This window comes from Sporofaciens sp. JLR.KK001 (genome assembly GCF_036941055.1).
Lineage (GTDB): Bacteria > Bacillota > Clostridia > Lachnospirales > Lachnospiraceae > Sporofaciens.
Window position 1 is genome coordinate 746,443 of the sequence record NZ_JAYMNO010000002.1, and the last position, 57,671, is coordinate 804,113.

The 57,671-nt window shown below is 46.3% G+C and carries 48 protein-coding genes, 3 tRNA genes, 3 rRNA genes and 2 pseudogenes (2 of these 56 only partly in view); 16 read left to right on the plus strand and 40 right to left on the minus strand.

Annotated features, from left to right (window positions below; translation table 11 throughout):
• The 5 genes from VSQ62_RS28770 to VSQ62_RS28790 all read right to left on the minus strand — a co-directional run.
• Positions 1 to 49: the 5' portion of an ABC transporter ATP-binding protein gene (locus tag VSQ62_RS28770; protein ID WP_300714372.1), read on the minus strand. Its footprint begins 866 nt before the window's first position; only the first 49 of its 915 coding nucleotides appear in the window; it begins with the start codon at positions 47 to 49; its stop codon lies beyond the left edge, outside the window.
• A 75-nt stretch (positions 50 to 124) separates the two neighbouring features.
• On the minus strand, positions 125 to 1,045 hold the full coding sequence (locus VSQ62_RS28775; protein WP_334638320.1) for a sensor histidine kinase: 921 nt from the start codon (positions 1,043 to 1,045) through the stop codon (positions 125 to 127).
• Positions 1,046 to 1,048: 3 nt separating this feature from the next.
• Entirely contained in the window at positions 1,049 to 1,741 is a 693-nt protein-coding gene (locus tag VSQ62_RS28780; RefSeq protein WP_334638321.1) for a response regulator transcription factor, read from the minus strand.
• On the minus strand, positions 1,731 to 1,922 hold the full coding sequence (locus VSQ62_RS28785; protein WP_162210266.1) for a helix-turn-helix domain-containing protein: 192 nt from the start codon (positions 1,920 to 1,922) through the stop codon (positions 1,731 to 1,733). The genes VSQ62_RS28780 and VSQ62_RS28785 overlap by 11 nt, the downstream gene beginning before the upstream one ends.
• A 455-nt stretch (positions 1,923 to 2,377) precedes the next feature.
• Complete coding sequence (locus tag VSQ62_RS28790; RefSeq protein ID WP_334638322.1) at positions 2,378 to 2,830, minus strand: peptidoglycan recognition protein family protein; 453 nt, start codon at positions 2,828 to 2,830, stop codon at positions 2,378 to 2,380.
• 384 nt (positions 2,831 to 3,214) lie between these two features.
• Here VSQ62_RS28790 and VSQ62_RS28795 point away from each other — a divergent pair, with 384 nt between their 5' ends.
• The 3 genes from VSQ62_RS28795 to VSQ62_RS28805 all read left to right on the plus strand — a co-directional run bounded on the left by VSQ62_RS28795 (position 3,215) and on the right by VSQ62_RS28805 (position 5,882).
• The gene (locus VSQ62_RS28795) at positions 3,215 to 3,442 is read left to right on the plus strand and encodes a hypothetical protein (protein WP_120397181.1); all 228 of its coding nucleotides are present in this window, start codon (positions 3,215 to 3,217) and stop codon (positions 3,440 to 3,442) included.
• 20 nt (positions 3,443 to 3,462) lie between these two features.
• The gene (locus VSQ62_RS28800) at positions 3,463 to 5,181 is read left to right on the plus strand and encodes an IS66 family transposase (protein ID WP_334638323.1); all 1,719 of its coding nucleotides are present in this window, start codon (positions 3,463 to 3,465) and stop codon (positions 5,179 to 5,181) included.
• A 191-nt stretch (positions 5,182 to 5,372) separates the two neighbouring features.
• Positions 5,373 to 5,882 (plus strand): helix-turn-helix domain-containing protein, encoded by a 510-nt coding sequence (locus VSQ62_RS28805; RefSeq protein ID WP_334638324.1) that lies wholly within the window; start codon positions 5,373 to 5,375, stop codon positions 5,880 to 5,882.
• A gap of 52 nt (positions 5,883 to 5,934) precedes the next feature.
• Here the strand turns inward: VSQ62_RS28805 and VSQ62_RS28810 are convergent, their stop codons facing one another.
• The 21 genes from VSQ62_RS28810 to VSQ62_RS28910 form a co-directional block, all read right to left on the minus strand.
• Entirely contained in the window at positions 5,935 to 8,769 is a 2,835-nt protein-coding gene (locus VSQ62_RS28810) for a leucine-rich repeat domain-containing protein (RefSeq protein ID WP_286082540.1), read from the minus strand.
• Positions 8,770 to 8,788: 19 nt separating this feature from the next.
• On the minus strand, positions 8,789 to 11,164 hold the full coding sequence (locus VSQ62_RS28815) for a winged helix-turn-helix domain-containing protein (RefSeq protein WP_286082541.1): 2,376 nt from the start codon (positions 11,162 to 11,164) through the stop codon (positions 8,789 to 8,791).
• A gap of 942 nt (positions 11,165 to 12,106) precedes the next feature.
• The gene (locus tag VSQ62_RS28820; protein ID WP_286082542.1) at positions 12,107 to 13,897 is read right to left on the minus strand and encodes an RNA/DNA-binding domain-containing protein; all 1,791 of its coding nucleotides are present in this window, start codon (positions 13,895 to 13,897) and stop codon (positions 12,107 to 12,109) included.
• Between the two features lie 289 nt (positions 13,898 to 14,186).
• Positions 14,187 to 14,258, minus strand: a tRNA-Asn gene (locus VSQ62_RS28825).
• A 133-nt stretch (positions 14,259 to 14,391) separates the two neighbouring features.
• Positions 14,392 to 17,279 (minus strand): 23S ribosomal RNA (locus tag VSQ62_RS28830).
• A gap of 216 nt (positions 17,280 to 17,495) precedes the next feature.
• Positions 17,496 to 17,568: transfer RNA gene (locus VSQ62_RS28835), tRNA-Ala, on the minus strand.
• Between the two features lie 111 nt (positions 17,569 to 17,679).
• Positions 17,680 to 17,753: transfer RNA gene (locus tag VSQ62_RS28840), tRNA-Ile, on the minus strand.
• Between the two features lie 111 nt (positions 17,754 to 17,864).
• Positions 17,865 to 17,982, minus strand: a 5S ribosomal RNA gene (rrf, locus tag VSQ62_RS28845).
• A gap of 96 nt (positions 17,983 to 18,078) precedes the next feature.
• Positions 18,079 to 19,609 (minus strand): 16S ribosomal RNA (locus VSQ62_RS28850).
• The 16S, 23S and 5S rRNA genes sit together here with 3 tRNA genes alongside, the layout of an rRNA operon.
• A gap of 566 nt (positions 19,610 to 20,175) precedes the next feature.
• Positions 20,176 to 21,090 (minus strand): CvpA family protein, encoded by a 915-nt coding sequence (locus VSQ62_RS28855; RefSeq protein WP_334638325.1) that lies wholly within the window; start codon positions 21,088 to 21,090, stop codon positions 20,176 to 20,178.
• A gap of 9 nt (positions 21,091 to 21,099) precedes the next feature.
• Entirely contained in the window at positions 21,100 to 22,347 is a 1,248-nt protein-coding gene (locus VSQ62_RS28860; protein WP_334638326.1) for a DUF5711 family protein, read from the minus strand.
• 55 nt (positions 22,348 to 22,402) lie between these two features.
• On the minus strand, positions 22,403 to 23,470 hold the full coding sequence (locus tag VSQ62_RS28865; protein ID WP_334638327.1) for a LysM peptidoglycan-binding domain-containing protein: 1,068 nt from the start codon (positions 23,468 to 23,470) through the stop codon (positions 22,403 to 22,405).
• Between the two features lie 105 nt (positions 23,471 to 23,575).
• Positions 23,576 to 24,037: an HD domain-containing protein gene (locus VSQ62_RS28870; protein ID WP_334638535.1), complete on the minus strand. Its 462-nt coding sequence runs from the start codon at positions 24,035 to 24,037 to the stop codon at positions 23,576 to 23,578.
• Between the two features lie 189 nt (positions 24,038 to 24,226).
• Entirely contained in the window at positions 24,227 to 25,168 is a 942-nt protein-coding gene (locus tag VSQ62_RS28875; protein WP_334638328.1) for a transketolase family protein, read from the minus strand.
• Complete coding sequence (locus tag VSQ62_RS28880) at positions 25,156 to 25,992, minus strand: transketolase (protein WP_334638329.1); 837 nt, start codon at positions 25,990 to 25,992, stop codon at positions 25,156 to 25,158. Before VSQ62_RS28880 ends, VSQ62_RS28875 begins: the two co-directional genes overlap by 13 nt.
• A 9-nt stretch (positions 25,993 to 26,001) precedes the next feature.
• Positions 26,002 to 26,655: a fructose-6-phosphate aldolase gene (gene fsa, locus VSQ62_RS28885; RefSeq protein WP_334638330.1), complete on the minus strand. Its 654-nt coding sequence runs from the start codon at positions 26,653 to 26,655 to the stop codon at positions 26,002 to 26,004.
• 233 nt (positions 26,656 to 26,888) lie between these two features.
• The gene (locus VSQ62_RS28890) at positions 26,889 to 28,001 is read right to left on the minus strand and encodes a LacI family DNA-binding transcriptional regulator (protein WP_334638331.1); all 1,113 of its coding nucleotides are present in this window, start codon (positions 27,999 to 28,001) and stop codon (positions 26,889 to 26,891) included.
• 20 nt (positions 28,002 to 28,021) lie between these two features.
• A complete protein-coding gene (recR, locus tag VSQ62_RS28895; protein WP_334638332.1) occupies positions 28,022 to 28,618 on the minus strand; it encodes a recombination mediator RecR in 597 nt (198 codons plus the stop codon).
• Positions 28,619 to 28,633: 15 nt separating this feature from the next.
• A complete protein-coding gene (locus VSQ62_RS28900) occupies positions 28,634 to 28,987 on the minus strand; it encodes a YbaB/EbfC family nucleoid-associated protein (RefSeq protein ID WP_334638333.1) in 354 nt (117 codons plus the stop codon).
• A gap of 13 nt (positions 28,988 to 29,000) precedes the next feature.
• Entirely contained in the window at positions 29,001 to 30,566 is a 1,566-nt protein-coding gene (gene dnaX / locus VSQ62_RS28905; RefSeq protein WP_334638334.1) for a DNA polymerase III subunit gamma/tau, read from the minus strand.
• 16 nt (positions 30,567 to 30,582) lie between these two features.
• Positions 30,583 to 31,659 carry a 6-phosphofructokinase gene (locus tag VSQ62_RS28910; protein ID WP_334638335.1) on the minus strand — a complete coding sequence of 359 codons (1,077 nt, stop codon included), beginning with the start codon at positions 31,657 to 31,659 and terminating at the stop codon, positions 30,583 to 30,585.
• A gap of 173 nt (positions 31,660 to 31,832) precedes the next feature.
• On the opposite strand from VSQ62_RS28910, the gene map reads away from it, so the two are divergent.
• Complete coding sequence (gene map, locus VSQ62_RS28915; protein WP_334638336.1) at positions 31,833 to 32,642, plus strand: type I methionyl aminopeptidase; 810 nt, start codon at positions 31,833 to 31,835, stop codon at positions 32,640 to 32,642.
• Between the two features lie 79 nt (positions 32,643 to 32,721).
• Here the strand turns inward: map and VSQ62_RS28920 are convergent, their stop codons facing one another.
• From VSQ62_RS28920 to VSQ62_RS28985, 14 genes are all read right to left on the minus strand, one after another.
• A complete protein-coding gene (locus VSQ62_RS28920; protein WP_334638337.1) occupies positions 32,722 to 34,797 on the minus strand; it encodes a glycoside hydrolase family 13 protein in 2,076 nt (691 codons plus the stop codon).
• 23 nt (positions 34,798 to 34,820) lie between these two features.
• Entirely contained in the window at positions 34,821 to 36,653 is a 1,833-nt protein-coding gene (ftsH, locus tag VSQ62_RS28925; protein WP_334638338.1) for an ATP-dependent zinc metalloprotease FtsH, read from the minus strand.
• A 17-nt stretch (positions 36,654 to 36,670) separates the two neighbouring features.
• The gene (gene hpt / locus VSQ62_RS28930) at positions 36,671 to 37,198 is read right to left on the minus strand and encodes a hypoxanthine phosphoribosyltransferase (RefSeq protein ID WP_334638339.1); all 528 of its coding nucleotides are present in this window, start codon (positions 37,196 to 37,198) and stop codon (positions 36,671 to 36,673) included.
• Positions 37,143 to 38,585, minus strand: a complete 1,443-nt coding sequence (gene tilS / locus VSQ62_RS28935) for a tRNA lysidine(34) synthetase TilS (RefSeq protein WP_334638340.1) — start codon at positions 38,583 to 38,585, stop codon at positions 37,143 to 37,145. The genes hpt and tilS overlap by 56 nt, the downstream gene beginning before the upstream one ends.
• Before the next feature lie 67 nt (positions 38,586 to 38,652).
• Entirely contained in the window at positions 38,653 to 40,056 is a 1,404-nt protein-coding gene (locus VSQ62_RS28940) for a SpoIIE family protein phosphatase (protein WP_334638341.1), read from the minus strand.
• 96 nt (positions 40,057 to 40,152) lie between these two features.
• On the minus strand, positions 40,153 to 40,476 hold the full coding sequence (locus VSQ62_RS28945) for a septum formation initiator family protein (protein ID WP_334638342.1): 324 nt from the start codon (positions 40,474 to 40,476) through the stop codon (positions 40,153 to 40,155).
• Between the two features lie 61 nt (positions 40,477 to 40,537).
• Positions 40,538 to 40,891, minus strand: coding sequence for a spore cortex biosynthesis protein YabQ (gene yabQ / locus VSQ62_RS28950; RefSeq protein WP_334638343.1), 354 nt, complete (start codon positions 40,889 to 40,891; stop codon positions 40,538 to 40,540).
• A 4-nt stretch (positions 40,892 to 40,895) separates the two neighbouring features.
• A complete protein-coding gene (gene yabP / locus VSQ62_RS28955) occupies positions 40,896 to 41,180 on the minus strand; it encodes a sporulation protein YabP (RefSeq protein ID WP_334638344.1) in 285 nt (94 codons plus the stop codon).
• Between the two features lie 49 nt (positions 41,181 to 41,229).
• Positions 41,230 to 41,469 (minus strand): RNA-binding S4 domain-containing protein, encoded by a 240-nt coding sequence (locus tag VSQ62_RS28960; RefSeq protein ID WP_334638345.1) that lies wholly within the window; start codon positions 41,467 to 41,469, stop codon positions 41,230 to 41,232.
• A gap of 173 nt (positions 41,470 to 41,642) precedes the next feature.
• Positions 41,643 to 41,918, minus strand: a complete 276-nt coding sequence (gene hbs, locus VSQ62_RS28965) for a non-specific DNA-binding protein Hbs (protein WP_334638346.1) — start codon at positions 41,916 to 41,918, stop codon at positions 41,643 to 41,645.
• A 236-nt stretch (positions 41,919 to 42,154) separates the two neighbouring features.
• On the minus strand, positions 42,155 to 43,888 hold the full coding sequence (locus VSQ62_RS28970) for a phospho-sugar mutase (protein ID WP_334638347.1): 1,734 nt from the start codon (positions 43,886 to 43,888) through the stop codon (positions 42,155 to 42,157).
• Between the two features lie 116 nt (positions 43,889 to 44,004).
• A complete protein-coding gene (locus VSQ62_RS28975; protein ID WP_334638348.1) occupies positions 44,005 to 45,033 on the minus strand; it encodes a CotS family spore coat protein in 1,029 nt (342 codons plus the stop codon).
• 75 nt (positions 45,034 to 45,108) lie between these two features.
• Complete coding sequence (locus VSQ62_RS28980; RefSeq protein WP_334638536.1) at positions 45,109 to 46,479, minus strand: CCA tRNA nucleotidyltransferase; 1,371 nt, start codon at positions 46,477 to 46,479, stop codon at positions 45,109 to 45,111.
• Between the two features lie 183 nt (positions 46,480 to 46,662).
• A complete protein-coding gene (locus VSQ62_RS28985) occupies positions 46,663 to 49,083 on the minus strand; it encodes a transglutaminase domain-containing protein (RefSeq protein ID WP_334638349.1) in 2,421 nt (806 codons plus the stop codon).
• Between the two features lie 188 nt (positions 49,084 to 49,271).
• Here VSQ62_RS28985 and VSQ62_RS28990 point away from each other — a divergent pair, with 188 nt between their 5' ends.
• From VSQ62_RS28990 to tnpC, 12 genes and pseudogenes are all read left to right on the plus strand, one after another.
• Positions 49,272 to 49,889, plus strand: a complete 618-nt coding sequence (locus VSQ62_RS28990; RefSeq protein ID WP_334638350.1) for a nucleoside recognition protein — start codon at positions 49,272 to 49,274, stop codon at positions 49,887 to 49,889.
• A gap of 165 nt (positions 49,890 to 50,054) precedes the next feature.
• On the plus strand, positions 50,055 to 51,182 hold the full coding sequence (locus VSQ62_RS28995) for a DUF262 domain-containing protein (RefSeq protein ID WP_334638537.1): 1,128 nt from the start codon (positions 50,055 to 50,057) through the stop codon (positions 51,180 to 51,182).
• Positions 51,145 to 52,092, plus strand: coding sequence for a hypothetical protein (locus VSQ62_RS29000; protein WP_162210288.1), 948 nt, complete (start codon positions 51,145 to 51,147; stop codon positions 52,090 to 52,092). The genes VSQ62_RS28995 and VSQ62_RS29000 overlap by 38 nt, the downstream gene beginning before the upstream one ends.
• Positions 52,093 to 52,099: 7 nt before the next feature.
• Entirely contained in the window at positions 52,100 to 52,891 is a 792-nt protein-coding gene (locus tag VSQ62_RS29005; RefSeq protein ID WP_162210289.1) for a hypothetical protein, read from the plus strand.
• Between the two features lie 747 nt (positions 52,892 to 53,638).
• Complete coding sequence (locus VSQ62_RS29010; protein ID WP_162210290.1) at positions 53,639 to 53,956, plus strand: multidrug transporter; 318 nt, start codon at positions 53,639 to 53,641, stop codon at positions 53,954 to 53,956.
• Positions 53,957 to 54,025: 69 nt separating this feature from the next.
• Positions 54,026 to 54,151, plus strand: a pseudogene (locus VSQ62_RS29015) (nucleoside recognition protein); the annotation flags it as partial.
• Between the two features lie 145 nt (positions 54,152 to 54,296).
• On the plus strand, positions 54,297 to 55,454 hold the full coding sequence (locus VSQ62_RS29020) for an AAA family ATPase (protein WP_334638351.1): 1,158 nt from the start codon (positions 54,297 to 54,299) through the stop codon (positions 55,452 to 55,454).
• Between the two features lie 11 nt (positions 55,455 to 55,465).
• Positions 55,466 to 55,984 (plus strand): hypothetical protein, encoded by a 519-nt coding sequence (locus VSQ62_RS29025; protein WP_016222053.1) that lies wholly within the window; start codon positions 55,466 to 55,468, stop codon positions 55,982 to 55,984.
• A 78-nt stretch (positions 55,985 to 56,062) separates the two neighbouring features.
• A pseudogene (locus tag VSQ62_RS29030) lies at positions 56,063 to 56,164 on the plus strand (nucleoside recognition protein); the annotation flags it as partial.
• Positions 56,165 to 56,238: 74 nt separating this feature from the next.
• Positions 56,239 to 56,568 carry an IS66 family insertion sequence element accessory protein TnpA gene (gene tnpA, locus VSQ62_RS29035; RefSeq protein ID WP_334637472.1) on the plus strand — a complete coding sequence of 110 codons (330 nt, stop codon included), beginning with the start codon at positions 56,239 to 56,241 and terminating at the stop codon, positions 56,566 to 56,568.
• Between the two features lie 19 nt (positions 56,569 to 56,587).
• Positions 56,588 to 56,914 (plus strand): IS66 family insertion sequence element accessory protein TnpB, encoded by a 327-nt coding sequence (gene tnpB, locus VSQ62_RS29040; protein ID WP_334633104.1) that lies wholly within the window; start codon positions 56,588 to 56,590, stop codon positions 56,912 to 56,914.
• Between the two features lie 150 nt (positions 56,915 to 57,064).
• Positions 57,065 to 57,671 carry the beginning of an IS66 family transposase gene (gene tnpC, locus VSQ62_RS29045; protein ID WP_334637473.1) on the plus strand. 1,055 nt of this gene lie beyond the right edge of the window, so the window shows 607 of its 1,662 coding nt (coding positions 1-607); its start codon is at positions 57,065 to 57,067; the stop codon falls past the right edge of the window.

The following is a 57,671-nucleotide window of genomic DNA, read 5'->3' on the forward strand; positions in this document are numbered from 1 at the left end:
TTTCCTTATAGGATTTTGTCAAATTTGATGTTGCGATAATATAATCCATTTTGTACGCCTCCTTTGCTATTCCACAGTATACAAAACAGAATTCTCTTTTATCTGTCTGAAATCTAACTTTTTTCTAACTTTTTAAAATCAAGGTAAAAACTGTTTTCTGGCCTGGCTCACTGTCAACTTGTATATCAGCCCCCATTTGCAGCGCAAGATTTTTAGCAATCGTAAGCCCCAGCCCACTTCCATAGTTTTTATGCGCTGTCGTGTAATTCCTGTAAAAAATGTGTTCCCGCTCTTTTTCTGCTATGCCCTTGCCATGGTCTTCCACCTCTATCATGACCTTATCTGATATTCTTTTTAAGCGGAACGCAAGATATTTCCCCTCATTGCCATGTTTTATTGCATTATCAATTAGATTTTTCAGTATTCTGTTCAGTGCGGGGGTATCTGCATATGCATATTCCGGCAAAGGACTGATTTCTATTTCAACCTTGTATTTTCTTTCATCCAAAACATCATAATAATCCAATATTATTTCATGACATATTTGTGTAACATTTACCATGCTGGGTTCCATGTTCATATCCCCGGACGTTATTTTTGACAGAGTAAAATATTCATTTATAGTTGCAACTAATTCATTTGCTTTACTATCAATTCTAATTGCCATTTCCGTAATTTTCTCTTTTACCGGCATATCTGATACTTCTCTGTTTAGTAATTCGCTATATCCCTTTAGAACAGTGAGAGGTGTCCTTAAATCATGTGAAATATTGGTAAGCACCTGCATCATAGCTTGTCTGGAATGTTCATAACTGACTCTTTGTGCATAAAGTTCATCCAGTAATTTATTCAATTCTACTGAAAGCCCTTTAATTTCTGCATTTTCAGACGGGATTAAAATCTGTCGGTTTTCTTTCAAGCAAGGAGCCATTGTAAACCATTCTCTGATATATTTGATTTCTTTGGATGTTCTTCTGTTTTTTGACCATTCATATAAAAACATTGCGAATAATATTAGTATGAGAACAATAAGTAGTGTGTACACCAGTTATTCCTCCATTTTATATCCGATGCCCCATAAAGTTTTAATATATGTGGCATCACTGTTTGAAACCATTTTTAATTTCGCCCTCAGCCTGTTGATGTGCGTGTTCAACACGTTTTCATTTCCAAAATACGGTTCTTTCCAAATTAAATCATAAAGTCTTTCTTTAGAAAAAGCCTGTCCCGGATGAGAAGCCATTAGATTTAAAATTTCAAATTCTGTGCGGGTTAATTCCAAAACGGTTCCAGCAGCCTTTACGCTATGTGTTGTCTGGTTAATTTCTAAATCCTTAATTCTTGTGACGGTTTCTTCCTGTTGGTTGTCATAGCTTGTAGCACGCCTGATATTGGCTTTGATTCTTGCAGTAAGCTCAATTAAGGAAAATGGCTTTACCACATAATCGTCCGCTCCCAGATTCAAACCCATTGATTTGTCCGTATCATTGTCTTTCGCTGTAATAATAATAATAGGGATTTTGCTGATTTGACGAATGGCTTTGATTACTTCCATGCCACTTGTATCTGGCAACATTAAATCGATCAGAGCAAGTGCATAATCCGTATTTAACTGGAAAGCTCTTATTGCTTCAAAACCGCTATGAAAAACGTTTACTCTAAAATCTTCACTAACTAAATAATTATCAACCATTTCACAAATAGATATATCATCTTCAACGACAAAAATTTTACTGGCCACTTTCCTTAGCCCTCCCCTCCATAGTCCTTTTATCAATAGGCTTCTTTGCATCTTTTGGAAGCAGCCACATGCTTCCTATTTTTTCCGCTTTTTGAATTTTACCCTCTTTGCAGTAATATTGTACCATTCTGTTTGTAAGCCCCCATTTCAAGGCGGCTTCCTTAGTTGTCATAAAATCCATAATCGTTTCCTCCTCGCAAGATATTATATTTCGTTTAAGCGAAAAAAACAAGTTGCTATTGTACTTGCTTTTTTATTTTGAAAGAAGATATAAGAATAATATGGATTTCGTAGTAATCGGCATTGTGTGTAAAATCCAAACTTATATAAAATCCAAACTTTTCTGAAAACAGCTTGATAATTGGGGATTCTTGCCGGAAAAAGTTTGGATTTCTTCTAAGTTTGGATTTGTGGGAATGTGTATAACTGGCTATCTCATGGAATTGTGGGTAACTCTGTTTGCAGGACGTGTGAAAGCTGCACTTTAGCTTTTCCATGTGCTGTGAATAGAGTTATCCATGATTCCATAGCCTGTTATGCACATTTCCATAATGCTTGTCTTTTGGTCTTTGCTTTCTTTGGTTCGGAATAGTGTGGTGCTGGTGGTCTATCTCTTGTTTTCGGTTGCTTGCTTCTTTACCGTACATGAGCATTAGCACCGGCTATCTCATCAAATGGGAAGAAACTGCCGGGACAGGTGGTCGGCGTGACGTCCTTGTGTTTCTTTACGGTCGTTATGCCGTACTTGGCTTTCAGATGTGCGACCAGTTCCTTACCTGCTTTCTTCTGGGCATCCGGCATCGTCCGCTCCACATCATAATCACCCTCAAAACAGATCCCTATAGAATCCGAATTTCCGCCAGATGCATGAGCCCCGACAGTGTTATCCGGCCGGCCTTCCCAGATCGTACCATCCTTTGTAATGTAATAATGGTATCCGATGCCGGCCCACCCATTATTTAAATGGCATGCATGACATTGATATACACTGAATTTCTCCGCATCCGCATGATGCAGGACAATACATCTGGTACTCTTCCTTACTGACAACGAATTTCTAAATTGTAAACTTGGTTTCTGAATGTTCATATTCTGCTCCTTCCTGCCGGCTCTTGCGCCGGCGCAAAAAAAGAAAGCCGTTACTTTTCACACCCACGCCAGTAATAGGCTTTTTAGAAAGTGTTGGTAAATGTGCTGAAATTGAAAAAATTTTTATCCACAGTAAATGATACGTTTGAGGACAAAATGTTAATAATATTTTGTCCTCAGGTATTTCTTGTGGATAACATTTTCTCCTTTCTGTTTTTCGTCTTAAAATCCCCTTCTCACATCTTTTTCTGCGTGGTTTGATATCCATTTGTCTTGAAAAATCAACGATTTATCCCTGGCAAAATGACGAATACCAGATTTCCTTCATTCGCTTTTTTTCCAGATTTCTGCTATACTTTTTTTATTACAAGTGCGGAGGCAGCAATGAGTAAAGAAACATCACTTATAAAAAAATATGAATTACAGATCTCTAAATTGGAGAATGCTCTTAAAGAAGCAGAAAATGTAATCCGAATCCAGGAAAAATGCATTCGGACTTCGGAAGAGCTTCTTGAACAGAAAGAAGAATATATTTCCATGCTGACATTACAACTGGAAGAGACAATAGAATTAAGCAGAACGATGGCACAGGTATTAGATTCCCGCCCCTAATTCATCAAAGGAGAGTACAGATGAATCCATTTGAATATACAAGTGCATTACAGTACAAAGTGAAATCACTGGCACAGCAGATCGCCGAATTTAAATCCGGCGAGAGATACCGGAAATTAGAAGAAGAATATAAGAGTATTATTCGGAAACTTGAAAAAAATATCCGGGAATTAAAACAAGAATTAGCACAGGCACGTAAGGAAATCCGGTCTGTCCGGAAGCAATGGATGGAAGCAAATGATGATCTTTACCACGAATGTCAGAAAGAACTTGACAGGAAAGACCGTCTCATTGCAAAGCTCAAAAAAGAGAATCTGGAAGTTGTTCGCCAGAGAGATGAAGCATTAGATAAATACCGTGATATGAGACGGGAATTCTACCGGGTAGGGGCGGAACTGGAAGAAGAAAAAGGCCTGAACCAAAAACTGACTGCGCAGGTCAATATGGATTTTGAGAATTCATCCATCCCCTCTTCCCAGCAGAAACCCGGCAGGAAAAAAATCCCGAACAGCCGGGTAAAAACTGACCGGAAACCAGGCGGACAGCCAGGCCATGCCGGACACCGCAGGAAGCTCCATGCCGTAACAGAGACACATGAAATCCCTGCGCCTGCAAAATACCTGGATAAAGAGAATTATTATGAGACAGGAAAAATCATTCGGAAACAGAAAGTGGTCATCCAGATGTCTGTAGCGGTCATGGAATATACGACAAAGGAATACCGTGACAAAAGAACCGGAGCCCGTGTACATGCTCCATTTCCAGAAGGATATATTAATGAAGTGAACTATGACGGGACGGTGAAGGCACTTGCCTTTCTCCTGAGCAATGAATGCAACGTATCCCATGGAAAAATAAGAAAGCTAATCTCAGAATTGACAAAAGGCGAGATCGAACTGTCCGACGGCATGATCAATGGTCTTACCAGGGAATTTTCAGCGAAAACAGCGGAAGAGAAAAAAGAGATTATAAAGAAACTAATGCAGTCTCCGGTCATGAATGCAGATTTTACAAACGCATCTGTAAATGGGCACAGTGCGCAGGTCCTTATACTTGCATCCCCGATCGCAGATGTGGCACTTTATATAGGCAGGGAGAAAAAAGGGCATAAAGGAATAGAAGGAACGCCGCTTGAGAATTATGTTGGGATTGTCTTGCATGACCATGACAAGACATTTTACCGTTATGGAACAAAACATCAGGAGTGTACCCAGCATGACTGCCGCTATCTGATCGGAAGCGAGCAGAATGAGCCGCAGCTGGAATGGAACAAGGAGATGCACGGATTGTTCCAGGAGATGCTGCATTACCGAAATGGGTTGGGGGAGAAAGAACTTGATCCGATAATTGTTGAGGGATTCGAGAAAAGGTATGACGAAATCCTGAACAAGGCGGAGAAAGAATATCAGGATGAGCCGCCGACTGAGTATTATAGGGAAGGGTATAATCTATTTCTCCGGTTAAGGGAATATAAAGAAAGTGAATTATTGTTCCTGCATGATAAACGGGTTCCAGCCAATAATTCCCTATGTGAAAGATTGGCAAGAGTCTATAAACGAAAACAGAAGCAGGCAATTACTCTGCGGAGCCAAGAAAGTTTAAACGATATTTGTAATGGCTTAAGCATAGTCTATTTGTTACGCGCACAAAATGTAGATGTATATCAGAAGATAACAGAAATATATGAACGGAAACGCCCGCCCAAAATAAAACAGGAAAAGGTTGTTGCTAAAGCTTAACGCCAAAGCAGCAACCTTTTCTTTATTATACAGATGGCGTGGGTGTGAAAAGTAACCACTTTTTTGGTAACAAATTAAACACCTATTGACTTTTTATTGATTTTACTGAAATGTTAAAATGTGTTGCTTGTAGCAACGGGCAGTTCTGTCTACAATATTGGTAACAACTAAAAGAAAGGAGATCTTCCCCAATGCTCAATGAAAATATTAAAACAATCAGAAAATCAAAAGGACTTTCGCAGCAAGAGCTTGCCGTTAAGCTCGACGTAGTGCGGCAAACAATATCTAAATGGGAGCAAGGACTGTCTGTTCCCGATTCAGATATGTTAATCTCTATATCGGAAGTGCTTGAAACACCCGTGAGTACATTGCTTGGAGAAAATGTCATTAAGACGGAAGTTGATGAGTTAAAGGCAATTTCCGCAAAATTAGAGGTAATAAACTTGCAGCTTGCACAGAGAAAAACCACAAGAAAAAGAATTGTGTTTTGGATCCTTATTTTATTGTGTATAGTGATACTCTCAATTTTTGCAGTCTTATTGGCATTAGAAAGTCCTTACTCGGGTTGGGATTATAGTGATCCTGAAACCGCCGTTCTCGGGACGGCATTTCACTCATTTGAATGGCTGTTTGTCAGAGTCGCACCAATTATCCTTATCGGTACGGTCATTGGAATATTCTTGACGCGGAAGAAAGAATAATCTTCCGAAAAAGGGACATGTGGTTTTTACGGAACGGAGGAGTATCCTGTGTCTAAAGGATACTCCTGCCGCATAAGTTGTCATCTCCGGTCTGCGGGCTTCGCCTGTTTGCTGCCGCAGTTACAGTACCCGTATTCTTTTTACTGCCGGAATCGGGTGTATAGCTGTCAGAGTCTCCGGATGGTTGTTGTGTTCCGGGCTGCGTTGATGTGTCGTTATTTCCTGGGATTGACGGATTCGCCGGCCCCGGATTCACTGGGGGCTTATCTGTTTTTACAGATTTCCAGGCGACAGCAATGGGAGACAGGCCGTGAACAGTGAACCGAAGCCCTTCTTCGGTCTTCATAACTTCAGGCGCTTCTACTTCTCCCGGCTTATATCCGTTCATCTCATGTGTAAACATATGCGTTATAATGAAATCATACTCTGTGCCGTTGGTTCCTTTGGGATAGGGCAATGTCACAGGCAGTCCTTCCGGCGGGAAATTCTCCGGCGATGCAGTTTCCCAGGTCTTACCGCCGTCCAGGCTGATCTGAAGCCTGACGTCATAGAGCGCTGTATTTTCTTTGAGATATCCCTGATTTTCCACTGCCGCACGGGTAAGCGCTTGCTTAATCTTTTCCTCGGTATCTATTCCGGCTGCGATCAATGCTTCCGGGATGTCTTTGATCCCTTCCGTGATATCAATACGCATCTCTTCGCCCATGATGACGGATACCGTTAATTCTCGAACGACGCTGTGCGTTGACGCATCATAACCTTCAACGTCTGTATAATCATAATTTGTGTCATCTACTTTCAGCCTGGCTTTGTAGCCTGGTTTCGTGCTGCTGACAGTTTCATCCGGCGCAAGCCATTCCCATCCCTGGGGCAGAACGGCCAAAGACAGCGGCGCACCTTGCTTGGTACTTAAGTTTTCAGGAAGCGTAATCTCTGCCGGGGGAGCTTTTGTTATCTCGAATTCTTTTTCAGCCGGAGCAGATGATGCATAGTGACTGTCCTCTTCTACGAATACTGACACCTTATAGTTTCCGGCATTCACAGGGGCATCCGTCAATGTCTTCCAGCCATCTGCAGCCTTCTGATACCATGTGCAGCGCAGTTCGCCCTGGCTTCCGCTTATCATAACATCCTCCCTGTTGATTGCCGCAGGCTGTCCGTCATACATCTTGTTTAGATTGGAAGAATCCTTGAATGTGACCGTGCTGTCATTCTTGCCGATCACAAATTCTACAGGGTCACTCTCAAGGCCCAAATAATCTTCCGTCTTTGCAACAATGGCTTTCACATACCAGGTGCCGGGTTCTGTCGGTATCTCAGCGCTGTAGGAATTGCTGTCGGAAGCTGTGCCGTAGAGATACTGCACTTCTCCGAATCGTGCTTCTGCATGGGGCGTTGACGGAACATCACCATATTTCCACCCAGAGATTGCGGTAAGTTTCGTAATCCATTGATTGGTCCAGATGAAATGCAGAGTCACTTTCATGGACCTATTATTACCACAGTCATAGGTGTATGTGACATCTTCCCCAAACGGAATATTTGTCAGGATCATGCCGTCAACGGAAAGCTGCGCGTTTGTTAAATCCGATATCTTGGATGGATCCAGCTTCGGATCTGCTGAACCCAGATCATAAGAACTCTGGTTTTCTGCCAAAATAATTGTGTCATACTGTTCACAATCTTCAAATGTTGTTACCTTATCTGGAATGATCAGGCTTTTTAAACGGTTGCCTGTGCAGCCTAAGTTACTTATATCAATATTTCCGCTTACATCTAACATCTCTAACTGATTATTCCGGCACCAGAATATTATCAAATCTGGATTCTTGCTCACATCCATCTCTTTCAATTGATTATCATCGCAGTAAAAATAATGCAGATCAGCATTCTGGGATACATCCAGTGTTTTCAACAGGTTTTTCCTTGTATCAAAATAATCTAATATGGATTTATCTTTCACATCTATCTCTGTCAGTCGGTTATTGGCACAGACTAGATTCTTGAGCTTATTGTCCCCGGTGATATTTAATTCTGTCAACTGATTATCCGAACACCGCAAATGGGACAAATTCGAGCAATCACTGACATCCAGGGATGTAAGCTGGTTCTTTTGGATGGAAAGGGTTATCAAGTTAGAAAAACCTTTGAGCTGGATTTCTGTCAGCTGATTGTTTTCGCAACTCAGTGAAGTCAGTGCAGTATTTCCGCTAAGATCTAATGTGGTCAATTGATTGTTTTCACATCGAAGCTCTTTAAGAGCCGGATTTGAAGCAAGATTCAGCGCTGCCAGTTGATTGTTGTAGCAATATAGACTTTTTAGCTGTGAATTGCCGGCTGTATCCAGAGCAGTAAACTGGTTATTGTCGCACCATAGAACCTGAAGCTGTCCATTGCTGCTAAGATCCAGTTCTGTCAATTTACATCCGCTACAGTATAATGTATGCAGTTCCGTACAGTTCTTCACATTCAGCGTCGTCAGATTCCAAGTCTCTGAGCAGTTCAAATACTGAAGCTTAGTGTTCTTGCTCACATCTATGGACTTCAGATACGTGCCGTTACAGTGCAGAGTCGTCAGATTCTCGAAATGCTCGATTCCTGCAAGACTTTCGGCATTTAAACTTCTGTTTTTCATATCTAATACCGTTATTAATTCAATCTCGCCGGCGGTAAATTTGTTCGGGTCGCTATGGAATTTTAGCATATTGGGATCAGTCCGCAGGTATTCCCGAAAACCTGCATCCGGGAAATTCTCTTCATTGATCTCCACATCCTCCATCTGTGCGCACAATGCAGTCATCATGGTCATTTCCGATATACCGTAGAATAATATGGCAGACAGTACGATCATCAGGATGCGTTTTAAGATTTGCTTTTGCGTAGTCATTACTTCTTTTCCTCTCTTCTTATAAAATCCCTAAATCTCTGGCTGTAAGCACTGCATCCGCCTTGCCGCAAACACCCAGCTTCCGGTAGTTCTCCTTCACATGATACTTCACCGTTGCCTCCTTCATGGAGAGCTCCCCGGCGATCTGTGATGCGCTCTTTCCTTCCGCCTGCAGGCGCAGGATGGCTAATGCCGCCTCACAGAAATCCGGCGCTTTGGCAAGCCGGCCTTTTAAATACGCCGGGTAGCGCACCGCCACCTTCCCTGTTTCCTCTATGAGCCGGGACAGCCATATCTTATCCGGCACCTCCTTTTCCAGAAGGTTCCTCCCCGCCGCCGCAAACAATTCCTGTGCCGCCGCCCCTTCCTCGCTGACAAGGCGTATAAAATGATATCCGCAGGCTTCCTTCAGCGCAGGGAAAAATTCCTCCTTCCACTCCCCGCCTGTCCGATATTTCGCTATGGCGCTAAGGAGGCACACTTCCATGCGGATATAGGTGCGCCCGCATTTTTCCGCATAATAGCGCAGCTTTTCCAGTAATGCCTGCGCTTTTAAATACTCCCCAAGCGAAAGGTAACAGCGCACTTTCGTAAGATAACGGTAACGATTTAAAATACAGAACTCTCTGTCTTCGTCCGGGGCCCGCCCCATCCACGCCAGCACCGCCTTCCTGTCACCCCGGTAAAGGGCAAGACGGCACCGCAGGGCTGCTATGTTTGGTAAAAGCTTCACCGCCCCCTGTCCTATGACACTTTTTTCAAAGGAAGCAAGGACTTCCCCTGCCGTCTGTATCTGCCCCTGAAGGGTGTCAAGCCGTACCTGAAGGCCCACGGCGGCAAAGACGATCTCCGCCATACCCCCGCCCTCCGCCTCCATCTTCGCACGGGCAAGAAGCGTCAGGACTTCGTAGGTATCCCCGCCTTTTTCATAAAGGCTCTCGCCTAAGGCCGCTTTCACAAGCCCTTTCCCGTACCGTCCCAGCACCCGCTCCACCAGTTTCCCGATGGTTGCTGCAAGATTCCGATCTTCCCTGCTCCAGTGACAGAAGTCCTTGCCCCCGTTCATGGTGCTTGGGCAATTGGCTGTCACCGAAAATTCCGGCAAGCTCATCCCTTTATCAAAGATCAGGGAGGGCATTTTCTTCATAATCCCGATCATGTCCGCGCTCCCCCGGTGGGGCAGCGCGATGTCGAGGTAGGCAAGACGGCTTAATGCCTCCCGCCTGCGTCCGCCTTTCGCGGCTGATGCAAAACCTTCCAGCTTTTTATACCAGTATTCACTTTCCTCCTCCTGGAGCAGCAGGGAATAGAGCATGCTCATCCCCGCCATCAGTACCGGGCTCTCCTCCAGTTCCTTTTCTTCCATCTGTAAATAATAATGGCGCAGTTCAAAGTAATGACCGTTGCCAGGGTTCAGCCGCGCATTCCTGATCAGTAACTCCCTGATTCGTTCCTTATTGCCGCACTGTTCAAACATGGCAAGGGCAGGCACGATCTGCCCCTGCATCTCATAATACAGCCCCGCATTATACACATGTCCTGCCCTCTCTTGGGGGCTGTACTCCTTTGCCGCCCGTCTGCGCAGCGCCCTGATAAGCTGCGGCCGCAGGCGGTATACGCCGTCCTCGCAGGAAATGAAGTTCCCGGTCTCCACCGCCCTCTCCAGAAGCTCCGGCGCATGGCAATTCCCCGTGACCATCTCCGCAAAGGGCAGGGTAAATTCATCGGCAATGCTCACCTGCATCAAAAATTCCAGAAGATCGCTGTCCCACTGTACCATCACGTGGCTTTCCAGATACCCCGCAAATGCCTCCGCGATCTCCTGCTCCAGCTTTGGACCGGGGCACAGGCCTTCCAGCATCTTAAGGGCGGCATGGCGCACGATATAGGCATTACCCCGGCTTCTTTGCGTTACAAAAGCCAGCTCTTCCTCCGTGATGTCTAGCCCCTGGGACACCATGTAGGCGTCGGTCTCCTTTTCCTTAAGCCGGAGATCATCCTCCGTGATGACGAGTAATCCTCCGCCCACATAGGGCGGCATCAGCCAAGCCGGGATGGGGCTGCGGCAGATCAGGATGAGCCATACATCCTGCCGTTTTATGAGGGAAAGGACAGCCCTGCGCCCCTCTGCATCTTTCAGCAGGTGCAGGTCATCCACAGCCACCACCGTCCGTGTTTCCGCCTCTTTTCCTCTTCCATCCTGTGCCGCCTCCAAAAGACCTGCAAAATCCTCTGCACAGGAAATATAACGGTACCTGCGCTTTGATAAGTATTGCTTCACCAGTTCCGTTTTCCCATAGCCGGTTGCCCCATAGATATAGACTGTCTTCCCATGCCTTTTTGCCGCCCGCAGTTTCTTTAATGCGGCCTCCGGCACTATATACCCTTTATCCAACTGACTTTCCCCCTTCAAAAGCCTGAGACTGCCACACCCTTCAGGTTATCCCCAGATCAAAAAAAGGACCGGCTATACTGCTTGCTTAACAGATTGTGCGCTTTACCCATCTTTTTCAACCTCATTTCCATAAAGTTTTCACGTCACAGATGCATGATGTATCAAAGCTACGCTTTATTTTACGCCACTTCTTCTGTTAAGTCCACTCTCCAAACGGATAGTCTGGGGCACTTTTTTTGTTTTTTCAAAAAAGTTTCAAAAAAATTTTATAATTTCTCTTGTTATTGATCCAATTTCGTTCTGATTTATATTCATTTATATATTATTCCCCTGTACGATTCAAACATAATAAAAGGCCAATCCATACGAGACAGAATGACCTTTTCGGGCAAGATACGCTTGCCTTGCAATATCAACAAAAATGCAGCATATAGACACAGCCCCATTGAAATCTTTAAAAGTAACATTGCCAATCGATGCCTTCCGTAGTAAGCATATTCAGAAAACTCTGTTCCACAGAATATGCTGCATAGGCAATAAGATACGGTTCGCACCCTCCCTGAACAGCTAAAATGCAGAACATAATCATCTCCCCTCGCGCCAGATCAATTCCTGTTCGGGCATAATAATCCCTATAACAATTTGCCGCTGCATCAATAATCAGATATTATATTGCGGAAATACGGAACCGTTCATAAAATTCTTCAAGGCATGACATTTATACAAAGAAAACCCCGCAAACACTGATGTTTGCGGGCTTTTTCAAACTCCCCGAGTTGGGCTCGAACCAACAACCCCACGGTTAACAGCCGTGTGCTCTACCATTGATACACTTACATACCGGAAAATCTCTTTCATAAATTATTCAAGTTGCTTTCAATTTCTTATTTGCTTTCAGAATTGCTTTCAATTTTTCGCTTGCTTTCAAGATTGCTTTCAGTTTTATAATCCAGTAATCCTATAATTGGTTGCAACTGATTCTTTCTGCTTTTGCAAAACTCCAACCTCAATCAATCTATTCAAATACCCTACCGTAGTAGTCGTACCCTTTCCGCAAATTGTTTCTGCTGTTGCACGGTCAATTTCATCATGAGTTTTAAAATATTCAATAATTGGGTATATTTGTTTCTTCTCTCTCTCGCTTAACTTTTGGCTGCATACGTCTAACATATACTCATATATTTTCTTTCTGTCTTCCATGGTTTCTTTTTCTTCTTCTGTCATCTCTCTGAAAGCATTGCCCAACAATGGATTTCCACGATCATCAGTTAGCCGATATCCATCTGAAGTTAAAATGTAGAATGTTTCTTCTATCATTTGATTTTCTTTTACAGCCTTATTTTCGCTAAGAATTTTTAGATACTTTTCGCATGCGAATGAATTGATAGTTATCCCAATATCTGTTTTTTCTAAAATAGGTAATTTAGCATTTATTTTCTCACATTCAACTCGTACCTTCCAAAAGCCTCTTCCCCAAGATTCTATCTCCCCAGCCCGGTAAAACACATCTGCGATTTTAGGATTATATGGCACGGATTCATGCTGCTGATATAAGGAAGCGCCTATCGGAATACTCTCAGGCCATTTCCCGACATTAAAAATCTTAATATGGTCTTCATATACGGAAATCTGTATTGGCGTGCCTTTCTCGTATTGCTTATGGTTAACAGGGTTCAACAACAGCTCTCTGATGATTTCACCAGGAAGCATATATGTCTCCATTCTCTGTAACTTATCATAAGAAATCAAAGCTTTGAAATACTTCGTATATAATACATCCATCGCTCTGTCAGCCTGCGTAATCAATGGTCCATGAATATCGTCCTTATATATAATATCTGCATCTCTATTCTTTCCATATGTCCCCGCCGGTGCAAAAAAAGCTATTTTAATATATGCCCCTGTAACATACTGTTCAGGATCCGGATGAAACAAAAGAATTGCAGCGCGGGTCAAGTAGTTTCCATCATATAGTTTAAGGTTTTTAAGCAGAACTTCATCTGACACATCTACTTCAGATTTACTCATCCTGCTATTCTTAACAGCTTTAGAACGAAAAGCATTTAACGCATTCTTATCAAGATCTTCCACAGAAACTCCTGGTATGGGAACTGAATCCCATGTTTTTCCTGCACGCTCTAACAAAAAACTCTGCAGTTCAAATCCCTGCAGTTCTCTAAGCGTAGAGCCTGACCTTTTATAATATTTCCCATCACAGCTTATTGCAAAAGGATAGCGTTCAATCGCTATACTAATATAATCAAGCCTTCCTTCTTGATTAAAATAGATTGGGGTTTCTTTTTCTAATCTTAAAATAGCCTGTTTGCATCTTTTAATTTCTGTTTCACCGCAATTATCAATTATCTCTGAATTAATTTTGCCACTTGCATATTTATTTACAAGTTTTTCAGATATATTGATTGGAACATTATTCCCATACCTGATATTAACTCCCTGCCTGTCTGCATGATGTATTTTTATACTTGCAACAATCCCTAATTTGTCATTGATCTTATTAGGCAAGGATTCAAGAAGAATTCGGGAATCTTTAAGTCCAACAACATATCCGTCATCATTGACTCCCACATAAAGGATTCCTCCATCCATATTTGCATAACCACATAACCACTTTAAAAAATCATCATTCCAAGACCATTTCCACTCAGTATATTGATTCTCTCCTTCAGATATATCCAAATCTCTGTTTTCGTATATACCCATTTCTCTGTCCATTCTTCCTTACTGCCCATCCTTCATTAAAACATACTCATTTATCTCAAACACTTATAATTCCGAATACTCAAATACAGCGCGCTCCCGCTTCATTTATAAGTTACTTTTTACAGTTCAAAATTTTTTCTAATAATCCCTGTTTTCAATATACTCTACCACAGAAAACTGATATATAACCTTTACAGATACTTTATCTTTTGCTGCATATTTCTTACCTTGTTTTTCAAAAAAAATACACAAAAACCTGTAAACAACCGCGTCTACAGGTTTTGCTAAACTATTCTATTAACTCCCCGAGTTGGGCTCGAACCAACAACCCCACGGTTAACAGCCGTGTGCTCTACCATTGAGCTATCGAGGATTATTCTATTAATCGAAAGAAACACTAACTATATTATACTCTTCCGTATCGTATATAGCAAGTGTTTTTTATCATGTACCTTCAAAACTGCATACAAGAAATCCTGTTCATCCTTCTTCTACCTATCTCCGCTTTGGTCATGCCCTCGACCGATTAGTTGCGGTCAGCTCCATACATTACTGCACTTCCACCTCCGCCCTATCTACCTTGTCGTCTTCAAGGGGTCTTACAACTTGCGTTGGGATATCTCATCTTGAGGGGGGCTTCACGCTTAGATGCCTTCAGCGTTTATCCCCTCCCGGCTTGGCTACTCTGCCATGACCTTGATAAGTCAACAGATACACCAGCGGCCAGTCCATCCCGGTCCTCTCGTACTAAGGACAGCTCCTCTCAAATATCCTACGCCCACGCCGGATAGGGACCGAACTGTCTCACGACGTTCTGAACCCAGCTCGCGTACCGCTTTAATGGGCGAACAGCCCAACCCTTGGGACCTACTTCAGCCCCAGGATGCGATGAGCCGACATCGAGGTGCCAAACCACTCCGTCGATGTGAACTCTTGGGAGTGATAAGCCTGTTATCCCCAGGGTAGCTTTTATCCGTTGAGCGATGGCAATCCCACTTTATACCACCGGATCACTAAGTCCTACTTTCGTACCTGCCCCACCCGTCGGTGTCGCAGTCAAGCTCCCTTCTGCCTTTGCGCTCTCCGAATGGTTTCCGTCCATTCTGAGGGAACCTTTGAGCGCCTCCGATACCCTTTCGGAGGCGACCGCCCCAGTCAAACTCCCCACCTGACATTGTCCCCAGGCCGGCTTACGGCCTCTGGTTAGAAATCCAATACTGCAAGGGTGGTATCCCAACAGCGGCTCCATGGCAACTGGCGTCACCACTTCTCTGCCTCCCACCTATCCTGTACATGCAATACCGAATCCCAGTATCAAGCTGGAGTAAAGCTCCATGGGGTCTTTCCGTCCTGGCGCGGGTAACCAGCATCTTCACTGGTACTTCAATTTCACCGGGTGCATTGTCGAGACAGTGCCCAAATCATTACGCCTTTCGTGCGGGTCGGAACTTACCCGACAAGGAATTTCGCTACCTTAGGACCGTTATAGTTACGGCCGCCGTTTACTGGGGCTTCAATTCTAAGCTTCGCTTTCGCTAACCTCTCCTCTTAACCTTCCAGCACCGGGCAGGCGTCAGCCCGTATACTTCACCTTTCGGTTTCGCACAGACCTGTGTTTTTGCTAAACAGTTGCTTGGGCCTATTCTCTGCGGCCAGTCTTACCTGGCACTCCTTCTCCCGAAGTTACGGAGTCTTTTTGCCGAGTTCCTTGACAATGCTTCTCCCGTCGGCCTTAGGATTCTCTCCTCATCCACCTGTGTCGGTTTACGGTACGGGCACAATAAGAACGATAGCGGCTTTTCTCGACGCATGGCTCACATACTTCCCTACTCTTCTTCGGTCCGCATCACGTATTCGGATCATTGTACGGATTTGCCTCTACAACTCCTACCTCGCTTGCACCGGTCTCTTCATTCCCGGCTTATGCTCTCCACACGTGTCCCCACAGTTCTGTCTTATTGTGGTACAGGAATCTCAACCTGTTGTCCATCGACTACGCCTCTCGGCCTCGCCTTAGGTCCCGACTTCCCCAGGGCAGATCAGCTTTACCCTGGAAACCTTGGATATTCGGCCGGAAGGATTCCCACCTTCCTCTCGCTACTCATTCCGGCATTCTCTCTTCCATACCGTCCACAGCTCCTTATCGGTACTGCTTCCTCCAGTATGCAATGCTCCTCTACCGATCATTTCTGATCCCTAAGCTTCGGCAGTGTGTTTCAGCCCCGGACATTTTCGGCGCAGGACCTCTCGACTAGTGAGCTATTACGCACTCTTTGAATGTATGGCTGCTTCTAAGCCAACATCCTAGTTGTCTTTGAAATCCCACATCCTTTTCCACTTAACACACATTTTGGGGCCTTAGCTGTAGGTCTGGGCTCTTTCCCTTTCGACTGCCCAACTTATCTCGTGCAGTCTGACTCCCATACACCATCTCGGCGGCATTCGGAGTTTGATATTCTTCGGTAAGCTTTGACGCCCCCTAGGAAATTCAGTGCTCTACCTCCGCTAGACTTGTATGAGGCTAGCCCTAAAGCTATTTCGAGGAGAACCAGCTATCTCCGGGTTCGATTGGAATTTCTCCCCTATCCACACCTCATCCCCACCCTTTTCAACGGATGTGGGTTCGGACCTCCATTGCCTTTTACGGCAGCTTCATCCTGGACATGGATAGATCACCCGGTTTCGGGTCTGCTCCGACCGACTTACTCGCCCTTTTAAGACTTGGTTTCCCTTCGGCTCCCTTCCTTATAGAAGTTAACCTCGCCGGCCAGCGCAACTCGCCGGACCGTTCTACAAAAAGTACGCGGTTCACCATATATAGGTGTTCCACAGCTTGTAAACATATGGTTTCAGGTTCTCTTTCACTCCCCTCCCGGGGTCCTTTTCACCGTTCCTTCACAGTACTATGCGCTATCGGTCACTAAGGAGTATTTAGCCTTACGGGGTGGTCCCCGCTCATTCCCACAAGGTTCCACGTGTCTCGTGGTACTCTGGATCCCGCCTTGTCATTCGTCTTTTCGCTTACGGGGCTTTCACCCTCTCTGGCCGGCTTTCCCAAAACCGTTCTGCTAAAACTCATGAATCAATTATGCGGTCCGAACCCCAGGATGCATGCACCCTGGTTTGGGCTCTTTCCATTTCGCTCGCCGCTACTTTGGAAATCGATGTTTCTTTCTCTTCCTCCGGCTACTTAGATGTTTCAGTTCACCGGGTTCCCTTCCTTACGTTATGGATTGGCGTAAGGATGACGGAGGTCTTCTCCGCCGGGTTTCCCCATTCAGATATCTCCGGATCGTTGGATATGTGCTCCTCCCCGAAGCTTTTCGCAGCTTATCACGTCTTTCATCGGCTCTTAGTGCCAAGGCATCCACCATATGCTCTTTTCTGCATGACCAACTGACTCGCGGAAACGGAATCGTCCCGCTCATCCTCACCGGCATAGCGTTGCCGGCGTTGGCTATAGGTCAATTATTTTTCTTCGTTTTCTTCGAAGTATTACCTCGGATGTCTTGAATTAGATATTAATATCTTCATCATTTCATTTATTTCTTGTATGCGGTTTTCAAGGTACATGCTGATGTTTTCCGGCATTATGTCAGAAAACATCCAATGGAGAATACGAGATTCGAACTCGTGACCTCCTGCTTGCAAGGCAGGCGCTCTCCCAACTGAGCTAATCCCCCGTTAGGGTTTTTAATAAATTTACTGGGCTTAAGTGACCTTACCTCTATGGGTGAAGGTTTACTTACTGGGCTTAAGTGGGCCTTACCTCTTTTACCGTAAGGCTTACTTACTGGGCTTAAGTGGACTCGAACCACCGACCTCACGCTTATCAGGCGTGCGCTCTAACCGGCTGAGCTATAAGCCCTTCCTTCTGATCCCGGTTCAATACGGGTATGTTCACCTCACCTTCGTTCGGTGAACGACTTAAAAATCTAACCTCAGCCATCCTTCGAATGTCTTCACTAAGATTTTTATAGTCTGGCAGCCACCTGCTCTCCCACACCGTCTCCAATGCAGTACCATCGGCCGCTTAGGGCTTAACCATCGTGTTCGGGATGGGTACGGGTGTTTCCCCTAAGCGCATCGCCACCAGACATTGCCAACGATCCTTTTGACAGAACCATCAACTTACTCTCTCCATCCTTGATAACTAAACAATAGACAACATTCCCTTACTTCTTTTCCTTTAGAAAGGAGGTGATCCAGCCGCACCTTCCGATACGGCTACCTTGTTACGACTTCACCCCAGTTATCGGTCCCACCTTCGACGGCTCCCTCCGATTGGTTGGGTCACCGGCTTCGGGCGTTACTGACTCCCATGGTGTGACGGGCGGTGTGTACAAGACCCGGGAACGTATTCACCGCGACATTCTGATTCGCGATTACTAGCGATTCCAGCTTCATGTAGTCGAGTTGCAGACTACAATCCGAACTGAGACGTTATTTTTGGGATTTGCTCACATTCACATGCTTGCTTCCCTTTGTTTACGCCATTGTAGCACGTGTGTAGCCCTGGTCATAAGGGGCATGATGATTTGACGTCATCCCCACCTTCCTCCAGGTTGTCCCTGGCAGTCTCTCTAGAGTGCCCACCTCAAATGCTGGCTACTAAAGATAAGGGTTGCGCTCGTTGCGGGACTTAACCCAACATCTCACGACACGAGCTGACGACAACCATGCACCACCTGTCTCCAGTGCTCCGAAGAGAAGGGACGGTTAAGTCCCGGTCACCGGGATGTCAAGATCAGGTAAGGTTCTTCGCGTTGCTTCGAATTAAACCACATGCTCCACCGCTTGTGCGGGTCCCCGTCAATTCCTTTGAGTTTCATTCTTGCGAACGTACTCCCCAGGTGGACTACTTATTGCGTTGGCTGCGGCACCGAATGGCTTTGCCACCCGACACCTAGTAGTCATCGTTTACGGCGTGGACTACCAGGGTATCTAATCCTGTTTGCTCCCCACGCTTTCGAGCCTCAACGTCAGTCATCGTCCAGCAGGCCGCCTTCGCCACTGGTGTTCCTCCTAATATCTACGCATTTCACCGCTACACTAGGAATTCCGCCTGCCTCTCCGACACTCCAGCCACACAGTTCCAAATGCAGTCCCGGGGTTGAGCCCCGGGCTTTCACATCTGGCTTGCACAGCCGTCTACGCTCCCTTTACACCCAGTAAATCCGGATAACGCTTGCCCCCTACGTATTACCGCGGCTGCTGGCACGTAGTTAGCCGGGGCTTCTTAGTCAGGTACCGTCATTTTCTTCCCTGCTGATAGAGCTTTACATACCGAAATACTTCATCGCTCACGCGGCGTCGCTGCATCAGGGTTTCCCCCATTGTGCAATATTCCCCACTGCTGCCTCCCGTAGGAGTCTGGGCCGTGTCTCAGTCCCAATGTGGCCGGTCACCCTCTCAGGTCGGCTACTGATCGTCGGCTTGGTGGGCCGTTACCCCGCCAACTACCTAATCAGACGCGGGCCCATCTTACACCACCGGAGTTTTTACCGCTGTACCATGCGGTACTGCGGTCTTATGCGGTATTAGCAGTCATTTCTAACTGTTATCCCCCTGTGTAAGGCAGGTTGCCCACGCGTTACTCACCCGTCCGCCGCTCAGTCACAAAAATCTTCATCCGAAGAATCGAATTAAAGTGCTTCGCTCGACTTGCATGTGTTAGGCACGCCGCCAGCGTTCATCCTGAGCCAGGATCAAACTCTCGTCTAAAAAGCTTAGGTTTGGTTTTATACAAACCTTAGCGTTTAGGCGCTTCGCAATACTTAGCGAGGTTTTTCACAAGCTTAGTATTGCCGAAGCATCCTTTAAGTCCAATCCGGGTCAAGAAAAATGCTCGCTTTTCTTTTCCCGTTTACTTTACTGTTTTAAGGTTGACATCTTTCGATGTCTCGTTCTGAATTTCTGAATTTTTCTCTTATAAGAAATTTTCAGGGATGTTGTCTATTGTTTAATTATCAAGGTTCTCTGCTGTTGTCTTGCTTGCGACAGCTATGATAGATTACCATATCTTTCTCAGTTTGTCAACAACTTTTTTAAATTTTTTAAAATTTCTTTTTCGCTGTCATTTTTCAAATTGCTTTCATCTGACAGCTAAATTAGATTACCATATTTGGCGAATCCTGTCAACAACTTTTTTACATGTTTTTCCAAAAAATAAAGAAGCTGTCATGCAATCTTTTATCCATACAATATATAGATATGAACCCCAAAGATTCATCATATATATTGAAGAAATGCATACTGCAGTCCAGCCTCTTTTTATCCAAATTATTGTCTTACTTAAATATCGTAGCCAGCTTCATCACCGGATTATAATCATACAATACCTTCAGGAATTCACTCTCCTGTATCATCTCGAAGAACATCTTGCCAACCGGAGTCGTGAAGAATAACGTGACGAGCAGATAGAGCAGCCAGACGATCACCAGCGCTCCCACGGCTCCCATGAGCCCGCCCACAAGATGATTCACCGCGCCGACTCCCGGAAGATCCGCCACGATATCCAGCGCAAACACGACAGCCCTGAATATGATCGTTACCAGCAGAAATGTACACAGGAAAGATACAATATTAATAAGCAGCTTGGCAAGATAACTCCCCACATACTGAGCGAAGGTCTCCACCCCCAACTGCTTGTAGATCTCACTGTTGTTGTTCTCCGTCAGCAGCTTCTTATACACCTCCGGAATATCTGCGTTTTGGATCACCTCGGTCTGTACATCCCGCGGAATCTCTGTCTCACCCAACACCTCCTGCGCCGAACGCTGCCCGGAATTCACGCCGTCCAACACATTTCCGGAGATACCATATTTGGCAAGCTCACTCTTACTGACCCTTCCCTCCACGATATCCTCTATCGTAATCCCATAATCCGCGAGAGTATTCTCATCGACGCCCGCCGCCTTCAAAGCCTTCCTTACTCCCTCTTCCGACAATCCTTCTTCATTCACGCCCATGATCTGGGCCGCCGCGGCGTCGGTGATCGTATTGCTGATCTGCGTCTCTATCGCATCATCAAGCGGCGTAAACTCTGCAATTGCTTTCGCCACAAACGGCGTTGCAAATGATACGATCACGAAAGTAAGCAGTGTCGTCACCAGGGAAACCGTAATCTTGATGGCGCCTCTGACAGCTCCCACTATTATACATATTAGAAAGATTATCATAACTGCTATTAACAACCAATTCATATGTTCTCCTTATTTTACAAGCCGGATCTTCTCCATCCCGTCTGTACTCATCACAATGTATTTGTTAACACCCATTATCGGGAAGATCTCCAGGATATTATGCTCCATCTCGCCGACGAATTTCTGTATCCCATTCCTCATGAAGATACAGCATTCCTTCCCGTCGTACATGATCACCTGCCTCTTACAGATCTTCACATTATTGTAATCTCCTGTAAAATCCTTCGATATGACCAGCTTGCCGTCAACACTGTACAGCCGCAGTTCATATCCTTCCTTCCCCTCATTCTTAAGGATCAGGCCTATATATCTGTCACTGTGAAACACATTCTTAATCTTCTTATCGATATTGACTCTGACACTCTCCTGGGGTATCTCCCTGCCTTTATAGATCACAAGACAATCATCCCCGACCGCGGCCGACGTATCCTGATTCATAAAGAATCCAGTAGCCATAACCGTATTCTCATATTCCTGGCCGCTCACCTGGTTATCCGTCTCTTTCTCTCCCGCTTCACCGAAATTATAATACATAACCCGTGAAGTGATCTTGCCGTCCTGCGTGTGGAAATAGAGCACCTGCATCACTTCTCCGTCCTGCGACAAAGATACATCCAACGGGTAACCCGTTCCTGCCGGAGAAGTCTTATGTTCCACCAGAACATTCCCCTTTATATCATAGCAGATCACTTCCGCAGAGGAGTCATTCTTCAGTACCGCACTCACGATTCCCTGTTTTGACACAGATATTTTCTCAATAGGCATAGCAGTATGTATCTCCCCCTTGATCCCGTCCTTCTGGATCACGAAGATATCGTTGCCGCCCTTATCTGCGATCACTCCCGTCTCCTGTTCCAGTTCGATAAACGGACTCTTGATCTGATAAGAGTGATTCCACTGTTCTTTTCCGTTCTGATTAAGATAGGAGATTCCATCTCTGCTGTACTTTAAGATGCCTCCCTCAAATTCTCTGTAATTATTATTCGCCGCGCCTTCATTCTCATATACTTCCGTTATCCGCACCTGGCTGTAGGTCTGGAGATTCACCAGAAGATAGACTCCGACTGCAGCGGCAGCCAGCAGCACAAGCCCGAACTTAAGCTTCCATCTCGTCCGCTTCTTCCTGCCCCGTCCTTCTTCATCCTGGTACTGGCCGTCCTCACTGTTCAGTTCTTCCAGTATCTCCCTTACAATCCTATCTGTTGGATCCTCTTGTTCTCTGACAACATGAAGGTTTCTATCTTTTCGCCGTTTCATCCATCTCCCCTTCATTGCTATTCATTTGTTTTCTTGATTATATCATATTTTACCGCTATGGTAGTAACAATTTTTGTCCGATATAAATGAGATTGCCGTCCGACAGCCCATTCATCTTGCAGATTGCTTTCACATGGGATGTATCTCCGTACAGTTTCACACTGATACTGTCCAAAGTATCCCCCTTCTGGACTACATAGTAATCCTCGTCTCCTAGCTGCTCCTGTATGGTAGATGTCTCCGGCACCGTCCCTGCCGGCTCCTGCTCGCTTCCTACATCCACCGGCTCCGCCATATTGCCCGCCTCCACGGCAGCATTATCCTCACTGACCGTCTCCGTCTGCTCTTCCGTCTTATTGACCGACTGGGACAAGGACTCCAGAGAGTCCTGAACCGCCTCCATCCTGTCAAAATTATTAACGGTTGAAATACCGATTGCCAGAACTACCACTATCAGCAGTGTACTCGTAAGATATACGAACCTGGAATTCTGTCTTTCCTTCTCATCCAGCTTCACCCTTACTGCACTACGAAAATCCTTTGCAGCTCGATCTTCAACCATTTCACAGGGTGTCACGCCATTCTTTTTGCGTGTGGCGATCATATAATTCTGCATGGACGGATTCTTCTCATAATAGATATAATGGCCGCCCATCTGCATCAACTCTCCGTATTTGAAGGAATAGAAGACTTCCTCTTTATCCAGCGCATCCTTCCAGATAAATACCGTATTATCTTTGGCGAAAGACTTATTATGTATCCGCGAGATCTCTTTCATCTGTCCTGCCGGCTGACCGTTCTCGATCAGACACCACCCGATCTCTTCGCCGGACGGGAAGAACTGCTTGCGCTCCTCCTTGAGCGCCTTAAGCACATCCTCCTCTATGACAATCTCCGTACCCTCCATCCGGACTTCCTTCATCCTCATTGCCCCTGACACACAGACCACATCCTGTCCTTCCAGGCTCAGGATCTCGCCAATGAGTATGATGCCGACCGGAACTTCTGCTGCCTGCGTTCCAAGCTGGTTCAGATAGATATCCACATAATCTTCTACGTATATTTTAGGCTCATCGCTTACGTTTCCTATCTGTCTTACATTCTTCGGAAATTGTCTTTCCATATACTCTCACCTCATTTTGCATATTTTTGTTAATGATAGCATATGGAATTCGCGTATTTTATCAATCGATGGGGTTTGTCCCGTGAAATTTCCGGCACGTTACAGTCACTTTCGACGGGTTGTCTCAAAGGCTCCGCAATACTTGTCTGTAAACGTCGTAATCCACCCTTCCTTCGTCTTGGGCATCCGGTAAAATGTAACCGGCCACATATGATTAATGATAATATCCTTTTCCGTCTTATTCAGCCAGAAATTCTTCCTTGCGTTGCGGTAAGCAGCGCCGGGATGGGTCAGCCCGTGGAAATGATCTCCCGTCCTCGCGGCATGCGTATGCCAGTCATACAGGAACAGATCGTGGAGCATCCCCGCCCGCGCCGCCGAACGTGCATCCAGATGCAGCAGACGGCAAAGCCAGTAATTATAATAGGCAACATTCAGACAATGTCTGTAACAGGTCGTCTTCCCGTGATGAGTATATTTCTTCATGTGCTTCACCACAGGATGTCTGGCAATATCCCTGATCTCTTCGAAGAATTCTCTTCTCCACCTGCGCCGGAGCTTCCTCATCCGCCGTATCGCCGCAATCCCCGGCAGCCGGTCTGTCAAACTTTTTAAATTACGCATCTCTCCGACCTCCTTACCCTGCAGATCATACCGTACAGTCGGAAATATTTTACCATGAGAACATCTCCTTGTAAATCCTTCATACGCAAAAAGGATGCGCCGCTGCCGGCACATCCCCTCTTCGCTTACTCTTTATTTCACAAATTCCCTTACCTTCTCGTAGATACTCTCTGAATCCAGCCCATACTTCTTGATCAACTGAACCGCCGGTCCGGATTCGCCGAATACATCATTGATTCCGATCTTCAGAACCTTCGCAGGCGCCTTCTGTGCAACCACATCGCACACGGCGCTTCCAAGGCCGCCGATCACGGAGTGCTCCTCCACCGTCACGATCTTGCCGGTCTTCCCGGCCGCACGGATCACAGCCTCTTCATCCAGCGGTTTGATCGTATGCATATTGATAACTTCTGCACTGATCCCCTCCGCCGCCAGCTTCTCGGCTGCCGCCAGAGATTCGGATACCGGGAGGCCGGACGCGATGATGGTAACATCCGTCCCTTCTCTCAGCGTGATCGCCTTCCCAAGCTCGAACTTATAGTCCTCGTTCTCGTTAATGACCGGAACCGCCAGTCTGCCGAACCTCAGATACACCGGTCCCACATGCTCGTAAGCCGCCTTCACCGCTGCCTTCGCTTCCACATCATCCGACGGATTGATTACAACCATCCCCGGGATCGTCCTCATCAGCGCGATATCCTCATTACACTGATGGGTCGCGCCGTCTTCTCCTACAGAGATCCCCGCATGGGTCGCGCCGATCTTCACATTCAGATGCGGATATCCGATAGAATTACGCACCTGTTCAAATGCACGTCCCGCCGCGAACATAGCGAAGGAACTCGCGAACGGAACCTTGCCCGTAGTGGCGATCCCCGCCGCAACTCCCATCATATTGCTCTCTGCGATACCGCAGTCGATATGGCGTTCCGGGAATGCCTTCTTGAATACTCCCGTCTTGGTTGCCGCCGCCAGGTCGGCGTCCAATACAACGACGTCCGCATGCTCTTTTCCCAATTCGGCCAAAGCATTGCCGTAGCTCTCTCTTGTTGCGATCTTCTTTACATCTGACATAATGCTTCACCTACTTTCTCTAAATCTGCCATTGCCGTAGCATACTGCTCGTCATTCGGAGCGTTGCCGTGCCAGGATGCCTGATTCTCCATGAAGGAAACGTCCTTGCCCTTGATGGTCTTGGCAATGATCGCTGTTGGCTGTCCCTTCGTCTCTCTCGCCTCTTTGAACGCTGCCGCGATCTCATCGAAATCATTTCCATTAATATTAATCACATGGAAATTAAAAGCCTTGAACTTCTCGTCGATCGGGTACGGTGAATTGACCTCTGTGATCGGTCCGTCGATCTGAAGGTTGTTGTTATCTACGATCACCACAAGGTTGTCAAGCTTCCTGTGCGCCGCAAGCATAGAAGCCTCCCATACCTGTCCTTCCTGGATCTCGCCGTCGCCAAGCAGGGTGTATACTCTGTAGCTGTCGCCGGATAATTTGGCAGAGACCGCCATACCAACCGCAGCAGAGATGCCCTGTCCCAGAGAACCGCTTGACATATCCACGCCCGGGATGTGCTTCATATCCGGATGGCCCTGCAGATAAGAGCCTACCTTACGCAGAGTGGTAAGATCCTCTACCGGGAAGAAGCCTCTGTGTGCCAGTGTGGAATAATATCCCGGCGCCGTATGTCCCTTGGACAATACGAAACGGTCACGGTCCGCCTTCTTAGGGTCTGCCGGGTCAACGTTCATTTCCTCAAAAAACAGATACGTATAGATATCTGCCGCGGACAGGGAACCGCCCGGATGACCGGATTTGGCGCTGTGTACCGCCGTCACGATACCTTTGCGGATCTCGTTCGCTGTCTTCATCAATTCCAATTTGTTCATGCCTTCCTCCTACTCTCCAAATACAGCCTTGTAATCTGCCTGGAACTTCGCAATACCTGCATCTGTCAGCGGGTGCTTCGTCATCTGCTCGATCACACCGTAAGGAACTGTCGCAATATGTGCGCCTGCCAGTGCGCAGTCTGTTACATGCATTGGATGCCGCACGCTTGCCGCGATAATCTCAGTCTTAAGACCTGCAGTCTCGAAGATCTGAGCGATCTCAGCGATCAGATCTGTACCCCTTACGGAAATGTCGTCAAGGCGTCCAAGGAACGGAGATACATATGTCGCGCCTGCCCTTGCTGCCAGGAGCGCCTGATTCGCAGTAAAGATCAGCGTCACGTTGGTCTTGATCCCTTCTGCCGTCAACTGCTTACAAGCCTTAAGCCCCTCTACTGTCATAGGAATCTTAACTACCATGTTCGGATGGATCTTGGCGATCTCTCTACCCTCTGCGATCATTCCTTCCGCATCTACGGTAGTCGCCTTCACCTCACCGCTGATCGGTCCGTCTACGATAGATGCAATCTCGGCGATCACTTCCTCGAATACTCTGCCTTCCTTAGCGATCAGGGATGGATTCGTCGTAACTCCGCAGATGACCCCCATGTCATTCGCTTTCCTGATATCCTCTACCTTCGCTGTGTCAATGAAAAATTTCATTTTTCTTCCTCCTTTTGAATCACACTGTGTTATTACTGTATGAATTGATTATAACTTATACGATTAACTCCGGTCAATAGGCGCTATTTTTATTAATAATTTTTCCAATTAATAATATGCGAATATTAATTCCTCCGCCGCGTTCATTCAAATAATTAAGAGCGCTCCTGGTGAAAATACCACATAAAATCCAGGGACACTCTTAGTTATTAGTAATAATATTTGAAAATATATTAATTTTTATTTCTTTTCACACGTTTCCCCGGCGCTCTGGCATACCCGGTCGTTCCTCTCACGATCAGCTTAGGCTCATACTCCACGTGATAGGTGCTGACCGGCTCTATCTCCGAATAGGAGTTGCTGCGGGACGCGATCTTCTTCATGATGATATCACAGGCATCCCGCCCCTTGAAGATCACGAAATGCTCGATGGTTGTAAGATCCAGCTTATGCATCCGGGTAAACAAGGTATTGTCGCACCCCATCACCGACATATCCGCCGGGACGCGAAGCTTCGCCTCATGCAGTGCATCCAGTATTCCAAACGCAATCATATCATTCAGCCCTACGATGGCGGTGATATCCCGTTCCTCTCTGAGAAGCTCCCAGGCCAGGTCGTACCCGATCTTATACTCGGAATCGATGTGGGCGACATCCAGATCGATCTCTTCTCTGGCCGCCTTGATGATCACATTGCCCTTAAGGCCTGCCTTCTCATACACCTTCAGGAATCCCTCTACCCGCTTCGAGCGCTGCTTCTGCCTGGCAGTAAGCGGCGGCGCGATATACGCCACTCTCCGATGCCCAAGCTCTAAGAGATGCTCCGCCATGATACTCCCAAGCTTGGAATTATCAAGCTCCACCGCGTCAACGTCTAATTTCTCATTCTGGTTATTGACGACGGCTACCGGAATCTTCTCTGCCAGCTCCTTCACCAACCCCATAAAGCAATGACTGGGATTACAGGTATAGATAATACCTAAAGGCCGAAGCTGCCACATCATCTTAAGATAACGCTCTTCCATCTTGAGGTCACGCTGTGTATTGCACACGAACAATCCAAATCCCTGTTCCTTCGCGCGCAGTTCGATTCCCTGGAGCAGCATGACATAATAAGGATTCGTCAGATTCGAGCAGAAGACGACCAGAAGCTTCTCTTTCCTCGCACCCTTTCTCGTCTTTCTCTTGGGAGCCGAATACCCCAGCTCCTTCGCGGCTGCCTCCACCCTGTCTATGGTTTCTCTGGAAAAAGAAACATTATGCTTTTTATTAAGAACCATGGAAACCGTAGACTGCGATACTCCCGCCGCTTTCGCGATATCCGTAGATGTAACCTTTTTTCCCATCTTTTCTCTCCAATTATCTCTCAGAGCTGCGTCCGCCCTTCTAACGCCCTCAGAAGCGTCACCTCGTCGATATATTCCAGATCTCCGCCTACCGGGACGCCGCTTGCGATCCTGCTGACCTTGATCCCCGCCGGCTTGATCAGCTTACTGATGTACATCGCCGTCGTCTCCCCCTCAAGGCTTGAATTCGTCGCGATGATAACCTCTTCCACATCCCCCTGCAGACGTTCGATCAGTTCCTTCAGCTTGATGTCCTCCGGCCCGATCCCGAGCATAGGAGAGATTGCGCCGTGGAGTACATGATACACTCCGTCATACTTGCCCGTTTTCTCATATGCGGCCAGATCTCTCGTATTCTCCACCACCATAATCGTCTTATGGTCCCGTCTGCCGTTACTGCAGATCGGGCACAATTCCTGGTCTGTAAGCGTACAGCACTCCTTGCAGTACCTGACATTCCTCCTTGCCTCTACCATCGTAGAAGCAAGCCTGTCCACATCTTCCGCCGGCATATGTATCAAATGAAAAGCCAGCCTTGCCGCTGACTTTGAACCTATGCCCGGAAGGCATGACAACTCTTCAATTAACCTGCTGATCTGGTTACTGTAGTAATCCATTCCCCCTGCACCTCATCAGAATAATCCCGGTATCTGTCCGCCCATGCCGCCGGTGAACTTAGACATCGCCGATGCAGAAGCCTCGTCTACCTTGCCAAGCGCTTCATTGACTGCCGCCACGATCAAGTCCTCTAACATCTCCACATCCTCAGGATCCACTACTTCTTCATTCAGGCTCAGCTTCAATAACTGCCTTGTACCGGATACCGTCGCCTCCACCGCACCGCCGCCTGCTGTCGCGGTGAATTCCTTCGTCTCCATCTCCTTCGCCTGCTCTTCCATCTGTCTCTGCATCTTCTGCGCCTGCTTCATCAGGTTCGCCATGTTGCCCGGCATGCCTCCGCCGGGGAATCCGCCTCTTTTTGCCATGATCTATATCCTCCTAATCTTCTACAGTTATCTCCATGTTAATGAGATTCTCAATATCTACAAAATGATCTTCGAACCGCCGTCCTTCTTCCATCTGACGGACCTCAATCTCTACACTCTTCGCAACCTTCTGTTCGATCAACTCCTCGATCTCTTTCTTATGCTCCTCGGATCCTACCACTCCCGCGCTCATCTCGTCCGGGACCACGATCAGCAGACGATTATCCTCGCCCGCACTGAGCCTTGCCTTCTTGAGATAGATCTTGAGCATAGGCGAAGCCTCGCTGGCGATCGCCCGGAAGTCCTTCACCACTTCCCTGATATCTTCGCTTAAGGCCTTGGGAAGCTTTTGGGGCTTAATCTCTTCCTGACGGCTCACCCGCTCGCCCACACCGGAAGCGTGCCGGGCCGGACGCTCCGGCAGGCCTTCTTCTAACTGCTTCTCGATGGCTCTGATCCGGTCCAGAAGCGCGTCCTTCCCGGAATCCATCGACGGCCTGCACAGCTTGATCAGCGTCACCTCAAGGAGAACTCTCTTCTGCGTCGCATATTTCAACTGATTCGTAAGCTCTGAGAATGTCCGGATATAGCGGATCAGCGTATCGTTCTCGATCATCTGCGCCTCTTCCTTAAGCTGCGCAAGATTCTCCGTCGACACGTCCAGTATATCCTCCATATTGCCAGACCCTTTCACCAGAAGGAGATTCCTTAAGTACCAGGTGAAATCCGAAGCCATCTGGGACAATTCTCTGCCCTGCATCACCAGCTCCTCCACCGTCCCGATCACCCGATGCACATCCATGGCAATCAGTTCCCTGAGAAGCCTGCTGAATACTTCGGTGTCCACAGCTCCCAGAACCTCAAGCACATGGTCATAGGTCAGCCTCTCCCCGATATAGAATGCCGCACACTGATCCAGAAGACTTAGAGAATCACGCATGGAGCCGTCCGCCATCTTCGCGATATACCGGACTGCCTTCTCCTCCACATCCCACTGCTCCTTCTTGATCAGCTCCGTAAGCCTTGCAGCGATCGTCTCGATCGAAATCCGTTTGAAATCATACCGCTGGCACCGGCTTAAGATTGTAACCGGTATCTTATGAGCTTCTGTCGTCGCCAAGATGAATATCACGTACTCCGGCGGCTCCTCAAGAGTCTTAAGGAGCGCATTGAACGCCCCTATCGACAGCATATGAACCTCATCTATGATATAGACCTTATACCGTCCTTCCGTAGGCCTGTACGCCACTTCCTCACGGATCTCACGGATATTGTCCACGCCGTTGTTGGACGCCGCGTCGATCTCAATCACATTCATAGACGCCCCCGACGCGACCGCCCTGCACATGGCACATTCCCCGCACGGGCTCCCGTCCGACGGATTCTCGCAATTCACCGCCTTTGCAAATATCTTCGCCACGCTAGTCTTCCCCGTTCCGCGCGTCCCGCAGAACAAGTACGCATGTCCGATACGCCCCGCCTTGATCTGATTCTTCAATGTCCTTACTATGGCGTCTTGCCCCTTCACATCTTCGAATTCATCCGGACGGAACTTCCGGTATAATGCCGTATATGACATCCCTGCACTCCCCTGTCTATTTGATACCGAAGCTGATCCCCGTCATCTCTGCTTCCTTGATGATAGGGGACTTCGGATCTACATACTTAAGCTTGCCCGCCACTTCTGACAGCGGAACACGCACGATATCATTCTTCTTCACGCCCAGCATATACCCGAAATCACCGTCAAGAATCGCTTCCGCCGCTGCCGCGCCAAGTCTCGTGGCAAGCACCCTGTCATACGGACACGGCGATCCGCCCCTCTGCGTATGCCCAGGAACCGTGATCCGCACTTCCTGATCCGTCCTCTTCTGGATCTTCTCAGCCACTTCATATGCTACGGACGGGTATTTCTGCTTCGCCTTCTTCTCCTTCATCTCCTTCTTGGAGAGCTTGGCGTCCGCCTTAGAGATGGCGCCTTCCGCAACTGCAATGATGGTGAACTTCTTACCCGCAGCCTTTCTCTTATTGATAGCGTCAACCACCACGTCAATATCATACGGGATCTCCGGAAGCATGATAATATCGGCGCCTCCGGCAATCCCTGCGTGCAGGGTCACCCATCCGACCTTATGTCCCATTACTTCTATGATGAATACACGGCTGTGGGAGGTTGCCGTTGTATGGATCTTGTCGATCGTGTCCGTTGCAATATCCACCGCACTCTGGAAACCGAAGGTCATATCCGTTCCCCACAGGTCATTGTCGATCGTCTTAGGAAGCGTAATGACATGAAGCCCCTCTTCCCTTAACATATTCGCCGTCTTATGTGTGCCGTTGCCGCCAAGAACCACCAGGCAGTCCAGATTCAGCTTGTGATACGTATGTTTCATCGCCTCAACCTTATCGAGTCCGTTCTCATCCGGCACACGCATCAGCTTGAACGGCTGTCTTGAGGTTCCGAGGATCGTTCCTCCTACGGTCAGAATTCCCGAAAAATCTCTGGAAGTCAGCATCTTGAAATTAGAATAGATCAGTCCCTTATAGCCCTCCTGGAAGCCGTAGATCTCCACATCATCTCTCTTCGAGCAGATCCCTTTTACCACTCCCCGCATGGCTGCATTCAATGCCTGACAGTCTCCTCCGCTTGTAAGCATTCCTATTCTTAACATATGGTACTCCTTTCTCACCTGATTCCTTTCGTTTGTCCTTTAAAAGTATACCCTATTTTTTTCCTCTTGACAACGGTGTTATAATGGAAACCAGAAGCACATTAACATTTTCAGACATTTCTCATACAATAAGATAGACAGTCCCTATGGGACTCGGAAAAGAGGTTATCACTGTGGACAAATTAGACATAAGACTCTGGACTCTGGCCGCAAGAGGACATATCGTCCCTTCCCGCTCCCTGTTAAAGACTCCCCGGCAGATCGCTGCCATCAAGAAAAGCGCCGCCCTCAATACTGCCGTGCTGGATCATGTTGCCGCCCATATCCATGAAGGCATGAGTACCGTTGAGATCGACCGCCTGGTCTATGATTTCACGACGGAACACGGCGGCATTCCCGCCCCGCTTAATTACGAGGGATTCCCCAAGAGCGTCTGCACTTCACTGAACAACGTCGTCTGCCACGGCATTCCAAGCGAGCATGAATTCCTGATGGAAGGCGATATCCTGAATGTAGACGTGTCCACCATCCTGGACGGCTATTATTCCGATGCATCCCGCATGTTTACCATCGGGGACATCTCGCCGGAAGCCGCAAGGCTTGTCCGTGTGACCCAGGAATGCGTAGACCTGGGGTTAAAAGCGGCAAAACCCTGGGGACATCTGGGCGACATCGCCCACGCCATCAATTCTCATGCAAGGAAGCACGGTTACTCCGTCGTTGAGGATATCGGCGGACACGGAATCGGGCTGGAATTCCACGAGGAGCCTTTTGTCAGTTACGTAACGCCCAAGGGCAGCGAGATGGTTCTGGTCCCCGGCATGATGTTCACCATCGAGCCGATGGTGAATGAAGGCAGCCCGGATTTCTTCGTCGATGAAGCTGACGACTGGACTGTTTATACTATTGACGACGGACTGTCAGCACAGATCGAATATATGGTACTGGTAACCGAGAGCGGAATTGAAGTCCTGTCTAAATAGACAAATGTTAAAATGTCATGCGTTTGAAGGATATAGACCGTTTATATTCTTCAAGCGCATGACATTTTTATCTTTTATCCTAATCTCCTTCCAGGCCGCCAAGCACTAACGCCGAGTAGGCGCCCATATTGACGACCACCTCTCCGCAGTCGACCAGATATTCTTCGTAATCAGTGGAATAGCCGTCCTCGTAGGAGTAGATCAGCTTCCTCATCCGGCATTTCATCGGAATCTCTGCTATCCATACCGGGACTGTGACCTCGGCAAGCTCGCTGCGGTTGTTGATGATGACCACGATCCGGTCTTCTCCCTGGAATCTTGCGTAAGCCAGTATGCTATGTTCTTCTCCATTCAGTATGTTGATCGAACCGGTACGAAGCGCCGGATGCTCCTTGTGTATACGGATCATCTCCCGGTGAAATGCAACCAGTTCCTTATTCTCATATCCCCACGGATACGTACGCCTGTTGTCCGGATCCGTGAAACCGCAGACTCCCGCCTCATCGCCATAATACACGGTCGGCGCGCCGATCCACGTCATCTGCATTACAACTGCTTCCCGCATGATCGCATAATTCACATATTCGTTCGCCGCCTCCGGACCAAGATGTTCCACCCTTCCAACCATATAATTGGTCCGGGTCAGGAACCGGGAATGGTCGTGGTTCGACAACTCATTCATTGCTACCTGGAGCGACGGCGTCAGCATATTCGCCATATGGTGCATGATCGAACCTACGAAATTACTCGTATTGCCCCTCAGGTCTTCCATGTGCTCGTCACTGTGCTTCTCCATGCCTGTCAGGAACCAGGTAACCGGCTCCATAAAAGCATCATAGTTCATCACCGTATCCCACTCGTCCCCCTGGAGCCATTCACTTGGGTCTCCGTAATGCTCCGCCAGTATCAGTGCATTCGGGTTCGCATCCTTGACCGCCTCGCGGAACTTCTTCCAGAAGCTATGGTTATAATCGTTGGTCTGCCCCAGATCCGCAGCCACGTCGAGCCTCCAGCCATCCACATTGAACGGCGGAGAGACCCATTTCCTCCCGATATACAGGATATAATTCTCAAGCTTGACCGAATCCTCGTAGTTAAGCTTGGGCAGCGTATCATGCCCCCACCATCCGTCATAATTCGGATTATAGGGCCATTCCTCTTCATCATCCTTCAGGAAATGAAAATAACTCCGGTACGGACTGTCCGGGGAAATATATGCCCCCGGCTGATAATCCTTCTGATTCTCATAGATCCTCTCCCGGTCCATCCATTTGTTAAAGGAACCGCAGTGATTGAACACACCGTCCAGGATGATCTTCATCCCGCGCCTGTGAAGCTCCTCCACCAGCTCGATAAACAGCCGGTTGCTCGCCTCTAAGTTCTTAAGCTCTGTCACCCTCTTCTGGTACTTGGTCGCCTGGTGGTTATCGGTCACTCCGTCCGGCAACACCTCTCCCCCGTCCTCCACGATCACTCCATAGTGAGGATCAATATAATCATAATCCTGAATGTCATACTTATGGTTCGACGGCGATACGAACAGCGGGTTAAAATACAGTACCTCTACCCCCAGCTCCTGAAGGTAGTCCAACTTATCCATCACACCCTTAAGATCCCCGCCGTAGAATTCACGGACACCCATCGTTGCCGGGTACTTATACCAGTTCGTTACCTTCTCACTGTACCCGCCGATATAATAATACTCATTCGTCTCAACATCATTGGACGGATCACCGTTATAGAACCGATCCGTATAGATCTGGTACATCACCGCTCCCTTCGCCCAGTCCGGCGTGGCGAACCCCGGCACGATCACGAAGTTATAGAACTCCACGATCTCCTTCGATGCACCGCATCTCCCATAATAGAGAGTCTCATCATCATTCTGGATCTCGAAGCAATACCGGAACGGCCTGTCATTCAATCTCCAGTTAATGGTATAATAATCAAACTCACTGTCATTGCCGCCATCCTTGCCGTCATCTCTGCCGCCTTCTTTCCTCATGTCATATCCACCAACCGCTGTCATCAGACGTACCCGTCTGGCGTCGTTCTTAGCCGTCCGGAAACGCAGCCTTACAGTCTCATTCTCCTGGGGCTCCTGTGGAATAACATAACTAGCAGTTCCATCACAAAATAATGCCTGTTCATTCACGCTGTTGCTCCCCCTTTATTCTATTATGCTTCTGATACCTCACCTGAAAATAATGCTTCAAATTCTTCTCTGGAAATCTTCTCCTTCTCCAACAATAAATCAGCACACGCATGAAGTACATGATCGTATTTCTTGATCACAGCTCTCGCTCTGCTGTAGCACTCGTCAATGATCCTCTTCACTTCCTGGTCGATCGTAGTTGCGACGGTCTCTCCGTAACCTCTTGAAGCATGGGCAAGGTCACGGCCGATGAATATCTCGTCACTGTCATTATCATAATTGATCAGGCCAACCGCCTCAGACATTCCGAACTTGGTAACCATAGACTTGGCCAGGCTGGTCGCCTGCTTGATATCCTGGGACGCTCCGGTCGTAATATCGTCCAGCACCTCTTCCTCCGCCACGCGGCCGCCAAGGGCGACGGTAATATCCTGGAGCATCTTCCCCTTCGTATTGAACATCTCGTCATTCTCCGGAAGCGGCATAGTGTAGCCTCCCGCCCCTCCGGTCGGAATGATCGACACGCTGTAGACCGGTCCCACATCCGGAAGCACATGGAACAGGATCGCATGGCCCGCCTCATGGAACGCCGTGATCCGCTTCTCCTTGTCGGAGATCACACGGCTCTTCTTCTCCGCACCGATCCCGACCTTCACGAACGCCTTCTTGATATCCTCCTGCTTAAGATAGAGGCGTCCTTCCTTCGCAGCCAGGATCGCCGCCTCATTCAGCAGGTTCTCAAGATCTGCCCCGGTAAACCCTGCCGTCGTCTGTGCGATCTGGTGAAGGTCGATCTCCTCGCTGAGCGGCTTCCCGTCCGCATGGACCTTCAGGATCTCTTCTCTTCCCTGGATATCCGGCCTTCCGACCATCACCCGGCGGTCGAAACGGCCGGGGCGCAGGATCGCAGGATCAAGGATGTCCACACGGTTCGTCGCGGCCATCACGATCACGCCTTCATTGACACCGAAACCATCCATCTCCACCAGAAGCTGATTCAAGGTCTGCTCTCTCTCGTCATGGCCGCCGCCCATACCGGTTCCTCGGCGTCTCGCCACCGCGTCAATCTCGTCGATAAAGATGATACACGGCGAATTCTTCTTCGCCTCCTCAAACAGATCCCGGACACGGGACGCGCCCACACCGACGAACATCTCCACAAAATCCGAACCCGATATGGTGAAGAACGGCACGCCGGCTTCACCCGCAACAGCCTTGGCAAGCAGCGTCTTACCCGTTCCCGGAGGTCCTACCAGCAGGACTCCCTTGGGGATTCTTGCCCCTACCTGGATGTATTTCTTCGGGGATTTCAGGAAATCCACAATCTCTTCTAACTCCTCCTTCTCTTCCTTAAGGCCTGCAACCTGTGAAAAGGTAATCTTCTTGTCCCCGCCTGTACTGAGCCTTGCACGGCTCTTCCCGAAATTCATAGCCTTGGCGTTCGCGCCGCCTCCCTGGCGGTTCATAACTGTAAATATCAGCATGACTCCCAGAATTGTCAGAAGCACAGGCATGATCACCGTCATAAACCAACTGTCCTCCCGGACATCCGGCATCTCGTAGTCCACATCCTTATTCTTCAGATATTCCTGAATCTCATTGACATCCGATACATACAGATATCTGACCTCATCTCCCTTAAGCTCTAGCTCGACCCTTCCTGTCGGCACGTTCTTGTTCTGTGTGATCACAACCTTCTCTGTATCCCTGCTCACCACCAGCTCTTCAAATTCCTTCCAGGTCAGTTCTTCATCCTTCTGGTCAAACTGATTCGTAAGCCACAACATAACGAATAAGAACACGACAAACGTCAGAACTGTGGCTCCGCTCAGCCCCCTTACCTTCCTATCATTCAATGTCCCAAAGCCCCTTTCTATTCTATGCCGTCTACAATTCCAATGTACGGCAGATTCCTGTACTTCTGTGCATAGTCAAGACCGTATCCCACAACAAACTCATCCGGAATCTCAAATCCTACATAATCCACCTTCACATCCCTGACCCTTCTGTCAGGCTTGTCAAGAAGCGTACACAATCTCATGCTCTTCGGCTTCCTCTTCTCGAGGATCTCCAACAGGTATGACAACGTCCTTCCAGAATCAATGATATCCTCTACAACAAGCACATCCTTGCCTTCTAGGGATTCGTCCAGATCCTTCACGATCCTGACTACCCCGTTAGAGGCTGTCCCGTCCCCGTAACTGCTCACACTCATGAAATCCAGAGATACCGGTACATTGATCTTCTTCGCCAGTTCACACATGAAGAAGACGCCCCCCTTAAGGACGCAGATCAGATGAACCTGCTTGCCCTCATAATCTTCGCTGATCTGTCTTCCCATCTCTTCAATTCTTGCAGCAACATCCTTCTCCGGAATCAATACCCTTATACTTTCCGCCATCACTTTGTCCTCCGTAAAATTCTATCTCCAGGATTCTCCTGGTCTTCTCTGTGATCTGATACTTCTGATTCTGCCGATACCCGACGATCCACATAATATGCTTCCCGTCCGCTGCCAGCCATATCTTATCTCTCTGTCTTGCAGGTATCTTTTCATTAATAAAATACTGCTTAAGCTTCTGAGTCCTGCCGTCTTTTGTGATCGTGATATAATCTCCCGGCTCTCTGTGCCTTATTTTAACAGTATTTTTTATTATATCATAATCAAACCATTTCGTGTAGGGGTTTTCTGGAAATATTACCCGATTTCCGGTTCTCCCGAACACTCTGCATACCGCCGGATATTCCTTCGTCCCATCTTCCGCACCACAGACAGCATCACCGTCGGCGCCAACGCTTTGCGGACGCTCCCCCGCCGCAGACAGCTCGATCCCTTCATAACACCGTCTCGCACACATGCCGTAGGGCAGATGGATCTGCCTTCCCACCTGCCTGTCAAGCAGCTCCATAAGCATCCTCGTATGTTCGGTCTCCAGGTCCTTGCGTCTTCCCGCCGCATGGCAGAGCATCTCATGGATCACAGACGGGCGGAGCGCTTCCGGCGTCTGCAGAAAACGCTCCTTATCAAGCACCGCCCGGTCTTCTTCATAACGGATACAGCCCGCCCCGTATCTTGCCACCTCCTGCCGGATATACTCTCCAAGCACACGCATCTGTTCCATCGTCTCCGACATGTGGGACACCGTCTGCCTATTCACCTGTTCTTCAAGATACGGGATCACATGCCATCGGATCCGATTCCTTGTATAGTCATCCTCCAGATTTGTTTCATCCGTACAATAAGATATTCCCCGATTTTTAAGATATGATTCAATCTCTTCTCTTTTCAGGTACAAAAGAGGCCGGATCCACGGTCCGGTCACCGGCGCGATCCCGCCAAGACCCCTGATCCCGCATCCCCTGCACAGATTCCAGATCAATGTCTCCGCATTATCATTCTGATGATGGGCTAGGGCGATCTTACCGCTGCCCAGTTCCCCCCGCACCTTGAGGAATATCTCACGGCGGATGTCTCTGCCCGCTTCCTCCAGACTCAGCCCGCTCTGGCCGGCAAGCTTACGCACATCCTCACGGAAAGTCCGAAGCCCGACTCCCCACTCGTCACATATTCTCCGCACATACTCCGCATCCGCGTCCGCATCCTCCCCCCTGAGGCCGTGATGCACATGCACCGCCAGAACATCCAGGTTAAGCTCTTCCTTAAGCTTCATAAGCATGAAAAGAAGGCATATGGAATCTGCACCTCCCGATACGCCTACAATCACTCTGTCTTCCTTATCCAGCATGTGATACCGCCGGATATACTCTCTTACCCGCTGATACATCATTTCACACATCCTTTGGGTAACTATTATAATAAATCTGCCCGAAAAAGCAAGCTCTTCTTACCTTCTTCTATAATTCCCAGATACCGATCGCCAGCACAGTCATATCATCCACCGGAACCTCCTGCGTCCATTCCAGTACCTGCTCCAGAATATGATGCGCCAGTTCTTTGGGGTTCACAATATCCGCATCCTGGATAAATGTGCTCATCAGGGATTCCTGCTCACCCACCGGCAGCGCATCCAGAACCCCGTCCGTAACCATGATCACAAAATCACCGGATTCCAGCTTACTCTCCACCGGCTCCAACTCCAGCTCCCGGATCACACCAACCGGGAGCGTTGAAGAATTGATCGTCTCGACCTTGTCTTTCCTCTTGATAAATGTCGTGGACGCTCCCGCCTTCACGAACTCACAAGTTCCTCTGTACAGATCAAAGAGACTTGCGTCTATAGTAGAAAAGCGCACCTCCTCTCTTGCGATCACCAGCGCCGTATTCATCAGCTGAACCGCCATCGTAACCGGGAAGCCCGCCTCTAAAAGCTCCTCCAACATCTCAACGACCATCTTGCTCTCCCGGAACGCCTCTTCTCCGGAGCCCATACCGTCAGACAGGGCGATCCCTTTCTTGCCCTCCGGCAGATCCGTCATAAGGAATGTATCACCGGATATCTTCTCGCATCCCTTACCTATCTTCGCCACACCCTGCAGAGTATGGAATCTGGCGCTCTCCACACACGCCACCGTACAGTATTCCTCGCCGACAAGCGGACGCTCGCCCATCTGCGGCGTCATAGTACGCCCCGTACACGCTCCCACAAGAGAGGCCAGCTCCTTCACGGCGATCACTCGGCCCTTCATGGACTTCACCGTGAGATGGATCTCGTACTTCCCCTGGGACGTCATGTAGAACACCGAAGACAAGAGCCTTGCGCCGCCCTTCTTAAGCTGCGTCTTCAGACGCTTCTCCAGACGCTCGTCCTCAAAAATACCCGCATCCAATTCCCGGGTCGTATGCTGAATCATCTTCGCAAACCGGTCGAGCTGTTCCGCATAGCCTTCCCGGTTCTGGACGATCTTATTGTTCCACATCATGATATTCTTCGCATTTTCAAACGTCTCCAACGTCTCCCTCAGGAATCTGGGCGCTTTGACACACCGCTTCTGAAGGCTCCTCTTCAGCTCCACATTCAGCTCCGCCCCGAACTCCTCCACCGTACACAGGATCTCATAGAGAAGCTGATAAGTATGTACCCGGTTCTCTCCCAGGCACCATTCCTTCTTCTCGCAATTATCACAAACCTTGTCCGTGACCTTCAGAAACATCTCCTCGATCTCTTCTTTTGAAAATGTCCCCTTGTAGTCTTCTAATGTAAGAAACGTCTTTGACAAATGTACCAAAGAATCCGCAAACTTGTCCATCTGTACGACATATGGGTTGATAAATGTCTTTTTCTCCTTTATTTCCGTCATCCTTGCGCTCCCCTTTCAACGGTTTTCAGACATATTTCTTCCGAAAAAAATAAAAAGCCTTAGGAAATCCGTCTCCTAAAGCTTATCCTCTGTCTGTTATTCTGCCTTAAATATCGTCTCGTTCTCGTGTATCAGGCCTAATTTCTCCTTCGCCACATCTTCTACGTATTCATCCGTTCCTACATATTCGCTGAGTTCTTCTATCTCCTTCGTGCGTGCCTTCTCTTCTTCGATCTGTTCTTCAAGCTCCATCTCCTGCGTCCGGTAATGTTCTTCCTTGGCCTTCAAGGACACACTGTTCGCAGATATGACTACAAACAGAAGCAAGACAACCGCACTGACTGCCAGCACGCTTCTCCTGTGACGCTGCATGCGCTTCTTCTGGCGTCTCCTGGGACGCCCCTGTTCTGTTCTTCCCATAATCAATTACTCACCCTTATTCCGGCTTCACGCCGATACTCACCCTATACTCACTCTTATCTTAACTTTTTTCTTCTTTTTTATCAAGCCCCTGGCATAAATCTTTCTTTTTGCGGCCGTAGATTTTTTTGTACAGTTTTTCAGAGGCGCTGAAAAAAGCTGTCATTAAAATCACTCCAAGCGCAACACCTAGTATAAAGTACCATCGAATACTACCATCACTTGTATGGTAAATCTGCACAAACATATAGACGGCAGAACCCAGCCAGAAAATCATATCCTCCACGCTTACCGCCGCCAGATCATGGACTACGATCCTCCTGAAACAACGGATACACTGATATACAAGACGCACGATCGCCCCGGATACGACTGCTATAAGGAACACCATCATCTCTTCATGGATCCCCGGCATAGTATCACCTGAACAGCTTGGAGAACAGATTATCCTGCTGCTTTCCGTGGCTCTGGACGTCCGAATAGGCAACACTGTCAATATTTCCCGACAGATCCACCTCACCCTTCTCCACACTCAGCCGGTTCACATGCAGGTCCGTGCCTTTGACCATCATCATTCCCTGCTCTGTTTCAAGCAGGATCTCATTCAAGTCAAACGACAATACATCGACCACCCCTGTCACCAGACTGGTCTTCCGGTTATTGATCACCAGTTTATGATTTTTCTGTACGGTTCTTTCTTCCATGCGCTTCACAACCTTTCTTAATAATCATATGAAAGGCCGGCGGCATTTATTACAAATATTTGAACAAGTCTCCTGCTTCATCCTTCTTTGTTGTGTCCCTGATGTCCAAAACTTCGACCTTGACCGTCTTCGTCCCAAACTGGATCTCGATAATATCCCCCACTTTGACCTTCACAGATGCCTTCGCCACCTGTCCGTTCACGGATACACGCCCCGCATCGCACGCCTCGTTCGCAACTGTCCTGCGCTTGATCAGCCGCGAAACCTTTAAAAATTTGTCTAATCTCATCACTGCCTCCTTCACAACCAGACAGGGAAGACGTTCCCTGCACATAAAAAGGGTGCCTTCGGTGTTATCACTCCTGCGGCACCCTGATCCCCACTATTTATCCATCTGTTCCCGAAATCTCTTCTCCCCTTCTGTCCGGATCAGATCCCGAAAACACAGACTTATACAACGGATTACTCGTTAACAGCGTCCTTCAATGCTTTGCCTGCCTTGAACTTCGGCGCCTTACATGCATCGATCTTCATAGTCTTGCCCGTCTGCGGATTCCTTCCTTCTCTTGCAGCTCTCTTGCTCACCTCAAAGGTTCCGAAACCAACTAGCTGTACCTTGTGCTCTTTCTTCAGTTCGTCCGTTACAACGTCGATAAAAGCCTTCAACGCCTTCTCAGAATCCTTCTTGGATAATTCTGCCTGGTCGGCAATCGCTGCTACTAATTCTGTCTTATTCATGGATAATTTCCTCCTCTTGTTTCATAGAATCCCTTATTTTATTCTATCATCTTAATACGGCCTCTATTCCCATCCGGGCAGCCCATGACGCATACCCCACTGGCGGGCATAACTGCCGTCCGACAATGTATCCCTGTCCCATAGAAGACCTATAGTTAAAGTTATAACCGCTTTCTAAGTAAATGTCAAGGCAAATTCTTTAGTTTTCCCCGTATTTTCAAGGTTTTCCGATATCTTTAGAGCATCTTATCGATCATAGCCAGAACTTCTTTCCCCAACTTCGCTGATTTTTCGTCGGCGTCTGCAAGAGAAGCTCCCTTAATCCCATAATAGAATTTGACCTTCGGCTCCGTTCCAGAAGGTCTTACGCACAGCCACGCGTCGTCGGTCAGGTCATAATACAGAACGTTGGACTTCGGAAGGCCCGTCCCTGTCACTTCGCCCGTCGCGATATCCTTGATCGTCTCCGCCTGGTAATCTCTTGCCTTCACAACCTGATATCCTCCAACCTCTGCCGGCGGATTCTTCCGAAGCGTCTCCAGGATCTCCTGGATCTTCTGAAGCCCTTCGATCCCCTTCAAAGTGATAGACTGAATATCATCCTTATAGTAGCCGTACTTGTCATACATGTCCACCATGGCATCCCACAGCGTCTTACCCTGGGTCTTATAATAAGCGGCAGCCTCGCACAGCGCCATCGTAGCCACGATCGCATCCTTATCCCTTGCATGGGTTCCGATCAGGCATCCGTAGCTCTCCTCGAATCCAAAGAGATAGCTGCCCTTGCCCGTCGTCTCGAATCCAAGGATCTGCTGTCCGATAAACTTGAAGCCTGTCAATACCTCAATCAGACCGATCCCGTATCCCTTGGCAATGGCGTCCGCCAGATTCGATGTAACGATCGTCTTGATCAGATATCCGTCGTCCGGAAGCCCATACAGCGCTTTGCGCTGGCCGATCTCATAATCTGCGAGAAGACATCCCGACATATTCCCTGTCAGCACCTTATATTCACCGGACTTCGCATCCTTCACATACACACCGAGACGGTCCGCATCCGGGTCCGTCGCAAGTACCAGATCCGCGTCCACTTCCTTCGCAAGCTTGAGCCCCAGTTCGAACGCTTCCTTCGCCTCCGGGTTTGGATAAGACACGGTCGGGAACTCTCCGTCCGGAAGCTCCTGTTCCTTCACAACATATACATTCTCGAAACCTAACTCCTTCAGGATACGCCTTGCCGGAATATTCCCGGTTCCATGAAGCGGGCTGTACACGATCTTCAGGTCCTTGCCCACTGCGTCAATAGAATCCTGATGGATCACCTGCTTCTTAAGCTCTGCAATATACCCGTCGTCCACGGCCGCTCCGATCACCTCATACATCCCGGCTGCCTTCGCTTCCTCAAGCCCCATGGTCTTCACGGTATTGTACTCTGTAACAGCCTTCACCTCGTCCATGATACCCTTGTCATGCGGCGGCGTGATCTGTGCTCCGTCCTCCCAGTACACCTTATATCCGTTATACTCCGGCGGGTTATGGCTCGCCGTGATATTGATACCTGCGATGCATCCAAGAGAGCGCACCGCATAAGACAACTCAGGCGTAGGACGCAGCGACTCGAACACATATGCCTTGATCCTGTTCGCAGCAAGGCACAGAGCCGCTTCATCTGCGAATTCCGGCGACATACGGCGGGAATCATACGCGATCGCCACACCCTTCTTCTGCCCGTCCTTGCTGATGATATAATTCGCAAGTCCCTGGGTTGCCTTCCTTACCGTATAGATATTCATTCGGTTCGTCCCTGCGCCTATAATCCCTCTAAGCCCGGCCGTACCGAATTCAAGGTCCTTATAAAAACGCTCTTTGATCTCGTTGCCATCCTCTGCAATACTTCTCAGTTCTTCCTTCGCAGCCTCGTCAAAGTACGGGTCGTTCAGCCATTCTTCATATTTCTCACGATATTCCATTTTAGTACCTCCTGTCCTTAATATCTCTATTATACTCTGTAATTAAGGCACTGACAAACTTTTTCTTATGTATTCCGGGAAATTTTAGATAAAACGCCGCTGCATCGGCAGACAGGTTACAGGCGAAAAGAAAATACTTCTTCCAGGAATCTCTTCTTTTCCTCCGTCTGCCGGATCGCCATGTGCAGCTTCTCTATGCTCTTCGCCGAGATCCACGCTTTGTTCGAATGATAATAGGAATTCGCAATTTTCCAGAACTTCTCCGGATAAATCAGCCGAATCCTCAGATATTCCGTCTCTTCCCGCGAAAGCGGCCGGATCGCCGAATAGGCATTCAGCATGTTATCTCCAAGCCGTACCTTCCAGCCCTGCTTCTCCATCACCTTCCGGAGGAAATAATACAGATCCTCCACCTGCACGTCTCTCTTAAATTTCTCGAAATTCGTAACCGCAATATGATATGGTTCTTTCCTGTGCTGATAACCTCCTGTGAGCGGTTCCGCCGGAAGCATCAGTATATTATGATAATTATATTCTCCGTGGGTCATGCAGCAGTTCTCCACACTGTCTCGATACAGCCTGTCATAGTCTGAATCCTCAAGCTCATCTACGGCTGCTGCCGCCCACTGATACATCTGCTCAAAATACTTCAAGAAAGCTGCCTCGAATTCTCCTTTGGGCGATATCCCCCGCATGAATTTGCGGACCTTTTTAAGCTCCCGGTTATGACGCAGATATTCCTCTCCCAGATGCGCGCCCGGAGTCACGCTGCCTGGCAGCTCATAACACATCAGCATATGCAGCTTCGCCAGATTCCCCGCTGCCGCCAGCAGCTCCGCAGGCTTCTTGACATCGCATTCCCGCCCCTGGAACCAGGATTTCAGAAGATACTGGTTCCCTTCCTCCAAAGCCGCAAGGTATCCTCCTTCCTTCGTCCGTATGATCCGGTCCGTCCAGATGTATCCCTGGTCCCGAAGATACTCATGCAGCTCATACAACGCAGGAATACGTTTTTCTGACACCTTCACTTCCTTGAGAAGCATAAGCCCCCGATCCGTATCGCATAAAACAGCACCCCTGGTCTTGCGGGTGCCGGCAACTTCTATATCATACTGTTCCAATACATTTAGTTCATACTCCTGCATATCCATCCCCTGCACTTATATTACATATTCTCTCTAACGTATGATGCAGATGATGGAAATATGCTTACATGCTCTCTATTTCTTTGTCTTGGGAGAGTATCCCGGGCCAGGCAGCGATACTCCAGACGGCTTCACGATTGCCAGAAGCTTCTCCTTCACGTTCATCTCCGGTTCTTCGATCACCACCTGCAGCAATTCATTCAGACAGACTCCGATCTCCTTCCCCGGCTCCATTCCTGCTTCAATCAGGTCTCTCCCGGTTACTGCCAGATCCTTAAGGGACACGCACTGCTTCTCCCTTAGAATCTCCCGGTACAGCTCCTCGATCTCATCCAGATTTCTTATCTTCTCCTCCCTCAAATACATGCTCTGAGCCAGCACATCCGCGCGGCGGACTTCCATATAGAGCGGAAAGATATCCTCCCCGATCTTATTCACGGCGCGGCGGACATTCTTCGCCGAAGACGGCATGCGATAGTCATGAAAGCCCACGAGCCTCGATACCTTTTGCAGTGTATCATTGTCGAATTTGAGACGCCTTAACACGTCTCTTGCAATCACCTGGCTCTGTTCGGCATGCCGCTTAAAATGCGCCACCCCGTCGGCATCCACCGTCTTAAACTCTGGCTTTCCCATATCATGTAACAGCATCGTAAGCCTCAGCACCTTATCTGCCCGGATATTCTCCATGGCGTGCAACGTATGCTCTCCTACATTGTACATGTGATGCGGCGTCTCCTGCTCCGTAGCCATAATCCGGTCAAACTCCGGCAGGATCACCTCCGTGATACCAAGTTCATATGCATCCCTAAGAAGCCCGGGCCTGTCAGACATCAGAAGCTTCACCATCTCCACCTGTATCCGCTCCGCACTGATCTTCTTAAGCGTCGGCGCAAGCGCCTGCATGCCGCGCCTCGTCTCATTCTCAATATCAAATCCAAGCTGCGCCGCGAACCGGATACCCCGAAGTATCCTTAAGGCATCCTCAGAAAATCGCTCTCTGGCATCCCCCACACAGCGGATCACCTTCGCCTTCAGATCCTCAGCTCCTCCGAAGATATCTACCAGCCCCTCCGTCCGGTTATACGCCATGGCATTGACCGTAAAATCTCTTCTCTTAAGATCCTCCTTAAGGCTTCTGGTAAATGTAACCTCCTTCGGATGCCGGCCATCCTCGTACTTCCCGTCGATCCGGTATGTCGTCACCTCAAAACCTTCCCCTTCAAGAAGCACCGTGACCGTGCCATGCTCGATCCCCGTATCAAATGTCCTGCCGAATAATTCTTTCGTCTCTTCCGGCGTTGCAGACGTCGTGATATCCCAGTCCCCGGGCTCCCTCTCCAGCATGGAATCCCTGACACATCCGCCCACCGCGTATGCCTCATATCCATGCTCCTGTAATCTTGTTATGATTCTGTCCGCCTTCTCTGGCAGATGAATGCTCAGCTTCTTCACAATATCCCCTCCGATTATGCTTTGGTTGTATATATCATACCACATTTTTATAATGGTTGCCAAATGATAGGCGAATACGCGCCGGAAGACACCGGCAGGCAGGATTCCCTGCATCAGAAAACGGAGAGCAAGATGCTCTCCGCTTCGCTGTGTCTTCTTTATCGTCCTGTCTTGTTAGCAGCTCTTTCTCCTCATTCGGATATAACCGCCAAACACCATACCCAAAGCTGCCGCCGTCAATAATACATACAGCATGATCGGTGCTGAATCTCCGGTAACAGGAGCCTTCGTAACAGAACGTACTGACGCATTGCCGTTATTGTTATTGTTATTGCCATTGTTGGTGTTGCTTCCGTTGTTGTTACCGCTTACGTTGTTGCCATTGTTGCTTCCGTTATTGTCATTGTTGCCGCTGTTGTTATCGCTTCCATTGTTGCCATTTCCATTGCCGCCGCTTCCGTTGTTGTCACCATTGCCATTGTTGCCGCCGCTTCCGTTATTGTCACCGCTTCCATTGTTGTTGCCGTTTCCATTGTTGTCACTGCCGCCGTCAGAATCATCCTTCACTTCTTTCCAACCTATGGCAATCGGAGACAGCCCCTTTACTTTGAATTCAATACCCTTCTCCGTTTTGGCAACATCGGGATATTCTATATCTCCTGCCTGAAAACCATTCATATCTGCTGTAAACATATGAGCCGCCGCAAAATCATGGGTATCCTTTCCTGTACCAGCCGGATACGGCAGCGTTACAGTCAGGCCGTCTGACGGGAAATCATCCTTCGTCACCTCCTGCCAGCCCGTTCCGTTAACATTTACCATAAGCTTAACATCATAAACAGCAACGTTCGTCTCTTCAATCCCGCTGACTTTATCCCGGAGCTTAAGCTTCATCTCCTGCTCGATCTTCTCCGGCGTATTCAAATTCTCCTTATCCTTGAAAGAATCCGGGACCTTGGATATACCGTTCTCTACCTCGGTCTTGTACATATTCTCATCTTCTGGTTCTTCTGTAATCGGCACGCTTATCTTATCATCAATCTTATTCGTACTCGTATTATAAATCTCCAGGGTCATCATATTCCCGTTTACCAGCAGACCGGTCACGATCCTCTTGTCTGCATCCTCATATTGATAGATCTTCTCGGGCGCTGTATCCTTCGACGGATCAAACGCGTATACAGAGTTACCTACATTAAAATATAAGACTCCTTTTGAACAGGAAAGCCTGGAAAAACTCATTGAATACATCGGCCATCCGTTTCCAAGATTCTCTATCTCGAAGCTGCCCACAATACTCTCCGTTCCGCCGGAATCTCTCTTGACCAGCGAAGCGCCTTTGTAAATAGTCGAAGGCGCACCCTCAACCGTACTGCCCTTGAGGTAATAGGACGCTCCGTCCACTGTATAGATAGCAGATTCCTGCAGCGGTGCCGTCTTATGCCAGGAATTATCATATCTGGCATCGTTACACGTGATATCATTGGCATCCCAATCATGCTTCGCATTTTGCATAGCAGAATCACTGAGCAGGAAATAGGTATGCTTGACATATCCGGTCTCCCCAACCTGACTGCTGGCAGTTGCGTCATCATAAGTAAGATCCGCATGATACCATCTGCCGTCCAGCTTCACATAATTCCATATATGGTTCATTGATTTGCTTTTACAATAGTCGACCTCTATGCCTGCCTTTTTAAGCAGCGCAGCATACGCAAGGGTATATCCCTGGCAGACGCCGATCCCATTCACCAGGGCTTCGTAGGCGTTCCTTTTTTCAATTCCCAGATTGTTGTTGGCATTCTGATCGTATACCATATGCTGTACCAGATAATCATGCAGCGCCGTCGCCTTCTGCTCATCCGTCATATTGCTTCCGATAACTTCCGCAAATACCTTGTCTATGGCAGCCCGGTACTTCACAACACTGTCCTGGTTATACTGCGGATTATAGGTAAACTGACACTTCTGCACAACCCCGTCCGATGAAGTAAAATACTCAGAACTCAGCACATAGAACAGATCTGGATTATCCTGTGCCACATCCGGCCAGATACGATTCCAATCATCGGCTGTAAGATTATAACCGGATAAATCGATCTCCTTATCCCAATTAACCATCGCCGCCGTCATCGCATCCCATGCGTTCTTCACCTGCTCGTCCGTTGCCGCTCTAGCGGCCGGTTCTGTATCTGCAGCCATTCTTTCCTGCTTTGCCGAAATTCCTGATACGGCATCTGTATCCCCGTCTTCGTTCTTATCCGCAGACGCATCTTCATCCGCAGACGCATCTTCATCCGCAGACGGCTCTCCATCCGTCCGTTCTGCCGAATCTTCCCCGCCGCAGGCCTGCAAATCCGCCTCACACACAGGACAATCTGCCTCCCTTGCCTCTTCCGTACATTGTGCTTCACAGATGCATCCCGGCTGATCCATATCCTGTTCCGGCACACTTCCCATTACCCCCGGGACGTTGTCCCCTTCTGCTCCCGCCGCAGATGCGGTGATCTGCATATGACTCACCGTATTGCCGATGAATCCAAGAATAAGAAGAAATACCAGTATCTTCTTACTATTATTCTTCCTTTTGATCATATTGCTTTTCTCCTATCTTTGTTCTGGTTTTATTTGTTCTTATCTTTCTTTCCCATCATAAATTACATTGTTCATTTCTTCAATGACGAAATTTTTCCAATGGGAAATTATAAAATTTCAGAAATTTATACCTAAAGGACATCCCCTGATGCATATCTTATATGCAAAACACTTCAAAGGTATATCGCATGTTAAATTATCTATGGGCAGGTATGATACTAATCGGCATTATATTCGCCGCATTCACCGGACGGATGCCGGATATCACTAACGCCGCGCTTGATTCTTCCAAAGAAGCAATCACTCTGTGCATTACTATGATGGGGGTAATGTCGTTCTGGGTCGGACTTATGGAGATTGCTGGGAAAGCCGGCATCATCCGCGCTGCTTCTATCCGAATACGGCCTCTGGTCCGATTCCTGTTCCCCGGCCTTCCGGCCAATCATCCGGCCGAAGAACATATTACTACAAATATCATCGCCAATGTTCTGGGGCTTGGGTGGGCGGCAACGCCGGCGGGATTACGGGCGATGGAAGAGCTTTCTAAATTGGAAGATGAGCGAAGAATGGGTAGAATGCCTGGTATGGTAAGGAAACGTGGAACCGCCAGTAATGAGATGTGTACATTTCTTATCATTAACATATCTTCGCTACAATTGATTCCGGTAAATGTAATTGCATACCGGAGCCAGTACGGATCAGTGAACCCGGCGGCAGTCGTGGGGCCGGGGATCGCGGCTACGGCGGTAAGTACGATTGTGGCGGTGGTATATTGTAAGATGATGGACGGGAAGTGGAGGATATAATATCTTCCGCTTTCGTAGTATTCAAGAATAAACGAAAATGAGTTTTGAAAGTATATTGAGAGAAACTGATTTTTAGGGTATACTAAGTAATTAAGATGTAAAGCTAACAGATATCCGGTTTGTATAATATAAGTTAAAAAATCTGAGGAGGAAACGATATTGAGCATGATGAGCGATTTGAAAGGAATTAGCATTCAACAATATAAGACGGATATTGGATTTCGTACTCTGGTAGAAGGTGTAAACGAAAATTTGTATATTATACCCAAATATCAGAGAAAATATCGTTGGAGTAAGGAACAGGTTATATCGTTAGTTGAATCATTGATTCGTGGTTTACCGATTCCGCCAATTTATACTTGCAGAAACAAGGAAAATCAATTGGAAATCCTGGATGGACAACAGCGCGTTTTGAGTTTATTTTTTTATTATATAGGTTATTATTTAGATAAAAGAAAAAATAATTCTGTAGATTTTTCAGAGATTCAAGTGGATAACGGTTCTTTTAAGGAAGCCTTGACAAGCCAACTGGCATTAGAAGAACTTCATATTCAATTAAAAAATGAAGATGAGAAAAATTTTAATGTAGATTATGCCGCGCTTCCCATGGAAATGAAAAGACGCATAGACTACACGTCAATTACTGTTATAGAGATAAAAATTGATGACGAAAAGCAGCGTACAAAAATATTAAGAAAAATTTTTGAAAATTTAAATGCAAAAGGATCTCTTTTGACGCAGCAGGAATTGAGGAATGGAATATATGTATGTGATTTTTATGCCATGCTGCAGGAATATAACAGGCATGATGATAAATGGCGAAAAATATGGGGGAAAGAGGATGCTGCGGAACGCGACATGGAAACTCTTTTGCGGTTTTGCGCATTGAAAAAGTATGTTAGGATTGAGCAGAAGGACTCAATAAATTTTAATTTTATTATAGAAAACTATCATAGTTCCTATACAAAATTGTTAGACAAGTTTTCAGAAGAATCCATGAAATTTGATAAAAAACAAATTAAAAAATATAGAAATAGTTTGAGTTGCTTTTTTGATTTGTTTAAAGTAAATGTAACGCAGTCATCAAAGGTGGCCTTATTAGAGAGTTTCTATATTGTTTATGAGAAATTGGGTATCCATAAACCAGTTACATCTACAATATATAACAAAATACTGCATGATCCAAGATATATATCCCATGCGCGGCAGGGAACAGTTAAAATGAAAAGCATGAATGAAAGGTGGAAAACAGTGTATGAAATTTGGTCTGGAGATGATAAATCATATCATTGACAAAATATCTAACGAAGAATTACCTTATACAGACAACATTATCATAGGGGAAAATTCTAGCGGAAAAACATTGTTACTAAAACTATTTATAGAAAAAATAAAGGATGACAGAGCTGTATATTTTATTGATGCAGTTAACCGTGGATTTGATGTAAAAAAAGTATCTAAAACAAATAAAAGTCCAAAGTATAAAAAAACGATTTTAGACACAAGACTGCAAGACGAGAATTTTAATTTGGTTGATTCTTTTAATTGTTTTGGGACTTTAACAGAAAGGATAGAAATTATTTATCAATTATATGAAAAAGAAGTCCAAGATTTATTTTGTGAATTAACAAACGACAGCTTTAAAATAGATTATGATGCTCCATTAGGGGAAGTAAATTTTGGAAATGGAAAGGGACTCTTATCAAGCGGTTATCAGGCAATAGTACGCATATTACTTGAATTACTGTATTATCAGGATATGGAAATTGAAACGAAGGCATTGCAATATGCGTGGATTGTAATAGATGAATTGGACGAATATTTATCTCCCAGATATTCTGCTGCAATTTTAAAATTTTTGAAGAAAACATTTCCGTGGGCAAGATGGATTGTAACAACACACTCTTGTGATTTAGTAGCATCCTCAAACGATTCTAATATAATAATTTTAGATAATGGCAGTTATGAAGTTGCGGATAGTAATGACTACACATCTATTTCAGAAGTGCAGATTATTTTTGACCGAATATTCGGAAATAATGAAGCCTTTGAATCAGAGATAGAAAATACATTAAGAAGATTGCTGAATAATAAGATTAGTGGCGCATGGGGAAAAAAAGATGAAGAATGTCTTGAACAGATAGGAAACGGGAAATTGACTGCTTCACAGCAAATAATTTTACATCAAATACGAGAATGGTGATTGCTAAATGGAAGATTTTTTGTTACTTGAGATACCCGTATTTCAGCCGCATTATAAAAAATGGAAAAAATATGGTTATGCAAATTCAATAGAAAGAAATAATTTAAAGGACACTTTGGAAGAAAGTACAGGTGGATATTGCATGTATTGTTATACACGGATTCGCGTAGATGGAAAACTATATGCTAATTTAGAACATGCAATTGAAAAAAGTAATTCAGATAAATTGATTGAATGTGTACCTAATATAGGGCTGTCTTGTCCGGTTTGTAACCAGACATTTAAACGTATTGGAGAAAAAAGGAGAAAAATACCCAAAAACGATATTACTCAATATGAGGAATCCAGTAAATGTTCAACAAGCTGCCGTAAACAATGTACCGTTCCTTGTAAATCATTAAGGAAATTACAAAAGAAGTACAGTAGTCTTACTGATGCGGAAATTATATTACAGCCTATAGGTATTCAAGGTACGGATTCAAATGAAACACTAGTTTTACAGTATAATGTTATGAATATGGAATTTGAACCCGCCAAAGATTCACATACATATTCTGATAGGGAACTTCGATTTATAGAAGCGCACATAAAAAGATTTCGATTAAACGACCCTCCATTCCGTACTCGGCAATTATTTGATTTTGTAAAAAATGTTATAGATAATAATGGGAACCTCCCTGAATACGAGTACAATAATTTAATCGTAAAGTTATTTTGTGAGAAACTGGCGAACAAATCATCAGAAGAAATACTCAAGATTTGTAAAAGTATCTTTATTATTACATTTGCTAAAATGTAGAGAGTGATTTCACAAGGATAGTCAACTATAAATTATCTTTAAATTTAAAGATAAACTGGAAAGTTTTCTTGAATCGACAAACAATTCCACGGTTCAAAAAAATATTTAAAAAATTCGTGTCACTACCTTGACACAAGGGGGATTGAAGGCGATGGAGGAATTGGAGAAGCTGGAGGAGCACAGGAGGGCCGGGCGGCTTCACGGACCAGTGAGGAAGGGGAGGATATAATGTCTTCCGCTTTCGTATTATTCAAGAATAGACGAAAAAGTGTTTTGAAAGTATATTGAGAGGAACTGATTTTTAGGCACCTAACAACGAAATTTTGCGTATTTTGGCAAAATTTAGGTTCCGGTTTATCCGGGTTAGGGTATACTAAGAAAAGGAATATAGCTTAAGTAAGAAAGGTGGTAATTAGACATGTCAATTTTACAAAGACAAGTAATTCAATCCCTCGATGGCTTGTCGGAATGGTAATTTACGCTTTTTACTTGAAATGATACAGCATTTTATGAAGCCTTCCGAAAACAAAGAAGAAAATGTTTACGGGCTGGCTATGAATAAAAAGATAGTTTCGAAGAATTGGCAGTTTAGAAGGCCAGGATCTTATTGATGCAGATTATGATATAGATGAGTGCAATGTGATTCACTAATTCCATATTATGAAGAAGAATTTATTATATCGGTTTAATGTATTAGATTTTACATAGGAGAACATGGCAGAAAGATTGTGAGGTGCTTTGATTAACATGAACAGATTTTCTGAGAGAGACTGGAAATTATTTCGGCGTAAGATTGTTGATTGGCAAGAAGCATATATGGACAAGCTGAATAAAGAATATATTGAAATTCTTAGCGGGGAAGGAGATCCATCAGATAAGTTTTGGAAACTAGAGGAACGGATTAAGACAGACAAAAAAGCTTGTGGTGTACAATGTGAGATGAGCAGATCGAATCAATTTTATATTATGATGTCATTGTTGAACGATGGTGCAATCACGATGGATGATCTGAATGATTTTAGTGATGATTTGAAAGATACGATAGGGCATTTCGCTAAAATGTAAAAGATGTATCACAGTTAAAACATATCTGAAAAGGATAAGGAATTTTTTAGTCTTAGCTTGACACAACCGTACCGGAGCCAGTACGGGAGTGTGAATCCGGCGGGAATCGTAGGGGCCGGCATTGCGGCGACGGCGGTGAGTACATTGGTGGCGGTGGTGTATTGCAAGGTGATGGATAGGAAGCGGGGAACGTAGAATTCCCTGCTTTCTTTAAAAAATTCCCCTTTATAGGAAATCAGTATAATTACAAAAATATCGGAAATAATAGTTGAAATAACACAAAAAAGTATATATAATAACATAATAAAAACGTAAATAACGTGGAAAAAAGGGGAAGGACATGAAAATCTTAAAACTATCCATAAAAGGTTTACAAAATTTAAAAAATACTTTAGATGTGGACTTCGTTGCACAACAAAGAGTAGACAATGATGCCAGAGAACAAATGTTCAATGTGTTTTCTAATGTTTATACAAGTCCAACATTATCTTTTATTGGGATTAATGCATCTGGTAAGACAACAATCCTAAAATTGATTTCTTTTGCTATAGGATTATTAAATAATGAACCTATTAATAGTATTTCCTCTAAAAAATTTTTGGACGACTTAGATAGTAAACAAAATATGATTTTTACTGCTTATTTTTATCATAATGGCATTGTATATAAATTGGAAACAATAGTAGGAAGAAAAAGAAATGCTATTGATGGCAATACAAAATTTGTAATTATAGATGAAACATTATGGGAAAAAGAAATACATAAGATAAAAACGAAAAAAAGACTTTATGATTTTAATGATGCCCAAGTAAAAATCCGAAGAAATAAAAATGAACAGTATCTAATAGAAGATGTTAGTATTATAGTTGCTTTAAATAAAGAACAAGACACGAATTTTTCCTTATATGATATGTCAGATTTCACAGATCATAATATGTTGAATTTTTTAGGCCAGTATCCGAAAGAAATATTAACTTTTTTGGATCCTAGCATCGAAACCCTTAGCTGTGAACCAACTGAAAAAAAAGTTGATATCAGATTGAAATTTTATGAAAAAGAAGAGCTAACGTTAAATAGTCCGTTAGCACTTAACAGATATCTTTCTTCAGGTACAATAAAAGGTCTGAGTGTATTTATGGGGGCAGTATTTTCATTTTTGGAAGGGGGATATTTGATTGTAGATGAATTAGAAAATCATTTTAACAAAGAAATTGTTTCAACATTAATACGATTTTTCATGGATAAAAAAGTCAATAAAGAAGGGGCAACTCTGATTTTTTCAACTCATTATTCAGAATTGCTAGATGAATTTGAAAGGAACGACAGTATTTATATTACAAAAAACAAAGATGGGATTACTGCCGAAAAACTTTCTGGTATTTTGAAAAGAAATGATATTAAAAAAAGTGAGATATACGATAGTGATTTTCTTGAGGGAACCGTACCTGCTTATGAATCTTATATTGCTCTGAAAAAAGCGCTAATATCATTAAGATAGGAGGCTTTAAAATGGCAAAATATTTAGCATGTATATGCGAAGGCGGTGCCGAACACGCGATATTAGATTTATTACTGGACAACCATAGCTTAGTTTTTGAGAGAGAAGATCTAATTGAAGAAGAAGTGTTAAAATGCCGACGAGGAAGAGATTTTGAAGAAAAATACCTAAAGAAAGGCTTTTCCGAAAAAATAACAGTTTATCGAATTTTAGATTCAAGAAATGAAAATTTTAAGCTACGCAAAGCATATGAAAAGAAGGTAGATGTTATAAATGTAGTTACAGCTCCTGAAATTGAAATGCTTATAATATGTAATGAAGACAGATACAAAGATTTTAAAAATTCAGGAGAGAAACCAAGTACATATTGTAAGCGTGCTTTGAAATATAGCAAAGTAAAAAGTTATGATTTTATTTATGAATATTTTTCTGATATAAATATCTTAATAAATGCGTTGCATGAATATAGACGGATATCAAAAATTCGTAGAAAAGAAATGACCTTATGGGATCTATTAAAACAAAAATAATAAATTTTTCAACCTACTCATCTACTGGTTAAAAAATATGTAACCATCAAATTTTTTAGTCTTAGCTTGACACAACCGTACCGGAGCCAGTACGGGAGTGTGAATCCGGCGGCTATTGTGGGGCCGGGAATTGCGGCTACGGCGGTGAGTACGTTAGTGGCAGTGGTGTTTTGTAAGTAAGTAGGAAATAATCCGTATCTGTCAATTCATGTGTATTTCTGATACAATCACTTCAAATTATGGAGGTATTGCCTATGGATAAAAATGAACTTACAAAGACAGAACTCTGGACAAAACGTATCCAGGACTTTCATGAAAGTGGTTTATCCCAGAAAGAATGGTGTCAGGAGCATCAAATTCCACAATCAACTTTTAGCTATTGGATCCGGAAGCAAACAAAAGAACAGCCAGATGAACCTGTTTTTGCAAAACTTCCTTCCCAACAGGAAATCTCATCTGATCTTTCAGTCGGCGGTGTGCCTGTAACGATCTATCTTCCCGGAAGCATCCGGATTGAAATTGGTGCCGGGTGTCCTGTCGGACTTATGGCTTCTTTGATCCATACACTGAGTGCTTATGCTTGATCTGGCCGGCGGAACAACTGTGTATCTTGCATGTGGTGTCACGGACTTACGAAAGAGCTACCAGGGATTGGCGGCTATTATAAAACTAAAATTCCATCTGGATCCGTATTCCCGTTGTATGTTTGCCTTCTGTAATCGCAGACGCACATCAATCAAAATCCTCCAATGGGACGGGTCAGGATTTTGGATCTTAATGAAGCGGCTGGACCATCATTCCTTTCACTGGCCGGATACACCAGATGAGTTGAAAAAAGTTACGTTAAAAGAAATACACTGGCTGTGTGACGGATTATCCCTGGATCCCAAGGGCGCTTTTAAGGAGCACCATCCCAAGATTGTCATCTAGCCAAAAACGGAGTCTGTCAATTCGCAAAAAGCTGAAAATCTTAGGATTTTCAGCAATTTTTCCTCTGTTTTTCTGACGCATTTCCCCTCGAAAACAGCACGGTTTTATGGTATTCTTTTCTTAGCTTAAAACAATCAGGAGCACCGGACTATGGAACCACTTTTTTCTAAGAAACAATTACAGGAAATGAGTAAAGAAAATATGATCACACTGCTTACAACCATGCAGGCGCATCAGCAAAAGCAGGAAACTAAGATCCAGCTCCTGACGGAAAAAATGAAGGAGCTGGAGTTCATGAATGCGCTGCTTTCTGACAGGCTGGCGCTTGCCCAGCGGAAACAGTTTGGTGCCTCCAGTGAAAAGTACGCGGATGGATATACGCAGATGGATCTGTTCAATGAAGCAGAGCAGGAAGCGGATCCGAATGCAGCGGAACCGGAAATGGAAGAGATCCATCCGAAATCTTACAAACGCAAAAAACCTGCTGGAAAAAAGGAAGAAGATCTTTCTTCTTTTGAGACGACAGAGGTGATCGAACATAAGCTGGAAGGGCAAGAACGGTTCTGCCCGGAATGCGGGACGAAATACAAAGTAGTGACGACAGAGAAAGTAAAATATCTGAAATTTATACCGGCCCGTTTCGAAGTCGTAGAAGAGGTCACATATATTTACAGCTGTCCAAAATGCGGAAAAATGCAGCGGCCAGAGAAGGCCCAGGCACTTATGAAAGGGAGTGTCGCCACACCATCCCTGGTTG

What these genes read in the sequence shown, in the direction of transcription:
- VSQ62_RS28875 (WP_334638328.1), bottom strand. Translation starts at nt 25,168, where the DNA reads ATGTCAGATGTAAAGAAGATCGCAACAAGAGAGAGCTACGGCAATGCT.
- VSQ62_RS28855 (WP_334638325.1), bottom strand. Translation starts at nt 21,090, where the DNA reads ATGAATTGGTTGTTAATAGCAGTTATGATAATCTTTCTAATATGTATA.
- tilS (WP_334638340.1), bottom strand. Translation starts at nt 38,585, where the DNA reads ATGATGTATCAGCGGGTAAGAGAGTATATCCGGCGGTATCACATGCTG.
- fsa (WP_334638330.1), bottom strand. Translation starts at nt 26,655, where the DNA reads ATGAAATTTTTCATTGACACAGCGAAGGTAGAGGATATCAGGAAAGCG.
- VSQ62_RS28880 (WP_334638329.1), bottom strand. Translation starts at nt 25,992, where the DNA reads ATGAACAAATTGGAATTGATGAAGACAGCGAACGAGATCCGCAAAGGT.
- VSQ62_RS28805 (WP_334638324.1), top strand. Translation starts at nt 5,373, where the DNA reads ATGCTCAATGAAAATATTAAAACAATCAGAAAATCAAAAGGACTTTCG.
- VSQ62_RS28985 (WP_334638349.1), bottom strand. Translation starts at nt 49,083, where the DNA reads ATGATCAAAAGGAAGAATAATAGTAAGAAGATACTGGTATTTCTTCTT.
- hpt (WP_334638339.1), bottom strand. Translation starts at nt 37,198, where the DNA reads ATGGCGGAAAGTATAAGGGTATTGATTCCGGAGAAGGATGTTGCTGCA.
- VSQ62_RS28865 (WP_334638327.1), bottom strand. Translation starts at nt 23,470, where the DNA reads ATGGAAAGACAATTTCCGAAGAATGTAAGACAGATAGGAAACGTAAGC.
- VSQ62_RS28820 (WP_286082542.1), bottom strand. Translation starts at nt 13,897, where the DNA reads ATGGACAGAGAAATGGGTATATACGAAAACAGAGATTTGGATATATCT.
- VSQ62_RS28940 (WP_334638341.1), bottom strand. Translation starts at nt 40,056, where the DNA reads ATGACGGAAATAAAGGAGAAAAAGACATTTATCAACCCATATGTCGTA.
- VSQ62_RS28960 (WP_334638345.1), bottom strand. Translation starts at nt 41,469, where the DNA reads ATGAGATTAGACAAATTTTTAAAGGTTTCGCGGCTGATCAAGCGCAGG.
- VSQ62_RS28860 (WP_334638326.1), bottom strand. Translation starts at nt 22,347, where the DNA reads ATGAAACGGCGAAAAGATAGAAACCTTCATGTTGTCAGAGAACAAGAG.
- tnpA (WP_334637472.1), top strand. Translation starts at nt 56,239, where the DNA reads ATGGATAAAAATGAACTTACAAAGACAGAACTCTGGACAAAACGTATC.
- VSQ62_RS28870 (WP_334638535.1), bottom strand. Translation starts at nt 24,037, where the DNA reads ATGAGGAAGCTCCGGCGCAGGTGGAGAAGAGAATTCTTCGAAGAGATC.
- hbs (WP_334638346.1), bottom strand. Translation starts at nt 41,918, where the DNA reads ATGAATAAGACAGAATTAGTAGCAGCGATTGCCGACCAGGCAGAATTA.
- VSQ62_RS28900 (WP_334638333.1), bottom strand. Translation starts at nt 28,987, where the DNA reads ATGGCAAAAAGAGGCGGATTCCCCGGCGGAGGCATGCCGGGCAACATG.
- VSQ62_RS28970 (WP_334638347.1), bottom strand. Translation starts at nt 43,888, where the DNA reads ATGGAATATCGTGAGAAATATGAAGAATGGCTGAACGACCCGTACTTT.
- yabP (WP_334638344.1), bottom strand. Translation starts at nt 41,180, where the DNA reads ATGGAAGAAAGAACCGTACAGAAAAATCATAAACTGGTGATCAATAAC.
- recR (WP_334638332.1), bottom strand. Translation starts at nt 28,618, where the DNA reads ATGGATTACTACAGTAACCAGATCAGCAGGTTAATTGAAGAGTTGTCA.
- VSQ62_RS28890 (WP_334638331.1), bottom strand. Translation starts at nt 28,001, where the DNA reads ATGGGAAAAAAGGTTACATCTACGGATATCGCGAAAGCGGCGGGAGTA.
- VSQ62_RS29010 (WP_162210290.1), top strand. Translation starts at nt 53,639, where the DNA reads ATGAACAGATTTTCTGAGAGAGACTGGAAATTATTTCGGCGTAAGATT.
- VSQ62_RS29025 (WP_016222053.1), top strand. Translation starts at nt 55,466, where the DNA reads ATGGCAAAATATTTAGCATGTATATGCGAAGGCGGTGCCGAACACGCG.
- VSQ62_RS29000 (WP_162210288.1), top strand. Translation starts at nt 51,145, where the DNA reads ATGAAATTTGGTCTGGAGATGATAAATCATATCATTGACAAAATATCT.
- VSQ62_RS28975 (WP_334638348.1), bottom strand. Translation starts at nt 45,033, where the DNA reads ATGCAGGAGTATGAACTAAATGTATTGGAACAGTATGATATAGAAGTT.
- VSQ62_RS29005 (WP_162210289.1), top strand. Translation starts at nt 52,100, where the DNA reads ATGGAAGATTTTTTGTTACTTGAGATACCCGTATTTCAGCCGCATTAT.
- VSQ62_RS28995 (WP_334638537.1), top strand. Translation starts at nt 50,055, where the DNA reads ATGATGAGCGATTTGAAAGGAATTAGCATTCAACAATATAAGACGGAT.
- VSQ62_RS28810 (WP_286082540.1), bottom strand. Translation starts at nt 8,769, where the DNA reads ATGACTACGCAAAAGCAAATCTTAAAACGCATCCTGATGATCGTACTG.
- VSQ62_RS28945 (WP_334638342.1), bottom strand. Translation starts at nt 40,476, where the DNA reads ATGGGAAGAACAGAACAGGGGCGTCCCAGGAGACGCCAGAAGAAGCGC.
- VSQ62_RS28910 (WP_334638335.1), bottom strand. Translation starts at nt 31,659, where the DNA reads ATGTTAAGAATAGGAATGCTTACAAGCGGAGGAGACTGTCAGGCATTG.
- yabQ (WP_334638343.1), bottom strand. Translation starts at nt 40,891, where the DNA reads ATGCCGGGGATCCATGAAGAGATGATGGTGTTCCTTATAGCAGTCGTA.
- VSQ62_RS28785 (WP_162210266.1), bottom strand. Translation starts at nt 1,922, where the DNA reads ATGGATTTTATGACAACTAAGGAAGCCGCCTTGAAATGGGGGCTTACA.
- VSQ62_RS28990 (WP_334638350.1), top strand. Translation starts at nt 49,272, where the DNA reads ATGTTAAATTATCTATGGGCAGGTATGATACTAATCGGCATTATATTC.
- VSQ62_RS28795 (WP_120397181.1), top strand. Translation starts at nt 3,215, where the DNA reads ATGAGTAAAGAAACATCACTTATAAAAAAATATGAATTACAGATCTCT.
- VSQ62_RS28790 (WP_334638322.1), bottom strand. Translation starts at nt 2,830, where the DNA reads ATGAACATTCAGAAACCAAGTTTACAATTTAGAAATTCGTTGTCAGTA.
- dnaX (WP_334638334.1), bottom strand. Translation starts at nt 30,566, where the DNA reads ATGTCATATACGGCATTATACCGGAAGTTCCGTCCGGATGAATTCGAA.
- VSQ62_RS28800 (WP_334638323.1), top strand. Translation starts at nt 3,463, where the DNA reads ATGAATCCATTTGAATATACAAGTGCATTACAGTACAAAGTGAAATCA.
- VSQ62_RS29020 (WP_334638351.1), top strand. Translation starts at nt 54,297, where the DNA reads ATGAAAATCTTAAAACTATCCATAAAAGGTTTACAAAATTTAAAAAAT.